The following is a 55,511-nucleotide window of genomic DNA, read 5'->3' on the forward strand; positions in this document are numbered from 1 at the left end:
CAGCTCCTCGGCGTAGATCCGCCGCCCTTCCCGGTAGACAGCCAGCGCGTCCGCGTGGCGGCCGACCGCCGACAGGGCCAGCATCAACTGCCCCCGCAACCGTTCCCGCAGCGGCTCGCGCTCGACCGCCTCGGTGAGCTCGTCGACCAGCTCGGGCGCCCGGCGCAGCCGCAACTCGATGTCGACGCAGTCCTCCAGCGCGGCGAGCCGCTGTTCGTCGAGCGCCTGCGCCCGCCGCCGCACGCTACGGGCGGGGATGCCGGCCAGCACCGGCCCACGCCACAACGCCAGCGCGTCCCGGTAGTTCTGACGCGCCTCGATCAGCCGGCCCGCTTCGGCGTTCCGGCGGGCCGCCTCCACACCGTTGGCGAACACCTCTGCGTCGAGGTCGCCCGGCTCGATCCGGATGCCGTATCCGGCCGGGTCGGTGACGATGGTCACGGTGGGCAGGCCGAGCGCCGCGAACCGCTGCCGCAGTCGAGACACGCAGATCTGGAGCTGGGTCCGCGCGGTCGCCGGGGGACGGTCCTCCCACACGGCGTCGATCAGGTCCTCGGTCGGCACCACCAGGCCCGGACGCAGCAGAAACATGGCGAGGACGATTCGATCTCGACCCGCGGTGACGGTGGCTTCACCGCCGCCGACCCGCAGGGGCCCCAAGATTCCGAACCGCACCGCGCTCCCCCGACCGCCGTATCAACCCTGCAGCAGCGTAGCCCGGCGGTCACCGAGCGCCGCGCCGAGGCGATAGCGATCCGATAGCGGCGGCGCACAGACTCGGTGCGGGTTGCCGATGACGGCATCCGACGGGGGCGGTGCGCCTGTCCGGTGGTCCGACCGGGCAGGCGCACCGATGTCTGTGCGTCTGAACTCAGCGGCGGCCGACGGTGAGCACCGGCTTGGTGACCTCGGCGAAGAAGTCGTTGCCCTTGTCGTCGACGACGATGAAGGCGGGGAAGTCCTCCACCTCGATCTTCCAGACCGCCTCCATGCCCAGCTCGGCGTATTCGAGCACCTCGACGTGCTTGATGCAGTCCTGGGCGAGGCGGGCGGCCGGGCCACCGATCGAGCCGAGGTAGAACCCGCCGTGGGCCTGGCAGGAGCGGGTGACCTGGGCGGACCGGTTGCCCTTGGCGAGCATCACCATCGAGCCACCGGCCGCCTGGAACTTCTCCACGTACGCGTCCATCCGGCCGGCCGTGGTGGGGCCGAACGAGCCGGAGGCGTAGCCCTCGGGGGTCTTCGCCGGGCCGGCGTAGTAGACCGCGTGGTCGCGCAGGTACTGCGGCATCGGCTCGCCCGCGTCCAGCCGCTCGGCGATCTTCGCGTGTGCGATGTCCCGCGCGACGACCAGCGGCCCGGTCAGCGACAGCCGGGTCTTCACCGGGTACTTCGACAGCTCGGCCCGGATCTCGTCCATCGGCCGGTTCAGGTCGACGCGGACGACCTCCTCGGTCTCCAGCGTCTCGTCGGTCACGTCGGGCAGGTAGCGCGCCGGGTCGGTCTCCAGGCGCTCCAGCCAGACGCCGGACGGGGTGATCTTCGCCACCGCCTGCCGGTCCGCGGAGCAGGACACCGCGATCGCCACCGGGCAGGAGGCGCCGTGCCGGGGCAGCCGGACCACCCGTACGTCGTGGCAGAAGTAGCGGCCACCGAACTGCGCGCCGATGCCGAAGTTGCGGGTCAGCTCCAGCACCTCGGCCTCCAGCTCCAGGTCGCGGAAGCCGTGCGCGCTCATCGAGCCCTCGGTGGGCAGCGCGTCGAGGTACTTCGCGGAGGCGTACTTGGCGGTCTTCAGCGCGTACTCGGCCGAGGTGCCGCCGATGACGATGGCCAGGTGGTACGGCGGGCAGGCCGCGGTGCCGATGAGCCGGAGCTTCTCCTCCAGGAACTGCATCATCCGCGTCGGGTTCAGCAGGGCCTTGGTCTCCTGGTAGAGGTAGGACTTGTTGGCCGAGCCGCCGCCCTTGGCCATGAAGAGGAACTTGTACGCGTCGGCGTGGCCGTCCGGGTCCTCGGCGTACAGCTCCACCTGGGCGGGCAGGTTGCTGCCGGTGTTCCGCTCGTCCCACATGGTCAGCGGGGCGAGCTGCGAGTAGCGCAGGTTCAGCCGGGTGTACGCCTGGTAGACGCCGCGCGAGATCGCCTCCGCGTCGGTGCCGTCGGTGAGCACGTGCCGCCCGCGCTTGCCCATCACGATCGCGGTGCCGGTGTCCTGACACATCGGCAGCACACCGCCGGCCGCGATGTTGGCGTTGCGCAGCAGGTCGAGCGCGACGAACCGGTCGTTCGGCGAGGCCGCCGGGTCGTCGATGATCGAGCGGAGCTGGGCCAGGTGGGCCGGGCGCAGGAAGTGGGCGATGTCGTGCATCGCCTCGGCCGTCAGCGCGGTGAGCGCGCCCGGATCGACGGTCAGGAACCGGCGGCCACCCGGGCCGTTGACGACGTCCACGCCCTCATCGGTGACCAGGCGGTATTCCGTCAGGTCGGGGCCGGTCGGCAGCAGGGGTGCGTACGAGAAGGCGGCGGCACTGCTCATGACCGAAAAGCCTAGGGCAGAGCCGTCGATCGGTGACACCCGCAGGTGGGGTCGCGGCCCGACCTCTCACCCACTGTCACTTGCCGTCGACGCAGAGTTCCCGCTTCGGGCCGCAACTGCCCTGGTCGCCGGGCGGCTGCCAGCTGCCCCCGGGGTTCGGCGCCACCGGCGCGCCGTCCTGGCCCGGCCCGGGCGCGCCGGTCGTGCCGGCGCCCCAGCGGACGTACCCGATCTCCCGGCCCTCACCGATGATCATGCCGTTGGGGCCGACCGCCAGCGCGTTCGCCGCGGTCCGCAGCTCGACCAGGACGCGGCCCTCGCGCGGCTCGACCGCGATCAGCCGAGACGGCTTCTCCTCGCTGATCAGCGCCGCGTACGGGGTGAGCGCGGCGCCGCTCTTACCGCCCGCCGGCCGGGTCCACCGGGTCCGGTCCGCCGACAGCTCCCGCCCCAGCAGCGACTCCTTGTCGGCGCTGCGCACCACGGCGTAGCGGTCGTCCACGGCGAGCAGCTTCTCACCGTCCGCGCCCACCTGGAGCAGACGGCCGTCGTACCCGTCGAGCACCGCCTCGCGCCCGTCCGGGGCGACACCGATCAGGACGTTGCGCGCGCCCTGCGGGTCCTCCCGCTGTACGCAGCCGGCGTAGTCGGCCGTACGCAGGTTGATCCCGGTCCGCCGCCACACCTGCTGACCCGTCGCCGGGTCGACTGCCGTGACGGTGTAGTAGCAGCTCCCGTCGCGGGAGGTGGCCGCGATCCGGAGCAGCCGGCCGCCGACCACCGCCAGCCGCTCCTCCCGGCCCGGCTCGACGTTCTGCAGCACCCGGCCGGTCGCGGTGTCCACCACGTGCACCCGGCCGTCGACCGGGAAGCCGAGCAGCGGCGGTACCGCCTCCGGCCCGGCCACCCCGCCGTCGATCCGGGTGGCGCCCAGCCGCCGCGTACCGAGCAGCTCCGGGTTGTCGGCGAGCACGCCGCTGTGCACGCCGGGCAGGAACGCGCTCCACAGCGGAGCGGTGCCGCGCGGCTCCCAAGCCCGCAACGTGCAGTCCGTGGCCCGCACGCAGTAGGCGTCCAGCAGCAGGTTCCGGTACGTCCAGACGGCGATCGCCCGATCGTCGCGACGCCGGGTCACGCCGCTGACCGGGTCGAGCACCTCGTACCCCTTGTCCAGCAGCTTGCCCACGGCGACGACCGGGTCCCGGTCGCCGCCCGCGACCGCCGACCAGTCGGCCTTGCGCTCCCAGAGCTGGCGGCCGTCGGCGAGGCTGCGCGCCTCGACGCGGGTGCGCTGCTCGACGATCACCGTGTCGCCGGCGATGGTGACGCTGCGCGGGGTGCCGCCGACGCGCTGCTGCCAGACCACGTCCGGCTCGGAGATCGGCTTGCTGCGGTCGACCCAGTCCCACAGCGCCGGGAACGGGTTCCAGACGCCTGTCGCGGCGAGTACGACCACGGTGACGAGCCCGAGCAGCAACCAGCCGCGTACCCCTAGGCCCTTCACACCGCACACGGTAGCGACGATCACCGGTCCCCCGGGTCGCGCGCGGGGCGTGTCGCAGCGCTTCTTGCCCGGGCAGGTGTTAATAAGGGGCCCTTCCACCTCCGCAGGCGTTAACAGGGGGCCCTTCCTTACCCCCGGGCGGCGGAGCGGACCAGCGGCAGCGTGCGGTACGGGATCTGCTCGGCCAGCGCGATGATGGTGGACGCGCGCCGGATCCCCTCGGAGGCGACGATCTGGTCGATGACCCGCTGGAGGTCGGTGTTCGACCGGGCGACGATGCGGCAGAGCAGGTCGCTGGAGCCGGTGATGGTGTGCGCCTCCAGCACCTCGGGGATGGCGGCCAGGTGCGCGGTGACCTGGTCGTGGCCGTGCCGCTGGCTGATCTCCAGCGTGACGAAGCTGGTCACCCCGAAGCCGATGGCGGCGGGCGTGATGTCCGGCCCGAACCCGGTCACCACGCCGCGGCCGACCAGCTTGTCCAGCCGGGCCTGGACCGTGCCGCGGGCCACGCCGAGCCGCCGGGAGCACTCCAGCACCCCGATCCGCGGTTCCTCCGCCAGCAGTTCGATCAAGCGCGCGTCCAGCTCGTCGAGCTGTACATCCTGACCAGTGTTCATGGTGTCCGACGGTACCGAATGCACAACCTGACCAGGAATAACGCCAACTGTTGCCCAACTCACCGTGCGCCGTAGATCCTCCCCGGAAGAGCACATCCACGGCGGCCCACGAGGCCGGCCGGTACGCGAGGGAGGCCACCATGACCCAGGCGATCGACCGACCCCAGTCGACCGAGGAGGTCGACGTCGACGCTCTCGTCGGCGCCGTCGACCACGACATCAGCCGCGACCCGTTCCCGGTCAAGGGCATGGACCACGTCCACTTCCTGGTCGGCAACGCCAAGCAGGCCGCGCACTACTACTCGACCGCGTTCGGCATGACCTGCGTGGCGTACCGGGGGCCGGAGCAGGGCTACCGCGACCACGCGCAGTACGTCCTGACCAGCGGTTCGGCCCGCTTCGTGCTGACCGGCGCGGTCCGGCCGGACGCCGACGGCGCCGAGCACGTGGCGAAGCACAGCGACGGCGTCTCCGACATCGCGCTGGAGGTGCCGGACGTGGACGCCGCGTACGCGCACGCCGTCGCGCAGGGCGCCACCGGCCTGGTCGAGCCGCACGACGTCAGCGACGAGCACGGCACCGTGCGGATGGCGTCCATCGCCGCGTACGGCGACACCCGGCACAGCCTGATCGACAGGTCCCGCTACACCGGCCCGTTCCTGCCCGGCTTCGTGGCCCGCGGCCCGATCGTGGACCGGCAGCCGATGATCGACGCCGGCCTCCAGCCGAAGCGCTTCTTCCAGGCCGTCGACCACGTGGTCGGCAACGTGGAGCTGGGCCGGATGGACGAGTGGGTCGAGTTCTACAAGCGCGTCATGGGCTTCTCGAACATGGCCGAGTTCATCGGCGACGACATCGCCACCGACTACTCGGCGCTGATGAGCAAGGTCGTCGCCAACGGCACCCGCAAGGTGAAGTTCCCGCTCAACGAGCCGGCCGTGGCCCGCAAGAAGTCGCAGATCGACGAGTATCTGGAGTTCTACCAGGGCCCCGGCGCCCAGCACATCGCGGTGGCCACCAACGACATCCTGGCCAGCGTGGACGCCATGCGCGCGGCGGGCGTCGAGTTCCTGGACACCCCGGACTCCTACTACGAGGACCCGGAGCTGCGCGCCCGCATCGGCAACGTCCGGGTGCCGATCGAGGAGCTGCAGTCCCGCAAGATCCTGGTCGACCGGGACGAGGACGGCTACCTGCTCCAGATCTTCACCAAGCCGGTGCAGGACCGTCCCACGGTCTTCTTCGAGCTGATCGAGCGGCACGGCTCCCTCGGCTTCGGCAAGGGCAACTTCAAGGCCCTGTTCGAGGCGATCGAGCGGGAGCAGGAGAAGCGCGGCAACCTGTAACACTGTCGGCGTGACCCAGCCTCCCCCGAACCCGACGCCGCCGCCTGCCGGGCCTGCACCCGCGGGCGGCGGCTTCGCGCCGCCCGCGGGGCCCGCGCAGCACGTTCCTCCGGGGTACGCCGGCCCGCCCGGCTACCCGCCGCCCGGTTACCCCCCACCGGGGTACGCCCCGAGGCCCGTCCCGCCCCCGGTGGCGCCGAACGGGCAGCCGCTGGCGAGCTTCGGTGACCGGCTGATCGCCTACCTGATCGACACCGCCGTCGCGATGGCGGTGACGATGGTGCTGTTCCTGCCGGTCTTCGCCCTCGTCTTCGTCCGGATGATCGACGAGATCGAGCAGGCGGGCCCGAACGGTCCCGACCCGGCCGAACTCTGGACCGGCGTGTTCCTGCCGCTGCTCGCCGCCGAGCTCGGGGTCCTGCTGCTGATGCTCGTCTTCTACTGGGTCTACCACGTCGAGTACGCCCGCCGGACCGGCCAGACGCTGGGCAAGAAGGTGATGAAGCTGCGGATCGTGCCGGTGCAGCCGGACGCCGCGCTGAGCCGGGGCATGCTCGGCAAGCGCTGGGCCGTCGAGTTCGCCGGCGGGATGTTCGTGCCGTTCCTCAACTACCTCGACGGTTTCTGGCAACTGTGGGACAAGCCCTGGCAGCAGTGCCTCCACGACAAGTTCGCCGGAACGGTCGTCGTTAAGGTTGGCCCGTGAGCGCGAGGAGTGAGCCGGGCCTGCGAGCCCCGCAGTCGCGAACTGAGGGGAGCACTGTGAGCGCGAGGAGTGAGCCGGGCCTGCGAGCCCCGCAGTCGGGAACAAGGACGGCGCTGTGAGCTTGGAACCTGGATGGTACGTCGACCCCGCCGACCCGGAGACCCGCCGCTGGTGGGACGGCGAGGGCTGGATCGGCGCGCCGATCCCGGTCGACGTCACCCCGCCCGACGGTCCACCGCCCGCCGAACCCGAGCCGGCCGCCGCCGCGACGCCCGGTGCCGGGACGGGTAGCGGGTCCGAGGTCGCCCCGTCGTCCGGCGCGCCCGCCCAGCCGGGCGGACCGTGGCCGGGCCAGCCGGGCCAACCGGGTCAGGCCGGCCCGTGGCCCGGACAGCCCGGTCCCTGGCCGGGACAGCCGGGGCAGCCGGGACAGCCCGGACAGCCGGGGCCGGGCGGCCCGTGGCCGCGGCAGCCCGGTCAGGCCGGGCCGGCGCCGCAGGGACCGCCGCCGGGCTGGCCGTACCCGCACTGGCCGGGCGCGCAGCCGATTCCGCGCCCGCACGGGCTGCCGCTCGCCTCGTACGGCGCGCGGCTGGTCGCCCGCCTGATCGACTTCGGCGTGGTGTTCCTGCTCAACGCGGTGGTGAACGGCTGGTTCGTCTGGCGCTACTTCGAGGCCGTCGCGCCGTACCTGCGTGAGTCGGTGCGCCGCGCGATGAACGGTGACACCTCCACCGAGGGGCTGCCCCAGATCGACGACCAGGCCGGTGGCCTCCAGATCGCCATCCTGGTGATCGCCACCGCGCTCTGGTACGCCTACGAGGTGCCGTCGATGGCGGCGCGCGGGCAGACGTTCGGCAAGCGGCTGATGGGCGTACGCGCGCTGCCGGTCGAGGCGGACCAGCCGCTCGGCTTCGGCCGGGCCACCCGGCGCTGGAGCACGCTCGGCCTGCCCACGCTGCTCTGGTACTGCTGCGGGCTCGGTCTGCTGCTGCAGCTCATCGACGCGGTCTCGCCCCTGTTCGACCAGCCGCTGCGCCAGGCCCTGCACGACAAGCGGGCGCAGACGGTGGTGGTCCAGCTTCCCCGTAAGCGGCCCGACCCCCGTACCACCCCGCGCGACCGCGCCGACACCCCGGGAGACACCCCATGACCGAGACCGGACGCCACCAGCCTCCGCTGCGGCTCACCCGCGCCGACCTGGACGCGTTGCCCAACTACGTGCCCGGCCGCAGCCCGGCCGACCTGGCGCGGGAGCTGGGTTTGCCCGAGGCGATCAAGCTGGCCAGCAACGAGGTGCCCTACGGCCCGCTGCCCGGCGTGGTGGAGGCGGTCGCCGAGGCGGTGGCGGGTTCGCACCGCTACCCGGACATGGGCGTGGTGGCGCTGCGTCAGGCGCTCGCCGAGCGGTACGGCGTGGACGCCGACCGGATCGCCACCGGCTGCGGCTCGGTGGCGCTGGCCGAGCACCTGGTCCGCGCCACCTGCCTGCCCGGTGACGAGCTGCTCTACTCGTGGCGCTCCTTCGAGGCGTACCCGATCATCGCGGCGACCAGCGGCGCGACCAGCGTGCGGGTGCCGAACGACGCCGGCCACGGTCACGACCTCACCGCGATGGCGGCGGCGGTGACCGACCGGACCCGGATGATCCTGGTCTGCAACCCGAACAACCCGACCGGTACGGCGGTGCGCCGGGCGGAGCTGGACCGCTTCCTCGACGCGGTGCCGGACGACGTGCTCGTGGTGATCGACGAGGCGTACCGGGAGTTCGTCACCGACCCGGAGGTGCCGGACGGCCTGACCTACCTGGACCGGCCGAACGTGGCGGTGCTGCGCACGCTGTCCAAGGCGTGGGGCCTGGCCGGCCTGCGGATCGGCTGGCTGGTCGCGGCGCCGGAGGTGGCCGCCGCCGTGCGCAAGGTGGTCACGCCGTTCTCCACCAGCATGGCCGCCCAGGCCGGCGCGCTGGCCGCGCTGGCGCAGGCCGACGAGGTGGAGCGGCGCTGCGCGCTGGTAGTGGCCGAGCGGGACCGGGTCACCGAGGCGCTGCGCAAGTTCGTCCCGGACGTGCCGGAGAGCCAGGCCAACTTCGTCTGGCTGCCGCTCGGCGAGCGGGCGGTGGAGTTCGGCCGGGCGTGCGAGGCGCGCGGCGTGATCGTCCGCCCGTTCCCGGGCGACGGCGTCCGGGTCACCATCGGCACCCCCGCCGAGAACGACGCGTTCCTGGCGGTGGCCGAGTCCGCCCTGGCCTGACCGGGGCGCGCCCGGGGCCGGTCCGTCAACCCCCTACGGACCGGCCCTGGGCGTCTCCTCCGACAACAATAGTGGCTTTTGTCCGTTTTGCAGGCCGAACCGCCGGTCAGGTGGCGGCGAGCAGCACCGGCTCGGCCATCAGGAAGTAGCCCTGGTCGTCGTCCTCCGGCGTGGCGCTCTCCCGCAGCCGTTCCACGGCGACGTAGCCGTCCACCGCGTACGCCCGGCCCGGCCGCCAGCCGATCCCGTCCCGCCCGACGTCGAGCACGAAACTGGACCGGGTCGCGCCGGTGAGCGGGTCGACGGTGACCAGCTCCCGCCGGTCGGTCAGCAGGTGCACCCGCCCCGGCTCGGTCGCGAGCACCCGGGCCGGGTGGATGTCCGCCCTGCGCCACAGCTCCGCGCCGGTACGCGCCGAACGCCCGACCACCACCGGGCCGGACGTGTCCACCACCCGCTCGCCGTCCAGCACCGTGTCCATCGCGTCCAGGCCCGGCGCGGCGCTCGGCTCGCCCGGGTCGGTCACCAGCCAGCCCTTGCCGCCCGCACCGCCCGGCCCGGCGGTGCGCAACCCGCGGCAGCCGGAGTGCCCGTGCGGGCAGCCGACCGGCGTGACCACGAGCTGATCCGGCGCGTCCGGGGGACGCCAGCGGGTCCGCACCGTGCCGGTCGCCGCGTCCCGCAGCTCGACCACGGGCGGCCCCTCGCAGCTGTCCACCCCGACCACTTCGCCGCTGGCTGTCGTACCCACGTCGGCCCGGCAGTCGCGGGGCAGGTCGGCGCGCCAGAGCCGGCGCCCGTCGGCGAGGTCGTACCCGCCGACCCCGCCGGGACCCGCCGACACCAGCACGGATCGGCCGGCGGCACGAGCGACGTGCAGCCCGGCCGGGTCCCAGACCGTGCCGGCGTAGGTCCGCCTCGGCTCCGGCACCGGCCCCGGCTCCGGGCCGTCGGCCCGCCAGGCGACCCGTCCGGTACGCGCGTCCAGTGCCACCAGCTTCCCGTCGGACCAGCGGCTGACCACCGTGGTGTCCTGGGCGAGCACCCCGGTCAACGTGGCCGGCCAGCGACGGTACGACCAGAACGGGGTGACCCGGTGCCGCCCGGTGACCGGCTGGTCCGCGTACACCTGACGGGCGCCCGCGTAGACGCGCAGCCGGCCGTCGACGACGAGCGGCGCCACCGGCAGCCGCCCGATCACCCCGGCGGTCGGCGCGGGCGCCGCCGGGTACGGCTCCCGGGCGACGGTCTCGACCTCGGCCGGCGCCAGCACCCGGACCACCACGGCGACCGTCGCCGCGACGGCGAGTACCGCCACCAGCGCCACCACGGCCCGCCGCCTCGCGGCCTTCGCCATCCGTCACCTCCGACCCGGCACCCTACCGGCCAGGTCCGGGCCGGGCGCGGCGAGCGGCCAGGTCGGCTCAGGCGGCCTCGGAGGACCGGGCCGGTCCGGCGGCCAGCGCCAGGTCGGCCAGGTCGCGTCGGAGCGCGCCCTCCACCGCGCGGGCGGCCAGGCCGCCGAGAATCAGGGCCAGCACCCGGCCGTACGGGCGGGTCGGCGCCGCCTCCTGCTCGACCGTGACCTCGGTGCAGCCGCGGCGTCGCCGCTCGACGGTGCGCAGCGTCCAGGTGATGCGGTAGTCCGCGCCGGCGCCGCGCGAGCCGAGCACCAGGCGGCTCGGGGCGACCGCCTCGATCACCTCGAACTCCTCCGGTTCGGCGCCGCCGTCCGGCCGGACGCGGGTCTCCCGCCAGGTCGAGCCGGGCCCGAACCCGCCGCCGCCGAGGACCTCGACCGCGCTCACCGCCGAGAGCCAGTCGGCGCGGGCCGGGAGGTCGGTCAGCAGGCGCCACAGGTCGGCGGCCTGCGCTTCGATGAATGCGGACACCGTGACCGTCGACATGGCACCTCCCGTGTCGTACACGGTACGGGCCGTGACCGGAAACGGGGAGCCTCGCTGTGACATTTCCACCGCCGGTGCCCCGATCGTCGGGGCACCGGGGTGTGGCACTGACGGTCAGCCGCGGAACGAACCGCCCCGCAGCGCGGTGACGAACGCGGCCCAGCCCGGGGGGCTCACCGCGAGCGCCGGGCCGTCCGGGTCCTTGGAGTCGCGTACGCCCACCACGCCGTGCGCGGCGACCACGTTCGTCGCCACCTCGACGCAGAGGCCCTGATCGTTCGAGCGGCTGCTGGTGCGCCAGACGGCGCCGGTCAACTCGGTCATGCTCGTCCTTCCTGTTCGGCTACCCGGGTACGCCCCCCGACCCGGCACCATCGGCGGCTCCGTTCCGGCCGGGAGCCGCCGTCCGGGGCGTACGTGATCCGGAGCGATAAACGCGGAAGGAAACGGCCCCGGTCGCACATCGGGTGCGACCGGGGCCGTTCGGGATGGCAGAACTCAGCGGGCCGGGAGGATCGTCCCGGTGACCTCGCCCAGCGCGACAGTGGTGCCGTCCGGGCCGGGCGCGGTGGCGGTGATCGTCACCGTGTCGCCGTCCTCCAGGAACGTCCGCTCGCTGCCGTCGGCGAACTTGACCGGCTCGGACCCGCCCCAGGTCAGCTCCAGGAACGACCCGACCTGGCCGCGCTCCGGACCGGAGACGGTGCCGGAGGCATAGAGATCACCGGTACGCAGCGACGCGCCGTTGACGGTGAGGTGGGCGAGCTGCTGCGCCGGGGTCCAGTACATGCCGGCGAACGGCGGCTCGGCGACCCGCTCGCCGTTCCACTGCACCGACAGCGTCAGGTCCAACCCGAGGTGCGGCGTGTCGCGCAGGTAGTCCTGCACCGGCGGGTCCTGGTCCGGCGCGGGTACGAACGCGTCGGCGAGCGCCTCCAGCGGCGTCACCCAGGCCGAGACGGACGTGGCGAACGACTTGCCGAGGAACGGCCCGAGCGGCTGGTACTCCCAGGCCTGGATGTCCCGGGCCGACCAGTCGTTGACGAGCACCACGCCGAAGACGTGGTCGGCGAAGTCGGCCACCGGCACCCGCTCGCCCAGCCGGCTCGGCACGCCCACCACGAAGCCCACCTCGGCCTCGATGTCCAGCCGTACCGACGCGCCGGTGGTCGGGCCCTGCGCGCTGGCGCGCTGCCCGGTCGGGCGGATCACCGGGGTGCCGGAGACGACCACGGTGCCGGCCCGGCCGTGGTAGCCGATCGGCACGTGCTTCCAGTTCGGCAGCAGCGGCGGCTGGCCGGGCCGGAAGATCTGCCCGACGTTCGAGGCGTGGTGCTCCGAGGAGTAGAAGTCGACGTAGTCGGCCACCTCGAACGGCAGCGCCATCTCGACCTCGCGCAGCGGCACCAGCAGCGGCTCGACCGCCGCCCGGTGCTCCGGCTCGGTGAGCAGCTCGACGACCCGCTGCCGGACCGCCGTCCACTGCGGGCGGCCGAGCGCCATGAAGGCGTTGAGCGTCGGCCGGCCCAGCGCCCCGCCGGCCAGCACCAGACCGGCGGCCTCCGCGCCGGCCAGGTCCAGCGCGAAGTCACCGATGCGGACGCCGATACGCGGCTCGCCCTCGCCGTGCCGGAACACGCCGTACGGCAGGTTCGTCACCCCGTACGGCGACCCCGCCGCCCCTGGTACCCAGGTCATGCCGTGCCGGCCGGGCACGCCCTCACGGCCCTCGCTCCGCTCGGTGCGTTCGGTCATGCCGTGCAGACTGGGCACGCCCTCACGGCCCTCGCTCCGCTCGGTGCGTTCGGTCATGCCGTGCAGACTGGGCACGCCCTCACGGCCCTCGCTCCGCTCGGTGCGTTCGGTCATGCCTCGAAGCCTCCGTTCACCAGCCCCAGCCGGATCAGATCGGTAAGTGGTTCGGAGATGCTGCACGAGCCGTACCCGACCCAGAGCGGACGCTCGGCGTCGCGGTGCGCCCGCGCCGGCTCGACCACACGGACCGGGTCGGTGGCGGCGAGCAGCTCGGCCACGCCGTCCACCTCGGCGCCCCCGACCGCGGCGAGCGTGGCGCCCAGCACGTTGACGAAACCGTGGTGGTTGAAGCCGGTCTCCGGGTCGCGGTGCCGGATCGCGTGGTGCAGCCCGGCGGTGAGCTTGAACGGCAGCTTACGGTCCCGGCAGGCGCAGATCACCGCGGCCAGCTCGACCGGGGTGGGGAACAGCTCGGCGGCGAGCCCGCCGGTACGGAACTTGGCGGCCACCGGCAGCCCGTCCGCGCGCGCCTCGGCGAGCGTGTCGAGCGCGCCCATCAGCCCGAAGGTCAGCGGGATCTCCGCGTAGACGGCGGTGCCGTCGAGCCGGTCGGCGAGCGCGACCAGTTCGGACAGCCCGGGTTGCGGGTCCTCACCGCGTTTGGCCACCGGCGCCTCGATCTGCCGGGCGGTCACCCCGTCGGGCGCGAGCGCGTCCAGCGCCTGCGGGAGCTGGTCCAGGCCGGTGTCGCCGATCAGCCCGATGACCAGCCCTTCGGCCGGGTCCACCAGGCCGCGCAGCGACCCGCGCTGGATCTCCGAGGCGGGCAGCAGCAGCGGGCCGACCATGTCGGTGTACCAGGCGGCGCGGTGGGTGCGGTGCGCGGTCACCGCGTCGGGCAGCGCGGCGTTTCCGGGCGGAAAGACCGCGGCGTCGTCCACCAGGCCGGAGAGGAGGCGGGGCACCTGCGTTGACACGAGACAAGAATGTACGGGACGCTACGAGGAACGGACAACAGCGTCCGATTATCGGACGCCACCGGCCGGAGAACGGGACATATCGGGAGGCGAGATGCCGTACTACCGCAGCGTCGGCGACGTGCCGCGCAAGCGCCACACCCAGTTCCGCCAGCCCGACGGCACGCTCTACGCGGAGGAACTGGTCGGCCAGGAGGGCTTCTCCTCCGACTCGTCACTGCTCTACCACCGCCACGCGCCGACCGCGATCCTCGCCGCCGAGGAGTTCGCCCCGCCCACGGTCACGCGGGTGCCGAACCTGCCGCTCAAGCCGCGCCACCTGCGCACCCACAAGCTCGACGGCACCGGCGCCGACCCGGTGCTCGGCCGGCAGTACCTGCTCGCCAACGACGACGTACGCATCGCGTACGTGCTCGCCGACCGCCCGTCGCCGCTGTTCCGCGACGCCACCGGCGACCACTGCCTCTACCTGGAGGCCGGGTCGATGCGGGTGGAGTCGCCGTTCGGCGTGCTCGACGCGGTCGCGGGCGACTACGTCGTCATCCCCACCTCGACCATCCACCGCCTCGTGCCCACGGGCGACGAACCGACCCGGCTGCTCGCCGTGGAGGCGTCCGGCCACATCGGCCCGCCCAAGCGCTACCTCTCCGTACGCGGCCAGTTCCTGGAGCACGCGCCCTACTGCGAGCGCGACGTCCGGGGACCGGACACGCCGCTGCTCGTCGACGGCGAGGAGGTGGAGGTGCTCGTCAAGCACCGCCGCGGGTGGACGAGGTACGTCTACGCCAACCACCCGTTCGACGTGGTCGGCTGGGACGGGCACATGTACCCGTGGGCGTTCTCCATCCACGACTTCGAGCCGATCACCGGGCGGATCCACCAGCCGCCGCCCGTGCACCAGACGTTCCAGGGCCCGAACTTCGTGATCTGCTCGTTCGTGCCGCGTAAGGTCGACTACCACCCGGCCGCCATCCCGGTGCCGTACAACCACCACAACGTCGACTCCGACGAGATGCTGTTCTACACCGGCGGCAACTACGAGGCCCGGCGCGGCTCCGGCATCGAGCAGGGCTCGATCTCGCTGCACCCGTCCGGCTTCACCCACGGCCCCCAGCCGGGCGCGGCCGAACGCTCGATCGGCGCGGAGTTCTTCGACGAGCTGGCGGTCATGGTCGACACGTTCCGCCCGCTCGACCTCTGCGACGCGGCCGCCGACTGCGAGGACGACGGCTACGCCTGGACCTGGGCACGCAAGCCCTGACGTACGCGAGAAGGGGCCGCGCCCGGCACGGACGCGGCCCCTTCGCACGCGGTCGTCAGAACGTGGACGCGTCGATGACGAAGCGGTAGCGCACGTCGGAGGCGAGCACCCGCTCGTACGCCTCGTTGATCTTCTCGGCTCCAATGACCTCGATCTCGGCGCCCAGCCCGTGCTCGGCGCAGAAGTCGAGCATCTCCTGGGTCTCCGCGATGCCGCCGATGTTCGACCCGGCGAACGACCGGCGGGCCGGGATCAGCGAGAACGCGTGCACCGACAGCGGATCCTCGGGCGCGCCCACGTTGACCAGCGTCCCGTCCACCGCGAGCAGCCGCAGGTACGCGTCCATGTCGAGGGTCGCGCTGACCGTGTTGATGATCAGGCCGAACGAGTTGGCCAGCTCACGGAACGTCTCCTCGTCCGAGGTGGCGTAGTAGTGGTCGGCACCGAGCCGCAGCCCGTCCTCCCGCTTCTTCAGCGACTGCGACAGCACAGTCACCTCGGCGCCCATCGCGTGGGCCAGCTTCACGGCCATGTGGCCGAGACCGCCCATGCCGATCACCGCAACCCGGGTGCCCGGCCCGGCGTTCCAGTGCCGCAGCGGCGAGTACGTGGTGATGCCGGCGCAGAGCAGCGGCGCGGCGGCGTCCAGCTCGATGCCGTCCGGGATGCGCAGCACGAAGTCCTCGGTGACCACGATGGCCTGCGAGTAGCCGCCCTGGGTCGGCTTGCCGTCCCGCCCCACCCCGCCGTACGTGCCGGTGCTGCCCTTCAGGCAGTACTGCTCCAGCCCCTTGCGGCAGTTGTCGCACTCCCGGCAGGAGTCGACCAGGCAGCCGACGCCGACCCGGTCGCCGACGGCGAACTTCGTGACCGCCGAGCCGACCTCACGCACCACGCCCGCGATCTCGTGGCCGACCACGATCGGGTAGCGGGTCGGGCCCCACTCGCTGCGCGCGGTGTGGATGTCGGAGTGACAGATGCCGGAGAACTTGATGTCGATGAGAACGTCGTCCGGGCCGAGATCCCGCCGCTCGATGGTGGTCGGGACGAGCGGTTCGGTCGCGGACGTCGCCGCGTAGGCATTGACGGTGAGCACGGGTCCCCGCATTCCTTGAGCCGGTGTTTCCGGTCCTCCTACCCTCTCACCGGCGAGCGAACGCGGTGAGTCCGGCCACCACCGACGCGGTCACCACCCCGGCCAGCGGCCACGGGCTGCCGACCAGCGCGTACACGAGAAGCAGCAGCACCGCGGCGGCGGCCGCCCAGACCGGCACGGCCAGGCCGCGCGACATCGCCTCCCGCAGGCCGGGCCGCCACGTCGCCGGACGCCGCAGCAGCACCGCCACGCCGGCCACCGACAGCGCCGCGAACAGCCGGGACGCGCCGGACGAGGCCGGGGCCAGGACGCCGGCCAGCAGGCTCGCGAGCAGCGACCAGCCGGCCACCGACAGCAGGAGCCGCCGGATCCCGTCGTCCACGGTCCGGACCGGGTCGGGCCGGGCCACCGGCAGGTCCGCCAGCGCGGTCAGGTGCTCCAGCGTCTCGGCGTAGCGGCGTCGCTCCAGCCGGGCCACGCCCACGTCCTGCCCCGCCTCGCCCAGCTCCGGGTCCAGCCGCAGCGCCTCCCGGTAGGCCCGCTCGGCCAGGTCGAACAGTTGCAGCCGCACCGCGACCAGGCCCAGCACCAGGTGCGCCTCCGGCTCATCCGAGGCCAGCTCGACACCCCGCCACGCCGCGTCCAGCGCCGCCTGCCCGTTGCGCGACGCGGAGAGAATGGCGGCGGCGCTGCGCTGCGCGTACGCGTCGCCCGGACCGCGCGCCAGGATCTCGTCGGCGGTGGCCGCTGCGGGCTTCCAGCGTTCGAGGTCGAGCAGCGCGAAGCCACGGGCCACGAGCACCGGCAGGACACCCCCGGCCGTGTCGGCGGCACGCGTCCCGGACGTCTCAACGGCAACGGGCGGCTCGACGGCGGACGTTTCGCCGTCGGCTGTCACGGCGTCCGGAACTGGGGTCACGGCCGTCTCGGCGACGGCCAGCGCCTCCGCCGGACGCCCGGCGGCCAGGTGCATCCGGGCCAGCATGGTCAACGCGGGCAGGTGCCCGGGCTCGTCCGCGAGCAGCGCGGTGAGTTCGCCGACGCCCTCGTCGTAGCGGCCCAGCTCGGCGAGGAGATGGGCGCGTTGCAGGTAGCCGTCGGCGGCGGACTGGTCGGGTGCGGCGTCACTCGGCATCCCGGCGAGCGTATCCGCCCCGGCCCACCAGCTGCCGACAGCTCCCGTCGTCAGGAACTCCGGCAGGCGACGCCCGCCCGGCCGCCACACGTCCCGAGGCTGCACCACCGGCGCAGCCCGCTCTCGTCCAGGAACAACCACCCGCAGCTCCGGTCCGGGCAGGCCCGCACGGTGAACCGGGCCGGATCGGCGAGCAGTTGCGCGCCGCTGAACGCGGCGGCGTGCACCGGCACCCGAAGGCCGGCGGCGAGGTCCGGCCACCAGCGACCGCGTCCGTCGACCGCGCGCCGGAACGCGAGCGTACGGGCGGCGGCCTCGGCGGCCCGGGCGACCGCTTCGAAGGCCGGGCCGTCGTCCGGGTCGACCAGGCTGGCGTAGAGCGCGGCGCGGAGCGTACGGGCCTCGTCGAGCACCACCTCCGCCGTGCCGGGATCGCGCCGGGCGAGGTGAAGCAGACGGTTCATCGACACCTCGTCCACCAGCCCGACATGGCCGGCCCAGACAGCAAGGGTGCGATAGCCGCGCAGCCACTCGGCGCCGGGCAACGGGGACTCGCGCCCCCAACCGGCGAGGGTGTTGCAGAAGTCCAGGGCCGGGTGGCCGCCCACGCTCCACGGCAGGCTCTCGTCGTTCACCCGGATCTCGTGCATCGGCCGGCCGACCCGGTCCAGGCGGTCGTCGCCCGCGAGCACCCGCCGCTGCACCTCGCGGAGCCGGGGCCCCGGCTCGACACCGAAGTCGGCCACGAGCAGGTCCCGCGTGGCGCGGTAGAGGCGCAGCGCGTCGGCCCGCCGGGCACCCCGGTACAGGGCGGTCATCAGGACCGCCACGAGGTGTTCCCGCGTCGGGTGCTCGGCGGCCAGCGGCAGCAGTTCGGCGATCGCCCGCGTGTGCTGGCCCAACGCGAGCTGCGCCTCGGCCCGTAGCTCCACGGCCACCAGGCGTAGCTCCTCGACAGTGCCGTGCAGCCGGTGCCGCAGCTCGTCGTCCGCCGCGTCGGCGAGCAACGGCCCGCGCCAGAGAGCCAGCGCCCGGTCGAGCGACCGCACCCGCTCGGCGGGGTCGGCGGCTCTCCCGGCCCTCCGGACCAGTTCGGCGAACTCGTCGACGTCGACCCGGTGCCCGTCCTCCTCGACCACGTAGCCCTCGCCCCGGGTGCTGATCCGCACTCCGTACGCGTGGAGCGAGCCCCGCAGCCGCCCGACGTACGTCTGCACCACGCCCCGAGCGGCGGCCGGCGGCCGGCCGTTCCAGAGCAGGTCGATGAGGCGGTCGGTCGGCACCACGCGCCCCACGTCGAGCAGCAGCATCCCGAGCAGGCATCGCTCCTGGCGTCGGCTGCCGACCTCGACCGGCCGACCGTCGTGGCGGGCCTCGAACGGCCCGAGCAGGCGGAACTCCATACCGAACAGGACCGGTCGATCCGGGCCGGAGGTTGCCGTGCGGCGGTGATCGCATGGTCAGCCGTCCGGTCGTCCGGTCCGCCCGCTCGGAACGGCTCCGCACAGTGCGGTCAGCCCGTGGTGAGCCGGCCCGGCGATCCTGACCGCCCTGACCACCGACGAGATGGAGAGCGGACATGCGTTTCAGGATGAGCGTCGCGGTGGCGGCGGTTGTGGCAGTGGTTGTCGCGGCGCTACCCGGCTCGGCGACCGCCGCGCCGGACCGGCACCACGGCGTCGGCGCCTGGGAGCCGGCCCCACAGGCGCCATTCGAGTTGCCCGCCGGCGCGCGATGCGAGTTCGCGGTACGCGTGGAGCCGATCGTGGACGAGGTGCGCAAGTTGACGCTCGCCACGTATCCGGACGGCGCACCGAAGCGAGAACTGTTCACCGGCGCCCTGATCAACCGGGTGACGAACCTGGAGACCGGCGCCACGTCCACCGCTGACGCGAGCGGCACCTCGCTCGTCGACTACCGCACCGACGGCTCGATGACCTGGTACGTGACCGGGCCGGTGCTCCTCGGCTTCCGGGAGAACGCCGGCACGCTGCCGAAGGGGCTGTGGATCGTCGACGGCCAGTTCCGGGTGGAGTTCTCCCCCACCTACGACAAGACCATCACGATGCTCCACGGCACGACCCACAACGTCTGCACCGACGTCGACTGATCGGGTGACGCGGTGACCGGCGTCCCCGGTCACCGCGTCAGTCGGCCGGGGCCTCGTAGACCAGGGCCACCGCGATCCCGGCCAGCCCTTCCCCACGCCCGGTGAAGCCGAGGCCGTCGGTGGTCGCAGCGGACACGGTCACCGGCGCGCCGACCGCCTCGGAGAGCACCCGCTGCGCTTCCTCCCGGCGCGGCCCGATCTTGGGGCGGTTGCCGACGACCTGCACCGACACGTTGCCGATCCGGAAGCCCGCCGCCCGTACCCGGCGCGCGCTCTCGGTCAGCAGCGCCACCCCGGAGGCACCGGCCCACTCCGGCTGGTCCACCCCGAAGTTCGCGCCCAGGTCACCGAGGCCGGCGGCGGAGAGCAGCGCGTTGCAGGCGGCGTGCGCCGCCACGTCGGCGTCGGAGTGACCGGCCAGGCCGTCCTGGTCCGGCCAGTGCAGGCCCGCGACCCAGCAGGGCCGCCCGGCCGCGAACGCGTGCACGTCGGTGCCGACGGCCACCCGAGGAACGATCATGACCAGAGGGTACGCGCTGCGCCTTGACGGCCGCCCGGGCTGTGGTTAGCTTGGTTTCTGTACGCCCCAGTGTCGCCTCTGCCTCGCGCATGCGCCTGGGGCTCTTTCTTGCCGTCGGCGCGCCGGACAATCCGCCGCGATCGTCACGCTTAGCATCCAGTCCGTGACGCCACACCCCCATGCGCGAACCGTGCATCACTGGATCTCCCTCGGCAGGTTCCATCCCTATCTGGCTGCCGCCGGTGGCGACGAGAGCAAGGCCTGTGAGCTTTACGAGTGGAGCGTCGCCCTGACGGGCGCGTCGTTCGAGGCGTTTCACTACGTCGAGGTCGTCACCCGCAACGCGATAGATCGGGAGATGAGGGCGCACCTCAACGAGCCGGGCCGCGGTATCCCATGGTTCCTTCTGACGGTCAGCGGTAAGCGCCAGGTGCAGGATGGAATCGATCGAAACGTCTCCGAGGTCCGCGCGCGCTTGCGTCGAGAGCACTCCCAGAAGGAAACCCGCGACCAAATCATCGCGGGCTTGAGCTTCGGCTTCTGGGTCTCGATGTTGGGTTCGGAGCACGAGCAACTCTGGCGGGAGGCCCTGCACCGCGCCTTCCCCTACTCGTCCGGCAAGCGCCACGATGTCGCCAGCGCCATGAATGCCCTCCGGGTGTTCCGCAATCGGCTGGCTCATCATGATTCGCTTCTCGCCACCGACGTGCCGTTCCGCCTCAGCCAGATGATCGATGTCGTCGCGTGGGCGGACCCGGACGCCGCCCGCTGGCTCAGGAGGATCGAGCGGGTGACCGAGGTGCACCGACTGCGCCCAGCCGCCCGCAACGACACCGTGGTGGTCCCCGCCAGGAACGCATGGGGGCTCTATCAGTCGACGCGAGCGTACGTCTGCCAGGCGGGCAGATCATTTCAACCTGTGGATCATCTGGCCTTCTACTCTCAGCGCCAGATCCTTCCAGAGGTGCCCAAGATTCTCTTTCGGCTCGACAACGTCGATTGGACAGTCGGTGAGGTGAACCGGCTCCGAGCGACGGGCGAACGGCGCGACGCCCTCCTCGCCGACATCATCGAGGTCAGCCGCAAGCAGGGGTGGACCGAAGGGCGCTATCAGGTATTCGGCCTCACCGCGCCAGGTTCGGCTGGCCACCTGACGCTACCGACGCCCATCCCGCATCACAGCCGAGGCAGAGGTAGCGCCTTCACCCAGGGTCAGCGGTATGTCGTCCGAGACCGCCTGCGCCGGGCTCGATCCACCGCCGACCTGTGAGGAGTACGTCAGGCGCCGGTGGACAGCAGGTGTTCGGCCAGGGACAGGTCGAACGGGCGGGTGATCTTCAGGGCCAGCTCGGAGCCGGGTACGCAGGTGACCGCGATCCCCTGCTTCTCGACCAGCCCGGCGTCGTCGGTGAGCGCGTCACCCGCCGACCGGTGGGCCGCGAGCAGTACCGAGCGGCGGAAGCCCTGCGGCGTCTGGACCGCCCGCAACGCGGACCGGTCGACGGTGCCGAGCACCCGCTCGGCCGCGTCGACCTCCTTGACGGTGTCGACCACCGGCAGCACCGGGATCACCGCGTCGTGCCCGTCGCGGACCGCCGCCGCCACCGACTCGACCAGGCCCGGCGGGGTGAGCGCACGGGCGGCGTCGTGCACCAGGACGATCTCCGGACCGGCGGGCACCGCTGCGAGAGCCGCCGCCACCGACGCCTGGCGCTCGGCGCCACCGGGCACCACTGTCACCGGCGCCACGGGCGCCAGCATCGCGCGTACCGCCTCGACCTCGGTGGCCGGTGCGGCCACCACGATCGTGTGCACCGAGGGCGCGGCGGCGACCCGGCGGACGGCGTGCACGAGCAGTGGTTCACCGGCGAGCGGGCGGAGCGCCTTGGGGGCGCCGGGTCCGAGGCGTACGCCGGCACCGGCCGCAGGAACGAGGACCGCGACGTCACCGCGCGGATTGAGCTGCGCGGTCACGTCGCGGTCCTCGGATTCGTTCGCTGCGGGGTGGGTAGAGGCAGAGGTGTGGATCAGGCCTCGGTCAGCACCTTGTCGAGCAGCGTCTCGGCCTCGTCCTTGGTGCTCTTCTCGGCCAGCGCGACCTCGCCGACGAGAATGTCACGAGCCTTGGCGAGCATCCGCTTCTCGCCCGCCGACAGGCCCCGCTCCCGCTCCCGGCGCCACAGGTCGCGGACGACCTCGGCCACCTTCAGCGGGTTACCGGAGGCCAGCTTCTCCAGATTCGCCTTGTAACGCCGCGACCAGTTGGTCGGCTCCTCGGTGTGTGGTGCACGGAGCACGTCGAAGACCTTGCCCAGGCCCTCTTCGCCAACCACCTCGCGCACACCCACGATCTCGGCGTTCTCGGCGGGAACCCGGACCGTCAGGTCACCCTGTGCGACCCTCAGGACGAGGTATTGCTTGGGCTCGCCCTTGATGACCCGAGTCTCGATTGCCTCGATGAGTGCGGCCCCGTGGTGGGGGTAAACAACGGTCTCGCCGACACTGAAAACCATAGGTTCGAAACCCCTTTCGCTGTGTCTAGGGTAACACGCTCAGGCACCGATGTCTCACCGCTGTCCTGACCGTTGGCGCAGCTCAGGGGCCCTGTGAGAGGTATTTCTTCAGCTTGACAGGCGGCCAAACCGATGGTTTCGACACGCTCCGTGAGGATCACGTGACAACCCGGTAAGGGGTGACGGGAGCGTCCAGATCTAGGGCAATGCGCTCCTTCCATGGTAGCTCCGCAAGTCCGTCCGCGCCCAGGTGTGGCGTTACGGCGGCCGGTGCGGGACGCTGGGAGAGGACGCGACGTCCGCTCACCGAGACGTTCCTGGGGGTCCGATGGGCGTGCCTGACGCTGACGGCCAGGGGCCGCCGGACGGGCTCCCCGGCCTGCCCCCGGAGTGGGGCCGCGTGGTCGTCCCGGACGACGCCTCGGCGCTCGCCGACGAGGCCCGGCAGGTCCGCCGGGAGCTACGGCGGGCACGAACGGCCGCCGGCCGCCGCACCGGCTCGCTCCGCCTCGGACTACCGGCGCTGATCCTGCTCGTATCGGTGCTGATCACACTCGCCGGCCTCGCGGCGGTCACCTGGCCACGCGCCACCCGGTCCGGCGCACCGACAGTGCTCCCCCACGGCGGCGGCGCAGCCCCGCAACCGGTCGGCCCGCTTCCCGCGCTGGACCTGGTCGGCGCAGACGACGTGCCGGTGCCGCTGCGCAGCATGCTGCCCGCCATGATCATCCTGACCGACGCCTGCGCCTGCGCCGAGCAGGTCACCGCGGCGGCCGGAGCCGCCCCGCCCGGCGTCACGGTGGTCACCGTGACCGCGGGCCGGCGGGCCGGCTCGGCGAGCGTCCCGGGGGTACGCCCACTCGGCGACCCGGCCGGCGGGCTGCGCTCCTACCTGCACCTGTCCGCCCAGCCCGGCATCGCCCCGGCGCTGCTGGTGGACCGGCAGGGCTCGCTGGTGCGGGTGGTGCCGGAACTGGGCCCGCTGTCGGACTACCGGGCCGACCTGGCCCGGCTGGCCGGCTGACCGACCGTCAGTAGAGCGCCTCGAGCCGGGCGTCCAGGTCGGCCCGGCCCCTTATCGCGACGAACCGCATCTGCACCAGCTCGCCACTGCCGCCCACCACCGGCACGTCCAGCTGCCCGCCGCAGCGCAGCGCCCGCCGGAACTCGTCGTCCCCGAGGCCGGAGACGAGTACGACGACCAGCCCGTCACCGGCGCAGCTCACCGACAGCCGGTAGTTGTCGCCCCGCGTGGGCCGTACCTGCCGGACGACAGGCGGCCCGCCCGGCGTCAGCCGGGACCTCTCCCGCCACACGACGTGCGACACCTGGAGCAGACGCGTCGTGCCGTCGTCCTCCACCCGTATCACCACCGAGCGGTCCGGCTCGGCACGCGGCACGCGGCGGTTGTCCAACGCCGCTTCGCGCCCGGCGCGTGGCACCGGACGCGCTTCGCCCGTCGACGGGTCGACCCGCCAGTTGCGCGGGGCCAGATCCACGCTCGCGGGCGCGGCCGACGTGGCCGGGCCGGGCTGCGGGGCCGCCGACCGCCACCAGGCCGAGCCGAGCAACAGCGCCAGGACGGTCAGGCCGGCCAGCAACGCCCGCCCGTCCCGCTCCTCGGAGGCCATGCGGGCAGCGTATCGGCGCGGCGCGACCGGGGCGACCCGTCAGCCCACGCGTTCCAGCAGCGCCGCGTAGAGCGTCAGCCCCGGCCCGAACGCGAGCATCACCACCCAGCGCGGCGGCGACGGCTCCGTACGCCACAGCCGGTCCAGGATCAGCAGCGTCGTCGGGGACGAACAGTTGCCGTGCTCGGCGAGCGTCCCCCGGGAGGCGGCGAGCCCGTCCGGCTGCAGCGCCAGCTCACGCTCCACCACGTTGAGGATCCGCGGCCCGCCCGGGTGCACCGCCCAGCCGTCCACGTCGGAGCGTTCGCACCCGTGCCGTGCCAGCAGCTCGTCGACCAGGGTCCGGACGTGCCGGGAGAGGACCTGCGGCACCTTGGGCGACAGCCCCATCCGGAAGCCGGTGTCGGTGACGTCCCACGTCATGTGGTCGGCCGTGGAGGTGTCGGTGACCGAGGTGACCTCGCGCAGCGCGTACCCCCGGCCCCCGGGGACGACCACGGCGGCGACCGCGGCGTCCGAGAACAGCGCGTGGGAGACGATCTGCTGGGTGTCCACCCGGGCGCCCGGCGGCTGGATGTGCAGGCTGGTCAACTCCGCGCAGAGCAGCAGCGCGGGACGCCCCCGGGCGGTGACGAAGTCGCTCGCCGCGCCCAGCCCGGGCAGGGCCGCGTAGCAGCCCATGTGCCCGACGAACATGCGCTGGGTGCTCGGCGACATGCCGAGGTCCCGGGCGAGCAGGATGTCCAGCCCCGGGGTGGCGTACCCGGTGCAGGAGCAGACGATGAACATCCCGATGTCGGCGGCGTCCAGGCCGGCGGCGGTGAGCGCCCGGCTGACCGCCTCCTTGCCCAGCGGCAGCGCCTCGACCTGGTAGCGGCGCATCCGGCGCTCGGTCGGCCACTCCGAGACGTCCTCCAGCAGCGGGTTGACCGCCGCCTGCCGCCGGGTGACGCCCGAGTTCGCGAAGATCCGCTGCGCCAGCGCCCGGGTGTTCCCCTGGAAGTGCCCCGCGAAGAAACCCGTCCACAGCTCGTCCTGGTCCGCGCCCGGCGGATGCGCCGTACCCAGGCCCGCGATCACCGGCATGCCCACGTCCCCCACCCCTCCCTCATCTCTCGCACCAACCCTGGTCACCCGGCAGCCTTTCGTTCGCGACTGCGGGGCTCGCAAAACCGGCTCGCTCCTCGCGCTTCACCAACGAGGGAGCGCGCTGTCCCGGTCCGGGTCGCCGCCGAGCGCGGCGATGCCGAGCCAGTCGGCGCACACGTCGGACGTGGCCGGGTGCAGCGAGCCGCAGCGGGCGTCCCGGTAGAGCCGCTCCAGCGGATGCCCGCGCCGGGTCGCCGAGGTGCCGGCCGCCTCCAGCATCGAGGCCGCGACCTCGGCGGCGGTGGTGCCGGCCAGCAGCTTGGCCCGCCACACCCAGCGGTTCGTCTCGGCGTCGCCGGGCGCCTCGTCGACCCGGCGGGCCGCCTCGGCGACCACCAGTTCGGCGGCGGCGGTGGCCGCGTCCGCCCGGCCCAGGCGGGCCCGCACCGCGGGCAGCCCGGCGAGGTTGCGGGCGTTGAGGTGCTCGGCGGCCGCGTCGATCGCGGCCCGGGCCACGCCCACGTAGACCGCCGCGTAGCTCGCCACCAGCCAGTGCGGCATGAGCTGCGCGACCACCAGAGCCAGCCCCTCGACGCCGCCGAGCAGCCGGTCGGCCGGAACCGTCACGTCCAGGTGCACGTCGTGCGACGAGGTGGCCCGCATGCCGAGCGAGTCCCAGGTGGGCTCCACGGTGATCCCGTCCCCGGCCGGAACCAGGAACTGCGACACCACCGACTGGTCGGCGGCGCTGCGGGCAGCCACCAGGTAGCCGTCCGGGTGGCCGGCGCCGGAGCAGAACGTCTTGCTGCCCTTGATGTGCCAGCCGCCCTCGACCGGCTCGTAGACGGTGCTGAGCTGCGACAGCCGGGCGCCGGCGCCGCGTTCGCTCATCGCCACCGCGTACCAGGCGCCGTCGGCCGCCGCGCGCAGCAGCCGGTCCCGCGCCGCCAGCGCCTCATCCGGTACGCCGAGCGCCTCGGCCAGTTCCTCGGTGACCGCGCCCAGCGCGCCGGTGACCGAGGCGTGCATGTTGAACACCAGCGCGGTCGCGCCGTTGCCCCGGGCCAGTTCGGTGGCGACCGCCGCGTACTCGAAGAAGCTCGCGCCCGCGCCACCCAGCTCGGGCGGCACCATCAGCCCGAACAGCCCGGCCGCCCGCAGGTCCGCGAAGTCTTCCACGGGGAACGAGCCGTCGCGGTCGTGCCCGGCCGCGCGGGCGGCCAGTCGCGGCGCCAACCGGCGGGCCGCCTCCAGCGCGTGCACAGTCATGTCGCCCCCTTCTCGGCGTCCCTTTACCCCGGGCGGCCCCGGCTACCCGCCCCGGCGCCCCCAGCCCTGGTACAGCACCGCCGCCGACCGGGTCGGCACCATGCGCGGCTCGGTCCTCGCCGGACGGTCGCCGCCGCGCATGCGGCGCAGCAACCAGGCAAGCGTGCCGCCCAACTCCGGGCGGACCCCGCGTACCTCGAGCGACACGCCGTGCCGGGCGCACTCGGCGACGAGCGCGCGGGCGTCGACGAACAACCGGGGGTCGTGGATGCCGCGCGGCACTGTGGGCAGCCGTTCGCCCAGCTCCACCGCGACCAGCCGGGCCAGCAGCGTGTCGTTCAGCGTGTCCAGCACCAGCAGGCCGCCGGGCCGCAGCAGCCGGCACGCCTCGGCGACCGCGCGCCGCCAGTCCGGCACGTGCTCCAGCACCTCTCCGGCGGAGACCACCGCCGCGCAGCCGTCGGTCAGCGGCACCGCCGTCGCGTCGCCCTGGACCGCTGTCACCCCGTGGTCGGCGGCCTGGTCCAGCGCGGAGCGGGTCAGGTCCACCCCGACGTGGCGGTAGCCCTTGCCGGCCAGGTGCGGGGCCAGCAGCCCGGCGCCGCAGCCCAGATCGACGAGCAGATCGTCCGGCGTGGACGCCGGTGGCACCAGCGCCGCGCGCGCCCGCGCCAGCCAGTGCAGCATCGCGAACGCGCCGTCCGGCCGCCACCACTCGTCGGCCAGATCGTCGTACTGCCGGGGGTCGTTCGGCGGCAGCACCCGGTGCGGAGTGGACACCCCGGGCACGTCAGGCATGCGTCGAGCGTGGCACGACTGCCCGGTAACGACCAGACTTCCCTTATGTCGACACGGGTGTTAGGGCTGGTCAAGGCGAGCCATCCGGAACCCGCTGCGGCGGTCACCGTGGTCGCCGCGCTGCTCGCCGCCGGCGCCGGGCACTCCGCGGCCGGCGTCGCGGCGGTGGCGCTGACGGTGCTGGCCAGCCAGCTCGCTGTCGGCTGGAGCAACGATCTGATCGACGCCGAGCGGGACGCCGCGGTGGGGCGTACCGACAAACCGGTGACCACCGGCGCGGTCAGCCGGCCGGCGCTGGCCCGGGCCGTCGTGGTCGCCGCCGTCGCCACCCCGCTGCTGGCGCTGGCCGGCGGCCCGGCCGCGGCGGCCTGCGCCACGCTGGGCCTGGTCTCCGCGCTGCTCTACAACCGGCCGCTGAAGTCGACGGCGGTGTCGGTGCTGCCCTACGCGGTCTCGTTCGGCGCGCTGCCCGCGTTCGTGGTGCTGGCGCTGCCCGGCTCGCCCGCGCCGCCGGCCTGGCTGGTGGCCGCCGCCGCGCTGCTGGGCGCCGGCGCGCACTTCGCGAACGTGCTGCCCGACCTGGCCGACGACGCCCGGACCGGGGTGCGCGGCCTGCCGCACCGGCTGGGCCCCGCCGGCAGCCGGCTCGCCGCCGCCGGGCTGCTCCTGGCGGCCACCGTCGCGTTGGTCTTCGGCCCGCCGGGACCGCCGTCGTGGGCCGGGCTGTCGGCCGTCGCCGCCGCCGTCGCCGTGCCGGCCCTCGGCTGGTACGCGGGACGCGCCGCCGCCGGACGCTCGGCCAGCGCCTTCCGGGCGGTGCTGGTGGTGGCGCTCATCGATGTGCTGCTGCTGGTGACGAGCGGCCGGGTGGTCTGACGGTCTCCCTCGCCGGGTGGCATTGCCGGGTCCGCGTGCGGGCCTCGATCAGCTCCAACTACCCTGGAGCGCGGTCTGCGCGGGTATGGCCACCCCGTGCCCGGTGGTCGACCGGGCGGGGATCGTGACGAGGAGGACCGACGTGACGCGCTCGATCAGGGGTTCCCGGGGGCCGGCCCTGCTGCTGGCCGGCACGGCGGCGGCGAGCCTGCTGCTGTCCGGGTGCGGCACCGGGCAGATTTCCGAGACCGCCAACAAGATCCCGTCGGTACAGGGCGTCAACGTCCAGACCTCCGACAACCTGTACAAGGTGCGCGGTCTCTACGTGCGGACGCCGGGGCCGAAGGGCTACGAGGCGGGGTCGAACGCGCCGGTCAACGTGGTGATCTACAACGACAGCGAGAAGCCGGTGACCGTGACGGTCACCACCGACAGCGCCCGGGAGATCGTGCTCACCGGTTCCGGCGCGGGCGAGAGCGGCGCCGCCACCCCGACCGGTTCGCCCACCGAGCCGGGCACCGCCTCGCCGACCGCGAGCGACCCGAGCGCGTCGCCGAGCCAGTCGCTGGGGACGTCCGAGTCGCCGTCGGCCAGCCCGTCGCCGAGCGAGACCGGGTCCGCGCCCGCCGGTCAGCCGGCCCGGATCGAGATCCCGGCGCTCAGCTACGCCCAGCTCAACGCCGACAACCCGCGGTTCCTCCAGCTCGTCGGCCTGAACCAGAAGCTGCTCGTCGGCCAGCAGGTCAACCTGACCTTCGACTTCGGCGACGGCAAGGTCATCACGACCCCGGCGCCGATCGGCATCCCGCTGACCGCGGAGCCCACCCCGTCCAAGATCGTCAACCCGCGTGAGCACGGAGCCGAGGACGGTGGCGTCGAGGGCGGCCACTGACCCCCGTCCTCCTTCCGTCGGCACCGCCGCCGTGGCCAGCGCCACGCCGGCGGTGTCGCCGTTTCCGGTGGGCTTTCGTCGTACGGGCCGGTTAGCGTCCTGTGGTGACCACGCCCCGATCGACCCCCTCCCGTGCCGGCGCCGGCCGCGGTCGCGCCGCCCGTGAGCCCCGTCCGGCCTACGAGTGCGACGCCTGCGGTCACCAGCCCCCGAAGTGGGTGGGCCGGTGCCCCGAGTGCGGCGAGTGGGGCTCGGTGGTCGAGTCCACGATCACCGGCCCGCTGGTCTCCGGCCGGGTGGTCAGCTCGCGGATGCCGGCCGAGCCGGCCCGGCCGATCGCCACCATCAGCGCCGCGCCCGCCCGCGCCCGGGCCACCGGCGTCAGCGAGCTCGACCGGGTGCTCGGCGGCGGCCTCGTTCCCGGTGCCGTGGTGCTGCTCGCCGGGGAGCCCGGCGTCGGCAAGTCGACGCTGCTGCTCGACGTGGCCCAGCAGTGGGCTGCCGGCGCCGGCAGCCCGTCGCTGGTGGTCAGCGGCGAGGAGTCGGTCAGCCAGGTGCGGCTGCGCGCCGAGCGGATGGGCACCCTGCACGACCAGCTCTACCTGGCCGCCGAGAGCGACCTGTCGGCGGTGCTCGGCCACCTCGACGCGGTCAAGCCCGGCCTGCTGGTGCTCGACTCGGTGCAGACCATCTCCACCACCGGCACCGAGGGCGTGCCCGGCGGCGTCACCCAGGTCCGCGCGGTCACCGCCGCCCTGGTCGCGGTCGCCAAGGAGCGCGGCATCGCCACCGTGCTGGTCGGCCACGTCACCAAGGACGGCCAGGTGGCCGGCCCCCGGGTGCTGGAACACCTGGTCGACGTGGTGCTGCACTTCGAGGGCGACAAGCACTCCTCGCTGCGCATGGTGCGCGGCGTGAAGAACCGCTTCGGCGCGGCCGACGAGGTGGGCTGCTTCGAGATGCACGAGGGCGGCATCAGCAGCCTGGCCGACCCGTCCGGCCTGTTCCTGACCCGCTACTCCGAACCGGTGCCGGGCACCTGCGTGACGGTGGCGATGGAGGGGCGCCGGGCGCTGGTGACGGAGGTGCAGGCGCTGATCGGGGCCACCGTCGCCGGTTCGCCCCGGCGTACCGTCTCCGGCCTCGACAGCGCCCGGCTCGCCATGGTTCTCGCGGTGCTCCAGCGCCGGACCGAGCGGCTCACGCTGCACGACCGGGAGGTCTTCGCCGCCACTGTCGGCGGCATCCGGGTGGTCGAGCCGGCGGCCGACCTGGCGGTGGCGCTCGCGGTCGCCTCCGGCGGGCTCAACCTGGCGCTCAACCCGCATCTGGTGGCCATCGGCGAGGTCGGGCTCACCGGCGAGGTCCGTCGGGTCGGCGCGGTGCCCCGCCGGCTGTCCGAGGCGGCCCGGCTGGGCTTCCGGCTGGCCCTCGTGCCGCCCGGGTGCGGGCCGGAGAGCAGCGGCGCCGGGCCGGAGAACATGCGCGTGATCGAGGTCACTGACGTGCGGGCCGCCCTCCAGGCCGCCGCCCGCGCATCGGCGGAGTGACACGGTGGGATCCGCCGGGCGTTCCCGGACACGCGGCGCAGCCCGTGAAGAGCCGCCCGAGCCGGGCATCGTGACACATCACAGTAACCACGAGAGCACCCACCGCACGGCAGTCCGTAGACTGTGCCCGTGCCGATCGACCGCGATGCCACCAAGCCCGCAACGGCGACGCCGCACGCCCGTACCGGCGCCGTGAGCGGCAACCCCGCTCGTGCCATCAGCGTGAGCGTCAACGGAAGCGTCGGCGGCGGGGCGGGTGGCGACCCGCTGCGCGCCAACCTCGCCCTGATGGCTCCCGGCACCGCCCTGCGGGACGGCCTGGAGCGGATCCTGCGCGGCCGCACCGGCGCGCTGATCGTGCTCGGCTACGACAAGGTGGTCGAGCAGATCTGCACCGGCGGCTTCCCGATGGACGTGGAGTTCTCCGCCACCCGGGTCCGGGAGCTGTGCAAGATGGACGGCGCTGTCGTCCTCTCCAGCGACGGCACCCGGATCGTGCAGGCCGGCGTGCACCTGATGCCCGACCCGTCGATCCCGACCGAGGAGTCCGGCACCCGGCACCGCACCGCCGAGCGGGTGGCCCGGCAGACCGGCTACCCGGTCATCTCGGTCAGCCAGTCGATGCGGATCATCAGCCTCTACGTCAACGGCCAGCGGCACGTGCTGGACGACTCGGCGGCCATCCTGTCCCGCGCCAACCAGGCGCTGGCCACGCTGGAGCGCTACAAGCTGCGGCTGGACGAGGTCTCCGGCACGCTCTCCGCGCTGGAGATCGAGGATCTGGTCACCGTCCGCGACGCGGTGGCTGTGGTGCAGCGGCTGGAGATGGTCCGCCGCATCGCCGACGAGATCGCCGGTTACGTGGTCGAGCTGGGCACCGACGGCCGTCTGCTGGCCCTTCAGCTCGACGAGCTGATGGCCGGCGTGGACGCCGACCGCACCCTGGTCATCCGCGACTACCTGCCGGTCGGCCGCAAGTCACGCACCCTGGACGAGGCGCTCGTCGAACTCGACCTGCTCAGCGCCACCGAGCTGATCGATCTCGTGGCTGTCGCCAAGGCGATCGGTTACCCGTCCGCCTCCGACGCGCTCGACGCGGCGGTCAGCCCGCGCGGGTTCCGCCTGCTCGCCAAGGTGCCCCGGCTGCCGGTCGCCGTGGTCGACCGGCTGGTGGTGCACTTCGGCAGCCTCCAGCGGCTGCTCGGCGCGACCGTGGAAGACCTCCAGGCCGTCGAGGGCGTGGGCGACGCACGCGCCCGTGGGGTCCGCGAGGGCCTGTCCCGGCTCGCCGAGGCATCCATCCTCGAACGGTACGTCTGACCGACCGCTCAGCCGGTGATGGTCAGCTTCACCGGCTCGCTGATCTTGGTGCCGACGCGGGCGAACACCTGGTACGCGCCGATCGCCGCGAACTCACCGTTCGCGAGCCCGTTGGCGCACCGGTTGTCCACCCGGCCGTTCCAGCCCAGCTCGTAGGAGCGCTCGAAGTTCGGCGTGAACGACTGCGGGTCCGAGCCCTTGCCGGTGCCGCACGTGTCCGAGGACCAGATCTTCTCCGCGCCCGCCTTGATGTACAGCTCCTGCAGATCGGCGCCCACGTCCCGGCTGCACGTCCGGTTCGACACGTTCTTGACCTTGAGGCGCAGCGTGACCACAGTGCCCCGCTGGGCGGTGGCCGGCACCGCGACCGGCGTCACCAGCAGCTCCGAGTCGGTGCAGTTGCCGTCGTCCGAGACCGGCTGCCCGTTCGCGCCGCCGTTACCGGTGCCGCCGCCGTTGTTCGCGCCGCCGCCGGTGTTGCCGCCGCCGTCGCCCGTACCGCCGCCGGTGTTACCGCCGGTGCTGCCGCCGTCCGCGTCACCGGCCGTCGGTGACGGGCTGCCCGACTGCGGGGTCAGCACCGAGCCGGACGGGGCCGGCTCAGCCCCGGCGGAACCGGTCGGCGACGGGTCCGTGCCCGGCGCGCCGGTGTTGCGGTCCGTGCCGGTGCACGAGTAGAGCAGGACAATCAGGAAGAGCAGGCCCGCTCCGAGCACGACGGCACGACGCCGCCAGTACACGGCAGGGGGCAGGGGGCCGACCGTCAGACGCATGATGCGCCTACCGTAGCCGCGCGGCGCACGGCTCGCCGGTCCGACGCGCCGGGAACCCGCCGCCGTACGGCCGCCTCCGTCCACACCGGATAGCCGCCACCACCGTCAGAGGTAGACCTTGCGCTGGTAGATCGCGTGCGCGCCGGCCACCCGGTCGAGGAAGAGCAACCCGGCACAGTGGTCGATCTCGTGCTGGAGCGCGCGCGCCTCGAAACCGTCGGTCACCAGCCGGACCGGCTCCCCGGTGCCCGGCAGCACGCCCTCGACCACCAGCCGGCTGGCCCGCTTCACGTCGCCGGTCAGGTCCGGCACCGACATGCAGCCCTCCCGGCCGGCCTTCCACCGGCTCGCCTCCACCACCCGCGCGTTGCAGAGCACGAACGTGCCGTGCACGGTGACCGCCTTCGGGTGCCCGGTGACGTCCACCGCGAACACCTGCGCGCTCACCCCCACCTGCGGCGCCGCCAGACCCACACAGCCGGGCGAGACCCGCATCGTGGCCACCAGGTCAGCGGCGAGGCGTACCACCTCGGCAGACGTCGGGTCGACCTCCGGGCCGGGTTGGCTCAGCACCGGCTCCGGGGCGGTGACCACCGGACGTACCTCGCCGGGGACGCCGAGCTTCTCCGGGGTCCAGCCGCCCAGGCCCGCGTACTCCGGCCCGGTCACAGCAGATCCGTGTCCGCCGGGCGGAGGCTGACCCCGACACCCAGCTCCGCCGCGACGCGGGTGAGCCGGCCGGCCACCTCGTCGGAGACGCCCGGCGGCAGCTCGACCTCGGCGACCACCACGTAGAGCGAACCGGTCAACCGCGTGCTCAGGTCGGTCACGTTCCCGCCCGCGTCGGTGAGCACCCGGGTCATAGCCGCCACGATGCCCATCCGGTCGGCGCCGTGCACCGCCAGCACGTACGGCTCCCCGGTGGGCTCACTGCCGCCGTCCGGCGTGACCGCGCGTACGGTGGCCAGCAGATGCCCGTCGGCGGCGAGCGGGGCCAGCGCGGCCTCGACGTCGGCGGCGGCCGGGCCCACGCAGATCAGGGTCATCGCGAAGTGTCCACGCAGCCGGGTCATAGTCGAGTCGGTGAGGTTCGCGCCGAGCCGGGCGAGGACCTCCGCGACGTCGGCCACGATGCCCGGCCGGTCCCGGCCGATGACGGTGATCGCGAGCTCGTTCATTCGGACATTCTGCCCCGTCGCCCATGATCGATCGCGCCCGGCCACCCGCCCCGCCCAACCTGCGGGAAAGACAGCCGTGACATGATCGGCGGCGCGATGTCCGAGCCCACATTCGCCACCCAGGTCAGCCGGTGGTACGAGCGCAACGCCCGCGACCTGCCCTGGCGCAAGCCGGGCATCGGCGCCTGGGCGATCCTGGTCAGCGAGGTCATGCTCCAGCAGACGCCGGTGGTCCGGGTGGTGCCCGCCTGGGAGGCGTGGCTGGCCCGCTGGCCGGATCCGCGCGCGCTCGCCGAGGACACCCCGGCCGAGGCGATCCGGATGTGGGGACGGCTCGGCTACCCCCGCCGGGCGGTACGCCTGCGCGAATGCGCGGTGGCCGTCGTGGAGCGGCACGGCGGCGTGGTACCCGACCGGCTCGATCATCTGCTGGCGCTGCCCGGCGTCGGCACGTACACGGCTCGCGCGGTCGCCGCTTTCGCGTACGGGCAGCGGCACCCCGTGGTGGACACGAATGTCCGGCGGGTGGTGTGCCGGGCGATCGCCGGTGAACCCGACGCCGGTCCGACGACCCGCCCGGCCGACCTGGTCGCGACCGAGGAACTGCTGCCGATCGAGCCGGCCGCCGCCGCGCTGGCGAGCGCCGCGTTCATGGAACTCGGGGCGGTCGTCTGCACCGCCCGCGCCCCGCGCTGCGCGATCTGCCCCGTCGAGTCGAGCTGCGCCTGGCGGGCGTCCGGCCAGGCGGCCCCCACGGGACCGACGCGCCGCCCGCAGCGCTACGCCGGCACCGACCGGCAGGTACGCGGGCTGCTGCTCGCCGTGCTGCGGGAGTCCACCGGGCCGGTGCCGCATCAGCGGCTGGACCAGGTCTGGCACGACGACGTGCAGCGGGCGCGAGCGCTGGCCGGCCTGGTCACGGACGGCCTGGTGGAACCGGTGGGCGAGGAGTCGTTCCGCCTGGCCGGCGACGGCCCCGCCGTCCCCCTCCCCTGACCGCCCCACCCCGCCTCCGCCTCCCCCCGCCCTCGACTCGCCCCGTTGATCATGAAGTTAGCGGCGACAAATCGGGCGCCAAGTGCGGTCAACCTCATGATCGACCACGGCAGGGCTGGGGCGAGGAGGGCGTGGTGGGTGGGCACGGAAAGGCGACGGCCCCGGTGGCTTTCGCCTACCGGGGCCGTCGCCCTCGAACTGTGCTTGCCTACGCGGCGTCGTCCGCGCCGGTGGCGGCGGTGCCGCCGAGGTCCGCCGGGACCGCGTCCGGCACGGCGTCCGGCCGGTCCGCGCCCCGGAAGACGAGCTTGGACTTGTCGATGTTCTCCGGGTCGCCCTCGCAGTCCACGACCACGATCTGACCCGGGGTCAGCTCGTTGAACAGGATCCGTTCGGACAGGTTGTCTTCGATGTCGCGTTGGATCGTGCGGCGTAGTGGCCGCGCGCCGAGGACGGGGTCGAAGCCCTTCTTCGCGAGGTACTTCTTGGCGTTGTCGGTCAGTTCCAGGCCCATGTCCTTGTTGCGGAGCTGGGTTTCGATGCGCTGGATCATGATGTCGACGATGGAGAGGATCTCGGTCTCGCGCAGCTGGTGGAAGACGATGGTGTCGTCGATGCGGTTGAGGAACTCGGGCCGGAAGTGCTGCTTGAGCTCGTCGTTGACCTTCTGCTTCATCCGGTCGTAGTTCGACTCGGAGTCCTCAGAGGCCTGGAAGCCGAGCGACACCGCTTTGGCGACGTCGCGGGTGCCGAGGTTGGTGGTCAGGATGATGACCGTGTTCTTGAAGTCCACGATCCGGCCCTGACCGTCGGTGAGGCGTCCGTCTTCCAGGATTTGCAGGAGCGTGTTGAACACGTCCGGGTGGGCCTTCTCGATCTCGTCGAAGAGGACCACCGAGAACGGCCGGCGACGCACCTTCTCGGTCAGCTGCCCACCCTCGTCGTAGCCGACGTAGCCGGGCGGGGCACCGACGAGCCGGGACACGGTGTACCGGTCGTGGAACTCCGACATGTCCAGCTGGATCAGCGCGTCCTCGGACCCGAACAGGAACTCCGCCAGGGCCTTGGACAGCTCGGTCTTACCGACGCCGGACGGGCCGGCGAAGATGAACGAGCCGGAGGGGCGCTTCGGGTCCTTCAGGCCGGCCCGGGTACGCCGGATCGCCTTCGAGACGGCCTTGACGGCGTCTTCCTGGCCGATGACGCGCTTGTGCAGCTCGTCTTCCATGCGCAGCAGCCGGGAGGTTTCCTCCTCGGTCAGCTTGTAGACCGGGATGCCGGTCCAGTTGCCGAGGACCTCGGCGATCTGCTCGTCGTCGACCTCGCTGACGACGTCCAGGTCACCGGCCTTCCACTCCTTCTCCCGCTGCGCCTTCTGCCCGAGCAGCTGCTTCTCGGTGTCACGCAGCTGGGCGGCCCGCTCGAAGTCCTGCGCGTCGATCGCGGACTCCTTGTCGCGGCGCACCTGGGCGATGCGCTCGTCGAAGTCGCGCAGGTCCGGCGGCGCGGTCATCCGGCGGATCCGCATCCGAGCGCCCGCCTCGTCGATCAGGTCGATCGCCTTGTCCGGCAGGAACCGATCCGAGATGTACCGGTCGGCCAGCGTCGCCGCGGCGACCAGCGCGGCGTCGGTGATGGACACGCGGTGGTGCGCCTCGTACCGGTCCCGCAGACCCTTCAAAATCTCGATGGTGTGCGCCAGCGACGGCTCACCCACCTGGATCGGCTGGAAACGACGCTCCAGAGCGGCGTCCTTCTCCAAATGCTTGCGGTACTCGTCGAGCGTGGTGGCGCCGATGGTCTGCAGCTCACCACGGGCCAGCATCGGCTTGAGGATGCTGGCGGCGTCGATCGCGCCCTCGGCCGCGCCCGCGCCGACGAGCGTGTGGATCTCGTCGATGAACAGGATGATGTCGCCGCGGGTGCGGATCTCCTTGAGCACCTTCTTCAGGCGCTCCTCGAAGTCACCGCGGTAGCGGGAACCGGCGACCAGGGCGCCGAGGTCGAGGGTGTAGAGCTGCTTGTCCTTCAGCGTCTCGGGCACCTCGCCCTTGATGATCTTCTGGGACAGGCCCTCCACCACGGCGGTCTTGCCGACGCCGGGCTCGCCGATCAGCACCGGGTTGTTCTTGGTGCGGCGGGACAGCACCTGCATGACCCGCTCGATCTCCTTCTCGCGCCCGATGACCGGGTCGAGCTTGCCCTCGCGGGCGGCCTGGGTCAGGTTGCGGCCGAACTGGTCCAGCACGAGGCTGGTCGACGGCGCGGCCTCACCCGGCGCGGCACCGGCGGCGGCCGGCTCCTTGCCCTGGTAGCCGGAGAGCAGCTGGATGACCTGCTGGCGGACCCGGTTCAGGTCGGCGCCCAGCTTCACCAGGACCTGGGCGGCGACGCCCTCACCCTCGCGGATCAGGCCGAGCAGGATGTGCTCGGTGCCGATGTAGTTGTGGCCCAGCTGCAGCGCCTCGCGCAGCGACAGCTCCAGCACCTTCTTCGCCCGCGGCGTGAACGGGATGTGCCCGCTCGGCGCCTGCTGGCCCTGGCCGATGATCTCCTCGACCTGCTGACGCACACCCTCCAGGGAGATGCCGAGGCTCTCCAGAGCCTTCGCCGCGACACCCTCACCCTCATGGATCAGGCCCAACAGGATGTGCTCCGTACCGATGTAGTTGTGGTTGAGCATCCGGGCCTCTTCCTGGGCCAGGACGACAACCCGTCGCGCTCGGTCGGTGAACCGCTCGAACATGCCCTCGTGCTCCTCACGTGCCGTGCGCCTTGATGGTCAGATCTCGGCGGGGCCGGTGCGCGGACGTCCGGGACGGGCGTCCGTGCCTCCTTACTCTATCGCCGCGGACCGTCTCCGCTGAGGTCGTGTGGCCCCGCGAATGCTCGTTCCAACGTCGTTTCAGACAACCGTCCACGCTCAGGAGGTGTTCCGGGACCCCTGCCTGTACGCGCAGAGCGAAATTCGACCGGCGGCAGAGGGCCGGCCGAGCAGACCTGGGCGGCGTCACACACCCGCCGCGGTTGTCCACAACCTGTGGACGGAATCTCCACCGCCTGTGGACAACTTCCCCGGGTGGAGATTTCTTCCCACCCCACTCCGCCTCGCCGCCAGGCGGATCGGACATCCGCCACTCGGCGGGACGCCGGCCGCGACCGTGACAACGGGGCGGAAACGGCGACGCCGGGCCGGAGTCGCACTCCGGTCCGGCGTCGCGTCGCCCGTGACGAAGGTGGGGTCAGTGCCCCGCCTTCGCGTGGTACTCGTCCACGATCTCCTGCGGGATCCGGCCCCGGTCGGAGATGTCCTTGCCGGCCTTCTTGGCCCACTCGCGGATGGCCCGGTTCTGCTCGCGGTCGGCGGTCGCGCCGCCCCGGCCCCGAGCGGCCCGGCCACCCACGACCACACCCCCGCGACCGACCTTCGTTCCGTTCGCGATGTACGGCGCGAATACGTCACGCAATTTCTCCGCGTTGGATGCGGAGAGGTCGATCTCGTACTGCACGCCGTCGAGCGCGAACTTGACGGTCTCGTCAGCGTCCCCGCCGTCCAGGTCATCGACCAGCTTGTGAATGATCTGCTTGGCCACGTCCCACATTCCTTTCGAGCAGGGTGCTGCTCCTGCAATACTCGCAAGAGCACAATAACCCGTCCGGCGCTTGTTCCGTCAATAGGACGGGGTAACGAGCCGGAGAAGCTTTGCGGGAGCGCCTACTCCGGCCGGACCAACGGGAACAGGATCGTTTCCCGAATTCCCAGCCCGGTCAGCGCCATCAGCAGGCGGTCGATTCCCATTCCCATGCCACCGGACGGCGGCATTCCATACTCCATCGCTCGGAGAAAATCCTCGTCCAGCCGCATCGCCTCGTCGTCGCCGCGCGCCGCGAGCTGCGCCTGGGCGACCAGCCGATCCCGCTGCACGACCGGGTCGACCAGCTCCGAGTACGCGGTACCCAGCTCGAATCCCAGCACGTACAGGTCCCACTTCTCGGCCAGGCCCGGCTCACTGCGGTGGGCCCGGGTCAGCGGGCTGGTCTCCTCCGGGTAGTCGCGGACGAACGTGGGCGCCTGAAGCGACGGCACCACGAGTTCCTCGAACAACTCCTCGGCCAGCTTGCCCGGTCCCCACTTCGGGTCTACGGAGAGACCGACCTTGTCCGCGTACTCGACCAGCCGTGCCCTTTCGGTGCGGACGGTGACCTCCTCACCGAGCGCTTCGGAAAGGACACCGAACAGTGTCACCGAGCGCCACTCGCCGCCCAGATCGAACTCACGCCCGTCGGCGTGGGTCACCACGGTCGATCCGGCGACCGCGATCGCGGCCTGCTGTACGAGATTTCGGGTCAGCTCGGCCATCGTGTCGTAGTCGCCGTACGCCTGGTACGCCTCCAGCATCGCGAACTCCGGCGAGTGCGAAGAGTCGATGCCCTCATTACGGAAGTTACGGTTGATCTCGAAGACGCGGTCGACGCCACCGACCACCGCGCGCTTGAGAAACAGTTCCGGCGCGATTCGCAGATACAGATCCGTGTCGAGCGCATTGCTGTGGGTCACGAATGGGCGGGCCGCCGCGCCACCGTGCAGCAGTTGCAGCATCGGGGTCTCGACCTCGATGAAGTCCTGCCCGTGCAGCGTGTCCCGCAGGCTGCGGACGGCGGTGGCCCGGGTGCGGACCATCTGCCGGGCCTGCGGGCGGACCACCAGGTCCACGTAGCGCTGGCGGACCCGGGACTCCTCGCTCAGCGGCTTGTGCGCCACCGGCAGCGGGCGCAGCGCCTTGGCGGTCACCGCCCATTCCTCGGCCAGCACGGACAGCTCGCCGCGCCGGCTGGTGATCACCTCGCCGGTCACGCCGACGTGGTCGCCGAGGTCGACCAGGCGCTTCCAGTCCGCCAGCCGCTCCGGCCCGACCCGGTCCAGCGAGAGCATCGCCTGGAGTTCGGTGCCGTCACCGTCGCGAAGGGTCGCGAAGCAGAGCTTGCCGGTGTTGCGAATGAAGATCACCCGGCCGGTGACCGAGGCGCGGTCGCCGGTGGCGGTGTCGGTGGGCAGGTCGGCGTAGCGCTCGCGCAGCTGCGCGAGCGTCGTGGTGCGCGGGAAGCCCACCGGGTACGGCTCGGTGCCCTCGGCGAGCATCCGGTCCCGCTTCTCCCGGCGGACCTTCATCTGCTCGGGAAGGTCGTCGGCGGGGTCTGCTGGCAGGGCGTTCTGCTCGGTCACGGCACGCTTCCTCAGGCCTTGGGAACATCGGCGGGGTCAGCACATGAGCGTACTCAAGCGGCCTGGCGGCCGTTACGGGATAACCTGCCCGTCATGACCGACCCCACTGCGGCGCTCTCGTTCGGCGCCGCCGCGGCCGAGTACGACCGGTTCCGTCCCCGTTATCCCCGGGCCGCGTTGCGCTGGGCACTGGACGGGCTGCACGACGCCCGGGTGGTCGACCTCGGCGCGGGCACCGGCATCCTCACCCGGGGACTGCTGACGCTCACCGCGGACGGGACGGTGGGTCAGGTCGTACCCGTGGAGCCGGATCCGGGGATGCGGGCGCAACTGGCCGCCGCCACGCCGGGCACGACGGCGCTCGCGGGCAGCGCCGAGGCCGTGCCGCTGCCGGACGGGTCGGCGGACGCGGTGCTGGTCGGGCAGGCCTACCACTGGTTCGACAGGGAGCGGGCGCACGCCGAGGCCGCGCGCGTCCTGCGCCCGAGCGGCACGTTCGCGCCGGTCTGGAACATCCGGGACGAGCGGGTCGGGTGGGTGGCGGAGCTGACCCGGATCGCGCACCTCGGGGACAACGCGGGCGACGTGACGCAGCGGTACGCGGACTTCGGCGCCGCCTTCACCGCTGTCGAGATCGGCGAGTTCGCCCACGCGACCACGCTGACGCCGGACGAGGTGGTGAGCATGCTGCACACCCGCTCGTTCTGGCTGACCGCCGACGCGGATGAGCGGCGACGGGTGGACGCGGAGCTGGCGGAGCTGTTCGCCACCCACCCCGACCTGGCCGGCCGGGAGACTGTCGAGCTGCCCTACCGCACGATGGTGCTCCGGGCCCGGCGGCGTTAAAAAGGGGCCCCTCCTCTACCGGAGGCGTTAACAGGGGGCCCTTCCTTGCACCTCAGGTGTTGCGGTCGTAGACCATCCGCAGGCCGATCAGCGTGATCATCGGCTCGTGGTGGGTGATGGTGTGGCACTCGCCGAGCACCAGCGACGCCAGGCCGCCGGTGGCGATGACCGCCTTGACCCCGCCCAGCTCCTCGGACATCCGCTCGACGATGCGGTCCACCTGACCGGCGAAGCCGAAGTAGAGCCCGGCCTGGAGACACTCGACCGTGTTCTTGCCGATCACCGAGCGCGGGCGGGTCGCCTCCACCTTGCGCAACTGCGCGGCGCGGGCGGCCAGCGCGTCGAAGGAGATCTCGATGCCCGGCGCGAACGCCCCGCCGAGGAACTCCCCCCGGCTGCTGATCACGTCGAAGTTGGTGGTGGTGCCGAAGTCCACCACGATCGACGGCCCGCCGTAGAGCGTGTACGCGGCAAGCGTGTTCACCACGCGGTCCGCGCCCACCTCCTTCGGGTTGTCGATGGCGAGCTGGACGCCGGTGCGGACGCCGGGCTCGACGATCACGCTGGGCAGGTCGGCGTAGTACCTGTCGAGCATGGTGCGCAACGAGCGCAGCGCGGCCGGCACTGTCGAGCAGGCGGCCACCCCGGTGATCTCCACAGCGTCACCGGCGAGCAGCCCGCGGAACATCAGCCCCAGTTCGTCCGCGGTGGAGCGGGCGTCGGTCTTGATGCGCCACGAGTGCACCAGCTTGTCGCCGTCGAAGGTCGCCAGCACGGTGTTCGTGTTTCCGATGTCGATGCAGAGCAGCACAGCGGCAGCCTAGACGTCGCGCAGGTCGAGGGCGATGTCCAGGATCGGCGAGGAGTGGGTGAGCGCGCCGACGGAGAGGAAGTCGACGCCGGTCGCGCCGTACTCGGCGGCCATCGGCAGCGTCAGCCCGCCGGTGGCCTCCAGCTCCGCCCGGTCGCCCACCGACGCCACCACCTCGCGCAGCTGCGCCGGGGTCATGTTGTCCAGCAGCAGGAACTTCGCGCCCGCCTCGACCGCCTCCACCGCCTCGGCCGGCGTGTCCACCTCGACCTGCACCGGGACGTCGGGGAACGCCTCCCGGACCCGGCGGAACGCGGCGCTGATCCCGCCCGCGGCGACCTTGTGGTTGTCCTTGATCATGGCGACGTCGTACAGGCCCATCCGCTTGTTGGTGCCGCCACCGGCCCGGACCGCGTACTTCTCCAGCGCCCGCAGGCCCGGCGTGGTCTTGCGGGTGTCCAGCACCGTCGCCTTCGTACCGGCCAGCTCGTCGGCCCAGGCCCGGGTGTGCGTCGCCACGCCGGACATGCGGGACAGCAGGTTCAGCGCCGTCCGCTCGGCGGTCAGCAGCAGCCGGGTCGGGCCGGTCACAGTGGCCAGCACGTCGCCGCGTGCCACCCGCTGCCCGTCGTGGGCCACCAGCTCGACCTCGACCGTACGCCCGGCGCCGGTCACGTCGGCGACCAGCTCGAACACGGCGGCGGCCACCGGCAGCCCGGCCACCACGCCGTCGGCGCGCGCCACCAGATCGGCCGTGTCCTGCTGCTCGTCCGGGATGGTCGCCACGCTCGTCACGTCGAGGAAGTCGGGCCCGAGGTCCTCGTGCAGCGTGTCCAGGATGATCCGCCGGACCCGCTCCGGGTCCAGGCCACCGTCGCGCAGCGCCTGCTCCGTCGACTCCCTCATGAGTGCTTCTCCTCCCAGCGCTCGGCCACCCGGCCGTCCGTACCCACCTCGGCCACCAGGTGGCCCAGCCACCGCTCGTCGGCCGTCGGGAAGTCCTCCCGCCAGTGACAGCCCCGCGTCTCCTGCCGGGCGTACGCGGCCGCGACCAGCGTCGACGCCACGGTGAGCAGGTTCGTCGCCTCCCAGTCGGCGGTACGCGGCACGCCCCGCCCCGCGCCCAGCCCGGTGAGCGCGGCGGCGGTGGCCTCCAGCGTCCGCGCCGACCGGAGCACGCCCGCGCCCCGCGTCATCGCCCGTTGCAGTTCCGCCGTGCCGGACGCCGGCACCAGCGCGCCCGGGCCGCCGATCCAGGCGCCGGTCTCCGCCGGGCGGGCCTGCTCGGGCAGCCCGGCGGCGATGTCCTCGGCGATCCGGCGGGAGAAGACCAGCCCTTCCAGCAGCGAGTTGCTGGCCAGCCGGTTCGCGCCGTGCACGCCGGTGCAGGCGACCTCGCCGCAGGCGTACAGGCCGGGGATTGAGGTACGGCCGCGCAGGTCGGTCCGGACGCCGCCGGAGGCGTAGTGGGCGGCCGGCGCGACCGGGATCAGGTCGGTCGCCGGGTCCACGCCGATGGCCAGGCACGACGCGACGATGGTGGGGAACCGCCGGGCCAGGAAGTCACCGCCGAGGTGCCGGGCGTCCAGGAACACGTGGTCCGCGCCGGACGCGAGCAGCACCCGGTGGATGCCCTTGGCGACCACGTCCCGGGGCGCCAGCTCGGCCAGTTCGTGCTGGCCGACCATGAACCGCTTGCCGTCGCCGTCGACCAGGTGCGCGCCCTCGCCGCGCAGCGCCTCGGAGACCAGCGGCTGCTGGGCCAGCCCCGCGCCCGGCCCGCCGGGCGGCACGATGAGCGCGGTCGGGTGGAACTGCACGAACTCCACGTCGGTGACGGCCGCGCCGGCGCGCAGCGCCAGCGCCACCCCGTCGCCGGTGGAGACCGCCGGGTTGGTGGTGGCGGCGAAGATCTGCCCCATCCCGCCGGTGGCCAGCACCACCGCGCGGCCGAGGATCGCGCCGACGCCGTCCTCGCTGCCCTCGCCGAGCACGTGCAGCGTGATCCCGCAGGCCGGGCCGAGCCCGCCCGGCCCGTCGCCGGGGGCGCGCAGCAGGTCCAGCACCAGCGCGTGCTCGACCAGCCGGATCCACGGGTCGCGGCGTACCGCGTCGTGCAGCGCCCGCTGCACCTCCGCGCCGGTGGCGTCGCCGCCGGCGTGCACGATCCGGTCGGCGCGGTGGCCGCCCTCCCGGGTGAGCATCAGCGACCCGTCCGCGTTGCGGTCGAACTCCGCCCCGATCCGCATCAGCTCACGCAGCCGGGTCGGGCCCTCGGCCACGAGCGCGCGGACCGCAGCCGGGTCGCAGAGGCCGACGCCGGCGACCTCGGTGTCGTACGCGTGCGCGTCCGGCGTGTCCGCCGGGTCCAGTACGGCGGCGATGCCGCCCTGCGCCCAGCGCGTCGAACCCTCGTCCATGTCGACCTTGGTGACCACCGTGACGTGCAGACCCGCCTCGCGCAGGTGCAGCGCGGCGGTCAGCCCGGCCACGCCGGAGCCGACCACGATCACGTCTGTCGTCTCCACCCACCCGGGGGCGGGCGCGGCGAGCAGCCGGGGCAGCGTCGGCAGGTCGACGGTGGGTAGGTCCATGAGCACAGTCAACCCGAAGCGAACTCGGCTCGGGCGCGGGGGGCGTGACGAGTGCCCTCGGCTACCTCGTCCGGCGCGGCAGGGCAGCCGGTCCGGCGCCCTTGAGCGAGGTGGTCACCGTACGGTCGCTGAGCCACAGGTAGCAGCGCACGCCCCGGTCGCCGACCGCCCAGCGACCGGCGGCGGGCGGGCGGACCACCACGTCGCTGCGGTAGCGCAGGAACGCGTCGGCGGGCACCCCGGTGTAGCGGGCGATCACGGCGAAGCAGCCGTCGTAGAGGGGAACCCAGTCCTCCGGCTTCTTCGGGTACGGGCGGTCCGGCGCGGCCCACACGCCGACGAACTCCGCGTCGTGCGCGACAGCGCAGTCGACCGGGGTGAGCCGCTGCACCCGGCCCGCCTCCCGGGTGGTGCGCTGGCAGCCCAGCCGCAGCGGGGAGGGCGGCTTGAGCGCGTCGCGCAGGCTGCCGGTACGGGTGACCACGGTGGCCGCCGCCTCGACCGTGGTCAGCTCGGTCAGGTCGCACCGGTACCAGCGGGAGCCGGCCGTCCAGCCGAGGGCGGTCGGCACCGCCACCGCCAGCCGGAGGCGTCCGGCGCGCCAGTCGTCACCCACGTACCCGCTGGCCCGTTTGTCGCAGTCGGCGAACGCGGTACGCATCTCCGGTGAGGCGAGCGCCGGCGGGGCGGGCCGGTCGGCGGTGAACGCCCCGACGTGCACGGTCTCCACCCGGTGCGGCAGTTCGCAGCCGACCGGCGCGTACGCGGACAGGCCGACGCTCGGGATGAAGTCGGCGACCTGGCAGACCTCTGCGGCCGGGGTGAACGGCCCGGGTGCGGCCATCGCAGGCCAGTCGTCGGCGAGGTCGCCGTCCAGGCCGCCGGTGCCGGCGCAGCCGGTCAGAGCGGCGCTCGCGACCATCGCGGCGACCAGGAAGCTCATCGCACGGCGCATCGCGGCCTCCCCCAGCCGACGACCGTCGATCCCCGACGGTCCGCCCAGGGTAGCCGAAAATGACCTTCCGGTGACAGACCGCGTTCCCCGCTCTTCCGCCCCGTCGATCTTGCGCTAACCGCCTCGACAAACCGCCCGAAAGGGGTGACGGAGGGGCCGCGACTGCAAGATCAACGGGGAGAGGCGGCGAGGGGGTTGGGGACGGGGGCGCCTGCGGTGCCGGGGGCGGCCGTGGCCGGGTCGGCGGTCAGGTCCACGACCCTGTTGTCGGCGTCGACGTGGACCACCTTCGGGTGGTACGTGCGGGCCTCGGCGTCGTCCATCTGACCGTACGAGATGAGGATGACCAGGTCACCGGGGTGCACCAGGTGCGCGGCGGCGCCGTTGATGCCGATCACGCCGCTGCCCCGCCGCCCCGGGATCACGTACGTCTCCAGCCGCGCGCCGTTCGTGATGTCCACGATCGCCACCTGCTCGCCGGGGAGCAGGTCCGCCGCGTCGAGCAGATCCTCGTCCACAGTCACCGAGCCGACGTAGTGCAGGTCGGCCTGGGTCACGGTGGCGCGATGGATCTTCGACTTGAGCATGGTCCGGAACATCGGGGTGCCTTTCCGCATTCGTGGTGGGGTCAGGGACGCGGCGCGAGGTGGATCGCCGTGTTGTCGATCAGGCGGGTGGCGCCGACCCAGGCCGCGATCAGCAGCCGGGCCGGCCCGTCGACCGGGCCGGGTTCCAGCTCGGTGTCGGTGAGCACCAGGTAGTCGAGGCGGGCGGCCGGGTTGTCGAAGGCCCGGTGGGCGGCCGCGAGCACCGCGCCCGCGTCCTCGCCCCGCTCGGCCGCCGCCGCCCCGGCCCGCAGCGCTACGGACAGGCTCAGCGCCGCCTCCCGCTCCGCCGCCGACAGGTAACGGTTGCGGCTGGACAGGGCCAGGCCGTCCGGCTCGCGTACGGTCGGCACGCCGACGATCTCGGTCGGCACGTCGAGGTCGCGGACCATCCGGCGCACCAGGGTGAGCTGCTGGTAGTCCTTCTCGCCGAAGAAGGCCAGGTCGGGCTGCGTGAGCTGGAGCAGCTTCATGACCACCGTGAGCACGCCGTGGAAGAAGCCGGGACGGCTCAGGCCTTCCAGGTCCTCGCCGAGCGGCCCCGGGTTCAGCCGTACCGTCGGCTGCCCCTCCGGGTACATCTCGGCCACCGGCGGCGCGAACACCGCGTCCACCCCCACCCGGCGGCAGATCTCCAGGTCCGTGTCGAGCGTGCGCGGGTAGCGGTCGAAGTCCTCGTTCGGGCCGAACTGCAGCGGGTTCACGAAGATCGTCACGATGACGTGGTCGGCCCGCTCGCGGGCGGCCCGCAGCAGCATCTCGTGCCCGGCATGCAGCGCGCCCATGGTCATCACCACGCCGACCGTGCCGGTCATCGCCTCGCGGGCGGCCGCCAGCTCCTTGCGCGTGTGCAGCACCTCGGCCATCAGGCCGCCACCTCGATTCCGTCCAGCACGTCCCGGAGGGCGGCCGCGTCCGCCGGGCGCAGGCGGCCGACCGCGACGGCGCGGTCCGCCGTCCGTCGTGCCAACGCCAGATACGCGGGTACGGATTCCGGCGCGGTCCGCGCCAGCCCGTCCAGATGCCGGCGTACGGTGCCCGCGTCGCCCCGCGACACCGGGCCGGTCAGCGCGTCGTCGCCCAACCGCAGCGCGTTCTCCAGCGCGGCCCGCAGCAGCGGGGCGAGCACCTTCTCCGGCCGCTCCACGCCGGCGTCACGCAGCCGGTCCGACGCCTCGTTGACCAGCGTCACCAGGTGGTTCGCGCCGTGCGCGAGCGCCGCGTGGTAGAGCGGCCGGTCGGTCTCGCCGACCCACTCCGGCACACCGCCCAGGTCGGCCACCAGCCGGGCCGCGAACGCGCGCAGCTCGGCCGGGGCGGTCACGCCGTACGAGATGCCGGGCAGGCGGGACAGGTCGTCCGGCGTACCGGTGAAGGTCATCGCCGGGTGCAGCGCGAGCGGCCGGGCGCCGGCCTCGGCGGCCGGGGCCAGCACGGCCAGCCCGTGCGCGCCGGACGTGTGCGCCACCACCTGGCCGGGGCGCAGCGCGCCGCTCGCGGCCAGGTCGGCGATCACGCCCGCGAGCGCGTCGTCGGGGACGGCGACGATCAGCAGGTCGGTGGCGGCACGCGCCACCTCGGACGCGACGCGGTGCGGGGTCTCGGGCAGCAGCAGCGCCAGCCGGGCCCCTGTCGCGCCCGAGGCGCCGGACGCGGCGACCACGCGGTGGCCGGCGGCGGCGAGAGCCGCGCCCAGCGTGGCGCCGACCCGGCCGGCGCCGAGCACGCCGACGGCGAGGGTACGCGGGAAGACGAGCGGGGCAGCGGTGGCCCGGTGGCGCAGCGGTGCGCTCATGGCGGCGATCCAGTCCTCGAAGGGGGTACCGGTCGATGGCAAGTATGCGCCCGGGTGACAGACCGGAAACAAGAAGGTGTGAAAACCTTCACCGGCCGCCCGAAGAGGCCGCTGCGGGGGCGGGCAAACCGCACTTTCGGGTACGTCCCGTAGGGTCGGCGGGTGACCACCCCGCTGCGCTGGCGCGACGCGATGGAGCAGGCGTTGTACGGGCCGGACGGGTTCTTCGTCTCCGGCGCCGGCCCAGCCGCGCACTTCCGCACGAGCGTGCACGCCTCACCCGTCTTCGCCGCCTGCATGCTGCGGCAACTCGAAGCGGTGGACGCGGCGCTGGGCCACCCGGACCGGCTGGACGTGGTGGACGTGGGCGCGGGCCGGGGCGAACTGCTCCGGGCCCTGCTGGCCCGGGCCGCACCCGAGCTGTCCGCCCGGATCCACCCGGTGGCAGTGGAACGAGCCACCCGCCCGCCGGACCTGCCTCCGGAGATCGACTGGCGAACCGACATCCCCGACGGCATCACCGGCCTGCTCCTGGCCACCGAATGGCTGGACAACGTCCCGGTGGACGTGGCGGTCCACACCCAGGCAGGCTGGCGCCTCCTCCTGGTGAACCCGAGAACCGGCGAGGAGACGCTGGGCCCGCCCCCGTCCCCCACCGAAACCGCCTGGCTGACCCACTGGTGGCCCCCTGCCCTCCCGCGCAACGCCCCGTTGATCAAGGAGTTTGCGGACGTGGAGAGCTCGGATCAGGACACAAACTCCTTGATCAACGCCGTTGGTGGGGGCGGCAGCAGCGGTGGGCGGGCGGAGATCGGGGTGGGGCGGGATCTGGCCTGGGCGGGGGCCCTCGGGAAGGTGGCGCGGGGGCTGGCGCTTGCGGTGGACTACGGGCATCTGCGGGACTCGCGTCCCCTGGACGGGACGTTGACCGGGTATCGGGGTGGGCGGCAGGTGCCGCCGGTTCCGGACGGGTCGTGCGACGTGACGGCGCACGTCGCCATGGACTCGGTCGCCTCCGCCGGTGAGCGGGTCGCGCGGTGCGCGTACTCCCTGGTCTCTCAGCGGGAGGCGCTGCGGGCGCTCGGGGCCGACGGCGGGCGACCGCCGCTGAGCCTGGCCTCCCGCGACCCGGCCGGCTACCTGCGGGCGCTCGCCGCGGCGTCGGCGGCGGCCGAGCTGACCGACCCGGCCGGGCTCGGCGGGCACCTGTGGCTGCGGCAGCCGGTCGGCGTCGCGCTCGACGCGGTCGTGGCACGATGACGGGCATGACCACGGACGCCGCCGACCTCCGCGAGCTCACAGTCGGCACCGGCGCGGGCGGTGAGCAGCTCGGCACCGACATGGTGCTCAACATCGGGCCGCAGCACCCCTCGACGCACGGCGTGCTGCGGCTGAAGCTGGTGCTCGACGGCGAGCGGGTGGTCGCCGCCGAACCGATCGTCGGCTACATGCACCGGGGAGCGGAGAAGCTCTTCGAGGTACGCGACTACCGGCAGATCATCGTGCTGGCGAACCGGCACGACTGGCTGTCGGCGTTCTCCAACGAGCTGGGCGTGGTACTCGCGGTCGAGCGGCTGATGGGCATGGAGGTGCCGGAACGCGCCACCTGGCTGCGGATGGCGCTGGCCGAGCTGAACCGGGTGCTCAACCACCTGATGTTCCTCGGCTCGTACCCGCTGGAGATCGGCGCGATCACGCCGATGTTCTACGCGTTCCGGGAACGGGAGACCATCCAGGCGGTGATGGAGGAGGTCTCCGGCGGCCGGATCCACTACATGTTCAACCGGGTCGGCGGCCTGAAGGAGGAGGTGCCGTCCGGCTGGACCGGACGCGCCCGCGCCGCCATCGCCGAGGTACGCCGCCGGATGCCCGACCTGGACAACCTGATCCGGCGCAACGACATCTTCCTGGCCCGTACCGTCGGGGTCGGCGTGCTCTCCGCCGCCGACGCCGCCGCGTTCGGCGCGTCCGGGCCGGTCGCCCGCGCCTCCGGGCTCGACCTCGACCTGCGTCGCGACGAGCCGTACCTGGCCTACGACCAGCTCGACGTGCCCGTGGTGACGAAGACCGCCGGGGACTGTCACGCCCGCTTCGAGGTGCTGCTCGACCAGGTGTACGTCTCGCTCGACCTCGCCGAGCAGTGCCTGGACCGGGTGGACCGGATCAGCGGGCCGGTGAACACGCGGCTGCCGAAGGTGCTGAAGGCGCCGGAGGGGCACACGTACGCCTGGACCGAGAACCCGCTCGGCATCAACGGCTACTACCTGGTGTCCCGGGGCGAGAAGACGCCGTGGCGGATGAAGCTGCGCACCGCCTCGTACGCGAACGTGCAGGCGCTGTCGTCGCTGCTGCCCGGCTGCCTGGTGCCCGACCTGATCGCCATCCTCGGCTCGATGTTCTTCGTGGTCGGCGACATCGACAAGTGATCGTGGGCGCTCAGCGCCAGCGGTCGGCGGTGTCCCGCTGCTGGCCGTGGGCGCCGCGCTCCGAGCCTCGCCATTCCGGTTCCGGCTGACGCCACTGCGGTTCCGGCTGACGCCACTGCGGTTCCGGCTGACGCCACTCCGGCTCGGCCGGACGCCACTGGGACTCGCCCTGGCGCCACTCCGGCTCGAACTCGCGGCGCTGCGAATCGGCCGGACGCCGCTCCGGCTCCGGCGGACGCCACTGCGGTTCCGGCTGACGCCACTGCGGCTCGGGCTCGGGCTCGCGGCGCGCCGATTCGGGCTGACGCCACTCCGGGGGCGGCTGGCGCCACTCCGGCTGGCCGCTGCGCTGGGTCGGCGGCCGCCACTCGTCCGGCACCGGCACCCCGCCGGCCGGCAACGCCGGGTGGCCGTCACCCGGCCCACCCGCGTCCGCCCTGCCGCCGCGCACCGACGCCCATCGGTCCTCGATCCGGTACTCCGTGCCGGCGCTGTCGGCGTGCATCGCGGCCCGTCGCTCCCCGAGGCGGATCTCCCGGCCCGCGTCGTCGTCGCGGACCGCCGCCCAGCGGTTACCCGCACGCAGCTCGGACCAGTGATCGCCGTCCGCCCGGTCCCGGCCTTCCCGCGCGTCCAGGGCCCCGGACGCGCCCGGTTCGCTGTGCCGGACGGCCGGTTCGCTGTGCCGCGCGGCGGGTTCGCTGTGCCGCGCGGCCGGTGGCCAGGCCGGAACGTCGGCCGCGCCGCCCGGCGCCCAGCCGGCCCGGTCGTCGCCCGACCACTGTCGCTGCTCCTGGGCCGCAGCCCGGCCCTGGTCGTCCGACCAACGGCCCCCCACGGACCAGCCCTGCTCCCCGCCGACGCCCGCCCACGGATGCTCGGCGCCCGCGCGTCCGGCGTCGGCAGGCGAGTGCCCGTCACCCGGCCCGAAGCCGTCGTCCCGCGCACTCCCGACCCGGCGGCCGTACCCGGAGCGCTCGCCACCCGCCGGAGCACCCCAGCCGCTGTCGTCCGTGCCGGTCCATCCCGCGTCGGCCCGGTCCTCGCGGCCCCGCTCGCGCTGCCCCGCGCCCCGGTGATCGGCCGGGTCGCCGCCCCGGGAGCGGTCCTCGTCCGACCAGCCGCCGGGGAATCCGCCGTACCGGGAGCCGGTCGGCTCGGCGCCACCGCCGACGATGGTGTGCCGGGTGGTGACGTGCACGGTCTCGGTGTGGTGGACCACGCCCACCGGGCGGGACTCCGGCCGGGCGGCCGGATCGGACACGCGCGCCGACCCGTACACGCCGCTCCCGGGCCGGTCCGGCGGGCGTACCGCCGCCCGCGCCGGCTCGGCGTCGTGGCGGCCCGCCCGCGGCGGTTCGCCGTCGGGCTCGCCGCCGTAGCGGCCACCGGAGTACGCCGGACGAGCCGGTTCGTCCTCGTCGCGACCGGCCGGGTGACCCGGATCCGCCTCGTACGCCCCGGCGGCCGGCACCCGGGCCGCGCCGCTCGGGCGATCCTGGGCGGGCGCGGAGGCCAGTCCGGCGGCCGCCGCGTCGAGCCGATGCCGCACCGCCCCGGCCGCCTCCTCCGCCCGGCGTGCCTGGTCCAGCGCCTGGTTGCCGCGTTGAGCGGCGGCCACTATCTCGGCCCGCAGCTCCCGCCGCAGCTGCTCCAGCTCCTCGCGCAACTCCTCGGACGCCGCGCCGCCCGAACCGCCCTCCGGCCGCAGCGCGATGGACAGGCCGATCAGCACGACGGCGAGGATCGCCAGGACCGCGCCGAACCGGAGCGAGCCGTTGCCGTCGGCGATCAGCAGGATGAGCGCGGCCAGCGGCGCCAGCCCCACACCGGCCCAGAACAGGACTGTCAGCGGGGTGGGGTTGCGCTTGTCGGCAGGAGCGACCGAGGCGGGCATGGCTGAGCACAGTACCGAGAGTTCCACCTGAGGGGAACGGGTCGGCGTGACTCGATGTGCGGGCCTGCTGAGCAGGCAACCGCCCGGGGTGCGCGGCCGGCCGGCGCGAGTGGCGCCGGCCGGCCGCGGCGCGTCAGCTCGTGGCCAGCGCGGCGTCGGAGGAGAAGACCAGGCCGACGCTCGCGGCGCCGGTCTTCAGCGCGTTCTTGGTCTGCGGGCCGCCCGCGTCCAGCGAACTGAACGAGCCCGCCTTGAAGTCGTAGACCTCGACCAGACCGGCCTGGCACTTCGGCCGCTGCGGGCACTCCGGCGGACCGGCGAGCACGGTGGCCTGCCCGGAGCACTTCGCGGCCAGCTCGGAGAGCGTGGACACGCCGTACTTGTCGGCGAACGCCTTGGTCACCGCGAACGCGTTCTGGTCCTGCGCCTGGGACGGCTGGCCGAACACCAGGCCGGCCTTGTCGCCCTCGGTCTTCAGCGCGGCGACCGTCTTGTCCAGCTCCGGTGAGGAGACGGGCTGGGCGTCCTTGCCGTTGGCCTTGGTGTTGAGGAACTCCGCCATGGTGGCGGCGTACTCCGGGACGACCTGGATCTGCCCCTTCTCCAGGGCCGGGCCGTACAGCTCCCGGTTGCCGATCGTCTGCACCTTGACCTGGTAGCCCGCCGCCTCCAGCGCGATCTTGTAGAGCTCGGCGATGGTCTGGCTCTCGCTGAAGTTGCCGGCGCCGACGGTGATCTGGCCGCCCGGGCCCTTCTCGATCCCGTCGGTCACGCCGTTGGCGGACGCGAACTCCTTCGCCGCCGCCTGGGGCGTCTTGCGGTCGACGTCGACCGCCCGGTTGAGCTGGATCAGCTTCGGGGTGTCGAGCTTCGCGGAGACCTTGTCCAGCGCGGCGACGAGCTGCGGCGTGGCCGCCTTCGCGTTGATCGCGGGAATGACGTTGTCGGTGTTCTGGAGCTTCTTGTCGTCGGTCAGGACGACGAGCTGGTCGCCCGCCACCGGGGCACAGCCGGCCCCCGAGGCGCCCTGCTCGGGCGCGTCGGTGCCGGACGAGCCGGCGTCGCCGCAGCCGGTGAGGAGAGCGGCCGCGGTGAGTGCGCCGAACGCCCCCGCGACCAGTCGTGTACGCGCACGCATGAGTGCCCGCCTTCCGTGTCCCGGCGCGACCCGTCGGGCCGGCCGCGTGTCCGACGGGCGAACCGGACGGCCACCCGCGACTCCAGCCAATATCCTCCGGACCTGACCGACAAACTCGGAGCGGTTTTCGTCACCCGATCGTCACCGGCGGCTCAACTTCCGGCCGTCGCAGCCGTCGCGCGGCGGTTCGCCCGGCGGCGGACCGGGCGCAGCGGACGCGGCGTGACGAGCCGCTCCACGATCGCGAGCAGCCCCTCGACGAGCAGCGCCAGCCCGGCGACCAGCACCCCGCCGGCGATGATCTGGCCGCCGCCGGCGGCGATGTCGAGCCCGAAGCCGGCGCGGATGATCTGGCCCAGCCCGCCGCCGTTGACGAACGAGGCCAGCGCGGCAGTGGCCACCACCTGCACGGCCGCGGTACGGAAACCGGCCGCCAGGTAGGGCACGGCAAGCGGCAGCTCCACCCGGCGCAGCACCTGCCCGCCGGACAGCCCCATCCCATGTGCCGCGTCCCGCGCCTCCGGGTCGGCCTGCCGCACCCCGGTGTACGCGTTCGCCAGCAGCGGCGGCACCGCGAAGACCGCGAGCGCCACCACCACCGCCGGCCGGCCGAAGCCGAGGAAGGTCAGCGGGAGGATGGTCAGCAGGGCCAGGGTCGGGATCGCCAGCGTGACGTTGGAGACCAGCAGCACCAGCCCGCCGCCCCGGCCGCTGTGCCCGAGCCAGAGGCCGATCGGCCAGGCCACCAGGCATCCGAGCAGCACCGCCAGGGCGGACATGCTCAGGTGCTCGCCGAGGCGGTCCAGCACGCCGCCGGGATTGGTCCAGTTCAGCGGGTCGTTCAGCCAGACGACCGCCTGCTCGACGGGGTTCACCGGGCGGACCTCCCGCGCAGCCACGGGGTGAGCAGGCGGCCCACGCCGGCCAGCACCAGGTCCAGCACCAGCGCCAGCAGCACGCACAGCACCGTGCCGGTCATGATCTGTGCCTTGTAGAAGTTGTTCTGGAAGCCGGCGAAGATGAGCTGGCCGAGCCCGCCCCGGCCGACCACCACACCCACCGTGACCAGCGCGACAGTCGACACCGTCGCCAGCCGTACGCCGGTGAGGATGCCGGGCAGCGCCAGCGGCAGCTCGATCCGGAACAGCCGCCCCCACCGGCCGTACCCCATGCCCTCGGCGGCCTCCCGCACCTCCGGCGGCACCTGGTTCAGCCCGGCCAGCGCGTTGCGCACGATGACCAGCAGCGCGTACAGCGCCACCACGGTGAGCACGGTGATCGCGCCGATGCCCAGGTAGGGCGCGAGGAAGGCGAACAGCGCCAGCGACGGAACGGTGTAGAGCACCCCGGTCAGCGCAAGGATGGAGGCCGACAACGACCGGAACCAGTACGCGAGCACCGCGAGCGGCAGCGCCACCAGCGCGGCGATCACCACGGCCCGGGCGGTCAGCCAGGTGTGCTCACGCAGCGCGGCCAGGATCGTGTCAGAGTTGTCCCGCACGTACTGCCAGGAGAACCACGGATTACCCGGGTCGGCCCGGTAGCTCAGGTGGAGGGACACAGGTGGACGGTACCCCGGGGGACGCTGCCGGACACGGCGCGGCGTCGATCACGCTGGAACGCATCCGCAAGCGCTACCCGGACGGCACCGAGGCGGTACGCGAGCTGAGCCTGCAGGTCGGCGCCGGTGAGCTGGTGGTCCTGATCGGCCCGTCCGGCTGCGGCAAGTCGACGGTGCTACGGATGATCAACCGGCTGATCGAGCCGACCGGCGGGCGGATCCTGCTCGGCGACGACGACGTCACCCGGGTCGACCCGGTGGCGCTGCGCCGCCGCATCGGGTACGTCATCCAGAACGTCGGCCTCTTCCCGCACCAGACCGTCGCGGCGAACGTGGCGACAGTGCCGGGACTGCTGGGCTGGCCGAAGCAGCGCACCCGCGCCCGCGTCGGCGAGTTGCTGGAGCTGGTCGGCCTCGACCCGGCCCAGTTCGGCCGGCGGTACCCGCACGAGCTGTCCGGCGGGCAGCGGCAGCGGGTCGGGGTGGCCCGGGCGCTCGCCGCCGACCCGGTGGTGCTGCTGATGGACGAGCCGTTCTCCGCGGTGGACCCGATCGTCCGGACCCGCCTGCAGGAGGAGTTCCTGCGCCTGCAGGCCGAGGTACGCAAGACGATCGTGCTGGTCACGCACGACCTCGACGAGGCGGTCCGGCTCGGCGACCGGATCGCGGTGCTCTCCGAGGGCGGCCGGCTGGAGCAGTACGACACGCCCGCCGCGCTGCTCGGGTCACCCGCCTCGGACTTCGTCCGCGAGTTCGTCGGCGCCGACCGGGGCATCCGGCGCCTCGCGGTGACCCCGGTGACCCGCGCCGTCCTCGACCCGCTCCCGGCCGACGGGGGCGCCGGCCTGCCCACTGTGGCGCTCGGCGACTCGGCGTACGACGCGCTCGGCGCGCTGCTCACCTCCGGCGCGGAGCACGCCGTGGTGACCGAGGAGGGCCGGGCGGTGGGCCTGCTCGCCCGTACCCGGGTGCTGGCGCTCGGCGCTGTGGACTGAGCTCAGGCCCGGCCGCCCAGGCTGGCCAGCCCGACGATCCAGCCGGCGAAGAA

54 protein-coding genes (2 of these 54 only partly in view) are annotated in these 55,511 nt (G+C 73.2%); 17 read left to right on the top strand and 37 right to left on the bottom strand.

Annotation, left to right across the window (positions count from 1 at the left end; genetic code table 11):
* The 4 genes from DQE82_RS21030 to DQE82_RS21045 form a co-directional block, all read right to left on the bottom strand.
* A protein-coding gene (locus tag DQE82_RS21030) for an AfsR/SARP family transcriptional regulator (protein ID WP_113973563.1) crosses the window boundary here: on the bottom strand, positions 1 to 675 show its beginning. Its footprint begins 2,304 nt before the window's first position; 675 of the gene's 2,979 nt are visible here — the first part of the coding sequence; its start codon is at positions 673 to 675; its stop codon lies off the left edge, out of view.
* A 196-nt stretch (positions 676 to 871) separates the two neighbouring features.
* Entirely contained in the window at positions 872 to 2,539 is a 1,668-nt protein-coding gene (locus tag DQE82_RS21035) for a fumarate hydratase (protein WP_030502831.1), read from the bottom strand.
* Positions 2,540 to 2,615: 76 nt separating this feature from the next.
* The gene (locus tag DQE82_RS21040; protein WP_370446804.1) at positions 2,616 to 4,016 is read right to left on the bottom strand and encodes a PQQ-binding-like beta-propeller repeat protein; all 1,401 of its coding nucleotides are present in this window, start codon (positions 4,014 to 4,016) and stop codon (positions 2,616 to 2,618) included.
* 155 nt (positions 4,017 to 4,171) lie between these two features.
* On the bottom strand, positions 4,172 to 4,660 hold the full coding sequence (locus DQE82_RS21045; protein ID WP_013288920.1) for an Lrp/AsnC family transcriptional regulator: 489 nt from the start codon (positions 4,658 to 4,660) through the stop codon (positions 4,172 to 4,174).
* Between the two features lie 140 nt (positions 4,661 to 4,800).
* Here DQE82_RS21045 and hppD point away from each other — a divergent pair, with 140 nt between their 5' ends.
* The 4 genes from hppD to hisC all read left to right on the top strand — a co-directional run bounded on the left by hppD (position 4,801) and on the right by hisC (position 8,965).
* Complete coding sequence (hppD, locus tag DQE82_RS21050) at positions 4,801 to 6,006, top strand: 4-hydroxyphenylpyruvate dioxygenase (protein ID WP_043327937.1); 1,206 nt, start codon at positions 4,801 to 4,803, stop codon at positions 6,004 to 6,006.
* A gap of 10 nt (positions 6,007 to 6,016) precedes the next feature.
* Complete coding sequence (locus tag DQE82_RS21055; RefSeq protein ID WP_113973565.1) at positions 6,017 to 6,712, top strand: RDD family protein; 696 nt, start codon at positions 6,017 to 6,019, stop codon at positions 6,710 to 6,712.
* A 115-nt stretch (positions 6,713 to 6,827) separates the two neighbouring features.
* Positions 6,828 to 7,865: an RDD family protein gene (locus DQE82_RS21060; RefSeq protein WP_113973566.1), complete on the top strand. Its 1,038-nt coding sequence runs from the start codon at positions 6,828 to 6,830 to the stop codon at positions 7,863 to 7,865.
* A complete protein-coding gene (hisC, locus tag DQE82_RS21065; protein WP_043327934.1) occupies positions 7,862 to 8,965 on the top strand; it encodes a histidinol-phosphate transaminase in 1,104 nt (367 codons plus the stop codon). Before DQE82_RS21060 ends, hisC begins: the two co-directional genes overlap by 4 nt.
* A 106-nt stretch (positions 8,966 to 9,071) precedes the next feature.
* Here the strand turns inward: hisC and DQE82_RS21070 are convergent, their stop codons facing one another.
* From DQE82_RS21070 to DQE82_RS21090, 5 genes are all read right to left on the bottom strand, one after another.
* Positions 9,072 to 10,322, bottom strand: a complete 1,251-nt coding sequence (locus DQE82_RS21070; protein WP_113973567.1) for a PQQ-binding-like beta-propeller repeat protein — start codon at positions 10,320 to 10,322, stop codon at positions 9,072 to 9,074.
* 67 nt (positions 10,323 to 10,389) lie between these two features.
* Positions 10,390 to 10,872 carry an SRPBCC family protein gene (locus tag DQE82_RS21075; protein WP_043327932.1) on the bottom strand — a complete coding sequence of 161 codons (483 nt, stop codon included), beginning with the start codon at positions 10,870 to 10,872 and terminating at the stop codon, positions 10,390 to 10,392.
* Between the two features lie 114 nt (positions 10,873 to 10,986).
* Positions 10,987 to 11,196, bottom strand: a complete 210-nt coding sequence (locus tag DQE82_RS21080) for a DUF397 domain-containing protein (RefSeq protein ID WP_043327931.1) — start codon at positions 11,194 to 11,196, stop codon at positions 10,987 to 10,989.
* 174 nt (positions 11,197 to 11,370) lie between these two features.
* Positions 11,371 to 12,570 (bottom strand): fumarylacetoacetase, encoded by a 1,200-nt coding sequence (fahA, locus tag DQE82_RS21085; RefSeq protein ID WP_043330870.1) that lies wholly within the window; start codon positions 12,568 to 12,570, stop codon positions 11,371 to 11,373.
* Positions 12,571 to 12,737: 167 nt separating this feature from the next.
* Positions 12,738 to 13,604, bottom strand: coding sequence for a hypothetical protein (locus DQE82_RS21090; RefSeq protein ID WP_199496058.1), 867 nt, complete (start codon positions 13,602 to 13,604; stop codon positions 12,738 to 12,740).
* Between the two features lie 94 nt (positions 13,605 to 13,698).
* Here DQE82_RS21090 and DQE82_RS21095 point away from each other — a divergent pair, with 94 nt between their 5' ends.
* The gene (locus tag DQE82_RS21095; protein ID WP_043327929.1) at positions 13,699 to 14,865 is read left to right on the top strand and encodes a homogentisate 1,2-dioxygenase; all 1,167 of its coding nucleotides are present in this window, start codon (positions 13,699 to 13,701) and stop codon (positions 14,863 to 14,865) included.
* Between the two features lie 55 nt (positions 14,866 to 14,920).
* Here DQE82_RS21095 and DQE82_RS21100 read toward each other — a convergent pair whose 3' ends face one another.
* Genes DQE82_RS21100 through DQE82_RS21110 form a run of 3 tightly spaced genes read right to left on the bottom strand, consistent with a single transcriptional unit; the run spans position 14,921 to position 18,499 of the window.
* Positions 14,921 to 15,961: an NAD(P)-dependent alcohol dehydrogenase gene (locus tag DQE82_RS21100; protein ID WP_113973569.1), complete on the bottom strand. Its 1,041-nt coding sequence runs from the start codon at positions 15,959 to 15,961 to the stop codon at positions 14,921 to 14,923.
* Positions 15,962 to 16,007: 46 nt separating this feature from the next.
* Positions 16,008 to 17,096, bottom strand: coding sequence for a lipopolysaccharide assembly protein LapB (locus tag DQE82_RS21105; RefSeq protein WP_113973635.1), 1,089 nt, complete (start codon positions 17,094 to 17,096; stop codon positions 16,008 to 16,010).
* 50 nt (positions 17,097 to 17,146) lie between these two features.
* On the bottom strand, positions 17,147 to 18,499 hold the full coding sequence (locus DQE82_RS21110) for a BTAD domain-containing putative transcriptional regulator (RefSeq protein ID WP_113973570.1): 1,353 nt from the start codon (positions 18,497 to 18,499) through the stop codon (positions 17,147 to 17,149).
* Between the two features lie 176 nt (positions 18,500 to 18,675).
* Here DQE82_RS21110 and DQE82_RS21115 point away from each other — a divergent pair, with 176 nt between their 5' ends.
* Complete coding sequence (locus DQE82_RS21115) at positions 18,676 to 19,206, top strand: hypothetical protein (RefSeq protein WP_043327926.1); 531 nt, start codon at positions 18,676 to 18,678, stop codon at positions 19,204 to 19,206.
* A gap of 37 nt (positions 19,207 to 19,243) precedes the next feature.
* Here the strand turns inward: DQE82_RS21115 and ispF are convergent, their stop codons facing one another.
* Positions 19,244 to 19,726 (bottom strand): 2-C-methyl-D-erythritol 2,4-cyclodiphosphate synthase, encoded by a 483-nt coding sequence (gene ispF, locus DQE82_RS21120; protein WP_043327925.1) that lies wholly within the window; start codon positions 19,724 to 19,726, stop codon positions 19,244 to 19,246.
* Between the two features lie 163 nt (positions 19,727 to 19,889).
* On the opposite strand from ispF, the gene DQE82_RS21125 reads away from it, so the two are divergent.
* Positions 19,890 to 20,996, top strand: coding sequence for a hypothetical protein (locus DQE82_RS21125; RefSeq protein ID WP_197494894.1), 1,107 nt, complete (start codon positions 19,890 to 19,892; stop codon positions 20,994 to 20,996).
* Positions 20,997 to 21,004: 8 nt separating this feature from the next.
* On the opposite strand, the gene ispD is transcribed toward DQE82_RS21125, so the two are convergent.
* Both ispD and DQE82_RS21135 read right to left on the bottom strand, forming a co-directional pair.
* Positions 21,005 to 21,700: a 2-C-methyl-D-erythritol 4-phosphate cytidylyltransferase gene (gene ispD / locus DQE82_RS21130; protein ID WP_069089192.1), complete on the bottom strand. Its 696-nt coding sequence runs from the start codon at positions 21,698 to 21,700 to the stop codon at positions 21,005 to 21,007.
* A gap of 53 nt (positions 21,701 to 21,753) precedes the next feature.
* Positions 21,754 to 22,239 (bottom strand): CarD family transcriptional regulator, encoded by a 486-nt coding sequence (locus DQE82_RS21135; RefSeq protein ID WP_007073334.1) that lies wholly within the window; start codon positions 22,237 to 22,239, stop codon positions 21,754 to 21,756.
* A gap of 328 nt (positions 22,240 to 22,567) precedes the next feature.
* Here DQE82_RS21135 and DQE82_RS21140 point away from each other — a divergent pair, with 328 nt between their 5' ends.
* Positions 22,568 to 23,263 carry a hypothetical protein gene (locus DQE82_RS21140; protein WP_113973571.1) on the top strand — a complete coding sequence of 232 codons (696 nt, stop codon included), beginning with the start codon at positions 22,568 to 22,570 and terminating at the stop codon, positions 23,261 to 23,263.
* A 7-nt stretch (positions 23,264 to 23,270) separates the two neighbouring features.
* Here the strand turns inward: DQE82_RS21140 and DQE82_RS21145 are convergent, their stop codons facing one another.
* The 4 genes from DQE82_RS21145 to DQE82_RS21160 all read right to left on the bottom strand — a co-directional run bounded on the left by DQE82_RS21145 (position 23,271) and on the right by DQE82_RS21160 (position 27,026).
* Positions 23,271 to 23,870 carry a hypothetical protein gene (locus DQE82_RS21145; RefSeq protein WP_064446766.1) on the bottom strand — a complete coding sequence of 200 codons (600 nt, stop codon included), beginning with the start codon at positions 23,868 to 23,870 and terminating at the stop codon, positions 23,271 to 23,273.
* Positions 23,871 to 23,909: 39 nt separating this feature from the next.
* Positions 23,910 to 24,956, bottom strand: a complete 1,047-nt coding sequence (locus DQE82_RS21150; protein WP_370446801.1) for a type III polyketide synthase — start codon at positions 24,954 to 24,956, stop codon at positions 23,910 to 23,912.
* 105 nt (positions 24,957 to 25,061) lie between these two features.
* Positions 25,062 to 26,228: an acyl-CoA dehydrogenase family protein gene (locus DQE82_RS21155; protein WP_113973573.1), complete on the bottom strand. Its 1,167-nt coding sequence runs from the start codon at positions 26,226 to 26,228 to the stop codon at positions 25,062 to 25,064.
* Positions 26,229 to 26,270: 42 nt separating this feature from the next.
* Positions 26,271 to 27,026 (bottom strand): methyltransferase domain-containing protein, encoded by a 756-nt coding sequence (locus tag DQE82_RS21160; protein ID WP_113973574.1) that lies wholly within the window; start codon positions 27,024 to 27,026, stop codon positions 26,271 to 26,273.
* 45 nt (positions 27,027 to 27,071) lie between these two features.
* Here DQE82_RS21160 and DQE82_RS21165 point away from each other — a divergent pair, with 45 nt between their 5' ends.
* The 4 genes from DQE82_RS21165 (at position 27,072) to disA (ending at position 31,664) form a co-directional block, all read left to right on the top strand.
* Positions 27,072 to 27,902 carry a UbiA family prenyltransferase gene (locus DQE82_RS21165; protein ID WP_069089197.1) on the top strand — a complete coding sequence of 277 codons (831 nt, stop codon included), beginning with the start codon at positions 27,072 to 27,074 and terminating at the stop codon, positions 27,900 to 27,902.
* A gap of 142 nt (positions 27,903 to 28,044) precedes the next feature.
* Positions 28,045 to 28,794: a hypothetical protein gene (locus DQE82_RS21170; protein ID WP_043330867.1), complete on the top strand. Its 750-nt coding sequence runs from the start codon at positions 28,045 to 28,047 to the stop codon at positions 28,792 to 28,794.
* A 104-nt stretch (positions 28,795 to 28,898) separates the two neighbouring features.
* The gene (radA, locus tag DQE82_RS21175; protein ID WP_064446858.1) at positions 28,899 to 30,344 is read left to right on the top strand and encodes a DNA repair protein RadA; all 1,446 of its coding nucleotides are present in this window, start codon (positions 28,899 to 28,901) and stop codon (positions 30,342 to 30,344) included.
* Between the two features lie 129 nt (positions 30,345 to 30,473).
* A complete protein-coding gene (disA, locus tag DQE82_RS21180) occupies positions 30,474 to 31,664 on the top strand; it encodes a DNA integrity scanning diadenylate cyclase DisA (protein WP_030502855.1) in 1,191 nt (396 codons plus the stop codon).
* An 8-nt stretch (positions 31,665 to 31,672) separates the two neighbouring features.
* On the opposite strand, the gene DQE82_RS21185 is transcribed toward disA, so the two are convergent.
* The 3 genes from DQE82_RS21185 to DQE82_RS21195 all read right to left on the bottom strand — a co-directional run bounded on the left by DQE82_RS21185 (position 31,673) and on the right by DQE82_RS21195 (position 33,615).
* Positions 31,673 to 32,437, bottom strand: coding sequence for a hypothetical protein (locus DQE82_RS21185; RefSeq protein WP_113973575.1), 765 nt, complete (start codon positions 32,435 to 32,437; stop codon positions 31,673 to 31,675).
* A gap of 105 nt (positions 32,438 to 32,542) precedes the next feature.
* Positions 32,543 to 33,106 carry a peptide deformylase gene (locus tag DQE82_RS21190; RefSeq protein WP_043327917.1) on the bottom strand — a complete coding sequence of 188 codons (564 nt, stop codon included), beginning with the start codon at positions 33,104 to 33,106 and terminating at the stop codon, positions 32,543 to 32,545.
* Positions 33,103 to 33,615 carry a glycine cleavage system protein R gene (locus DQE82_RS21195; RefSeq protein ID WP_013288949.1) on the bottom strand — a complete coding sequence of 171 codons (513 nt, stop codon included), beginning with the start codon at positions 33,613 to 33,615 and terminating at the stop codon, positions 33,103 to 33,105. The genes DQE82_RS21190 and DQE82_RS21195 overlap by 4 nt, the downstream gene beginning before the upstream one ends.
* Positions 33,616 to 33,711: 96 nt before the next feature.
* On the opposite strand from DQE82_RS21195, the gene DQE82_RS21200 reads away from it, so the two are divergent.
* A complete protein-coding gene (locus tag DQE82_RS21200; RefSeq protein WP_064446859.1) occupies positions 33,712 to 34,611 on the top strand; it encodes an A/G-specific adenine glycosylase in 900 nt (299 codons plus the stop codon).
* 208 nt (positions 34,612 to 34,819) lie between these two features.
* On the opposite strand, the gene DQE82_RS21205 is transcribed toward DQE82_RS21200, so the two are convergent.
* The 3 genes from DQE82_RS21205 to lysS all read right to left on the bottom strand — a co-directional run bounded on the left by DQE82_RS21205 (position 34,820) and on the right by lysS (position 39,835).
* Positions 34,820 to 37,357: an ATP-dependent Clp protease ATP-binding subunit gene (locus tag DQE82_RS21205; RefSeq protein WP_064446770.1), complete on the bottom strand. Its 2,538-nt coding sequence runs from the start codon at positions 37,355 to 37,357 to the stop codon at positions 34,820 to 34,822.
* A gap of 496 nt (positions 37,358 to 37,853) precedes the next feature.
* On the bottom strand, positions 37,854 to 38,204 hold the full coding sequence (locus DQE82_RS21210) for an Lsr2 family protein (protein ID WP_166457523.1): 351 nt from the start codon (positions 38,202 to 38,204) through the stop codon (positions 37,854 to 37,856).
* A gap of 122 nt (positions 38,205 to 38,326) precedes the next feature.
* A complete protein-coding gene (gene lysS, locus DQE82_RS21215; RefSeq protein WP_043327915.1) occupies positions 38,327 to 39,835 on the bottom strand; it encodes a lysine--tRNA ligase in 1,509 nt (502 codons plus the stop codon).
* Positions 39,836 to 39,928: 93 nt separating this feature from the next.
* Here lysS and DQE82_RS21220 point away from each other — a divergent pair, with 93 nt between their 5' ends.
* Complete coding sequence (locus DQE82_RS21220) at positions 39,929 to 40,681, top strand: class I SAM-dependent methyltransferase (RefSeq protein ID WP_113973576.1); 753 nt, start codon at positions 39,929 to 39,931, stop codon at positions 40,679 to 40,681.
* A gap of 52 nt (positions 40,682 to 40,733) precedes the next feature.
* Here DQE82_RS21220 and DQE82_RS21225 read toward each other — a convergent pair whose 3' ends face one another.
* The 7 genes from DQE82_RS21225 to DQE82_RS21255 form a co-directional block, all read right to left on the bottom strand.
* Positions 40,734 to 41,492: a type III pantothenate kinase gene (locus tag DQE82_RS21225; protein WP_030504826.1), complete on the bottom strand. Its 759-nt coding sequence runs from the start codon at positions 41,490 to 41,492 to the stop codon at positions 40,734 to 40,736.
* Positions 41,493 to 41,501: 9 nt separating this feature from the next.
* A complete protein-coding gene (nadC, locus tag DQE82_RS21230) occupies positions 41,502 to 42,398 on the bottom strand; it encodes a carboxylating nicotinate-nucleotide diphosphorylase (RefSeq protein WP_043327913.1) in 897 nt (298 codons plus the stop codon).
* Positions 42,395 to 44,086, bottom strand: a complete 1,692-nt coding sequence (locus DQE82_RS21235; protein ID WP_043327912.1) for an L-aspartate oxidase — start codon at positions 44,084 to 44,086, stop codon at positions 42,395 to 42,397. Before DQE82_RS21235 ends, nadC begins: the two co-directional genes overlap by 4 nt.
* Positions 44,087 to 44,147: 61 nt before the next feature.
* Positions 44,148 to 45,041, bottom strand: a complete 894-nt coding sequence (locus DQE82_RS21240) for a septum formation family protein (RefSeq protein ID WP_043327911.1) — start codon at positions 45,039 to 45,041, stop codon at positions 44,148 to 44,150.
* Between the two features lie 170 nt (positions 45,042 to 45,211).
* Entirely contained in the window at positions 45,212 to 45,640 is a 429-nt protein-coding gene (gene panD / locus DQE82_RS21245; RefSeq protein WP_043327910.1) for an aspartate 1-decarboxylase, read from the bottom strand.
* A 29-nt stretch (positions 45,641 to 45,669) separates the two neighbouring features.
* Positions 45,670 to 46,512, bottom strand: coding sequence for a pantoate--beta-alanine ligase (gene panC / locus DQE82_RS21250; RefSeq protein ID WP_069089316.1), 843 nt, complete (start codon positions 46,510 to 46,512; stop codon positions 45,670 to 45,672).
* Positions 46,512 to 47,441, bottom strand: coding sequence for a Rossmann-like and DUF2520 domain-containing protein (locus DQE82_RS21255; RefSeq protein ID WP_113973577.1), 930 nt, complete (start codon positions 47,439 to 47,441; stop codon positions 46,512 to 46,514). Before DQE82_RS21255 ends, panC begins: the two co-directional genes overlap by 1 nt.
* A 192-nt stretch (positions 47,442 to 47,633) precedes the next feature.
* Between DQE82_RS21255 and DQE82_RS21260 the strand changes: the two genes are divergently transcribed.
* Together DQE82_RS21260 and DQE82_RS21265 are read left to right on the top strand one after the other, a co-directional pair.
* Entirely contained in the window at positions 47,634 to 48,701 is a 1,068-nt protein-coding gene (locus DQE82_RS21260; RefSeq protein WP_199496071.1) for an SAM-dependent methyltransferase, read from the top strand.
* Positions 48,698 to 49,867, top strand: a complete 1,170-nt coding sequence (locus DQE82_RS21265; protein WP_176722867.1) for an NADH-quinone oxidoreductase subunit D — start codon at positions 48,698 to 48,700, stop codon at positions 49,865 to 49,867. The genes DQE82_RS21260 and DQE82_RS21265 overlap by 4 nt, the downstream gene beginning before the upstream one ends.
* A 10-nt stretch (positions 49,868 to 49,877) precedes the next feature.
* On the opposite strand, the gene DQE82_RS21270 is transcribed toward DQE82_RS21265, so the two are convergent.
* The 4 genes from DQE82_RS21270 to DQE82_RS21285 all read right to left on the bottom strand — a co-directional run bounded on the left by DQE82_RS21270 (position 49,878) and on the right by DQE82_RS21285 (position 54,463).
* Positions 49,878 to 51,764, bottom strand: a complete 1,887-nt coding sequence (locus DQE82_RS21270) for a hypothetical protein (RefSeq protein ID WP_113973579.1) — start codon at positions 51,762 to 51,764, stop codon at positions 49,878 to 49,880.
* 133 nt (positions 51,765 to 51,897) lie between these two features.
* Positions 51,898 to 52,902, bottom strand: coding sequence for a glycine betaine ABC transporter substrate-binding protein (locus DQE82_RS21275; protein ID WP_043327905.1), 1,005 nt, complete (start codon positions 52,900 to 52,902; stop codon positions 51,898 to 51,900).
* A gap of 152 nt (positions 52,903 to 53,054) precedes the next feature.
* A complete protein-coding gene (locus DQE82_RS21280; protein WP_051611574.1) occupies positions 53,055 to 53,777 on the bottom strand; it encodes an ABC transporter permease in 723 nt (240 codons plus the stop codon).
* Positions 53,774 to 54,463 carry an ABC transporter permease gene (locus DQE82_RS21285; protein ID WP_043327903.1) on the bottom strand — a complete coding sequence of 230 codons (690 nt, stop codon included), beginning with the start codon at positions 54,461 to 54,463 and terminating at the stop codon, positions 53,774 to 53,776. Before DQE82_RS21285 ends, DQE82_RS21280 begins: the two co-directional genes overlap by 4 nt.
* Before the next feature lie 2 nt (positions 54,464 to 54,465).
* Between DQE82_RS21285 and DQE82_RS21290 the strand changes: the two genes are divergently transcribed.
* Entirely contained in the window at positions 54,466 to 55,458 is a 993-nt protein-coding gene (locus DQE82_RS21290) for an ABC transporter ATP-binding protein (RefSeq protein ID WP_043327902.1), read from the top strand.
* Positions 55,459 to 55,460: 2 nt separating this feature from the next.
* Here DQE82_RS21290 and DQE82_RS21295 read toward each other — a convergent pair whose 3' ends face one another.
* A protein-coding gene (locus DQE82_RS21295) for a hypothetical protein (RefSeq protein ID WP_064446780.1) crosses the window boundary here: on the bottom strand, positions 55,461 to 55,511 show its 3' end. It continues 441 nt past the right edge of the window; the window shows 51 of its 492 coding nt (coding positions 442-492); the start codon falls outside the window, past its right edge; the stop codon is at positions 55,461 to 55,463.

This window comes from Micromonospora sp. LHW51205 (assembly GCF_003315815.1).
GTDB lineage: Bacteria > Actinomycetota > Actinomycetes > Mycobacteriales > Micromonosporaceae > Micromonospora > Micromonospora chalcea.

Excerpts from the sequence above, each read along its gene's own strand:
- DQE82_RS21035 (WP_030502831.1), bottom strand. The coding sequence starts at position 2,539 with ATGAGCAGTGCCGCCGCCTTCTCGTACGCACCCCTGCTGCCGACCGGC.
- DQE82_RS21045 (WP_013288920.1), bottom strand. The coding sequence starts at position 4,660 with ATGAACACTGGTCAGGATGTACAGCTCGACGAGCTGGACGCGCGCTTG.
- hppD (WP_043327937.1), top strand. The coding sequence starts at position 4,801 with ATGACCCAGGCGATCGACCGACCCCAGTCGACCGAGGAGGTCGACGTC.
- hisC (WP_043327934.1), top strand. The coding sequence starts at position 7,862 with ATGACCGAGACCGGACGCCACCAGCCTCCGCTGCGGCTCACCCGCGCC.
- DQE82_RS21070 (WP_113973567.1), bottom strand. The coding sequence starts at position 10,322 with ATGGCGAAGGCCGCGAGGCGGCGGGCCGTGGTGGCGCTGGTGGCGGTA.
- DQE82_RS21075 (WP_043327932.1), bottom strand. The coding sequence starts at position 10,872 with ATGTCGACGGTCACGGTGTCCGCATTCATCGAAGCGCAGGCCGCCGAC.
- DQE82_RS21080 (WP_043327931.1), bottom strand. The coding sequence starts at position 11,196 with ATGACCGAGTTGACCGGCGCCGTCTGGCGCACCAGCAGCCGCTCGAAC.
- fahA (WP_043330870.1), bottom strand. The coding sequence starts at position 12,570 with ATGACCTGGGTACCAGGGGCGGCGGGGTCGCCGTACGGGGTGACGAAC.
- DQE82_RS21095 (WP_043327929.1), top strand. The coding sequence starts at position 13,699 with ATGCCGTACTACCGCAGCGTCGGCGACGTGCCGCGCAAGCGCCACACC.
- DQE82_RS21105 (WP_113973635.1), bottom strand. The coding sequence starts at position 17,096 with ATGCCGAGTGACGCCGCACCCGACCAGTCCGCCGCCGACGGCTACCTG.
- DQE82_RS21110 (WP_113973570.1), bottom strand. The coding sequence starts at position 18,499 with ATGGAGTTCCGCCTGCTCGGGCCGTTCGAGGCCCGCCACGACGGTCGG.
- DQE82_RS21115 (WP_043327926.1), top strand. The coding sequence starts at position 18,676 with ATGCGTTTCAGGATGAGCGTCGCGGTGGCGGCGGTTGTGGCAGTGGTT.
- ispF (WP_043327925.1), bottom strand. The coding sequence starts at position 19,726 with ATGATCGTTCCTCGGGTGGCCGTCGGCACCGACGTGCACGCGTTCGCG.
- DQE82_RS21135 (WP_007073334.1), bottom strand. The coding sequence starts at position 22,239 with ATGGTTTTCAGTGTCGGCGAGACCGTTGTTTACCCCCACCACGGGGCC.
- DQE82_RS21140 (WP_113973571.1), top strand. The coding sequence starts at position 22,568 with ATGGGCGTGCCTGACGCTGACGGCCAGGGGCCGCCGGACGGGCTCCCC.
- DQE82_RS21145 (WP_064446766.1), bottom strand. The coding sequence starts at position 23,870 with ATGGCCTCCGAGGAGCGGGACGGGCGGGCGTTGCTGGCCGGCCTGACC.
- DQE82_RS21150 (WP_370446801.1), bottom strand. The coding sequence starts at position 24,956 with ATGCCGGTGATCGCGGGCCTGGGTACGGCGCATCCGCCGGGCGCGGAC.
- DQE82_RS21155 (WP_113973573.1), bottom strand. The coding sequence starts at position 26,228 with ATGACTGTGCACGCGCTGGAGGCGGCCCGCCGGTTGGCGCCGCGACTG.
- DQE82_RS21160 (WP_113973574.1), bottom strand. The coding sequence starts at position 27,026 with ATGCCTGACGTGCCCGGGGTGTCCACTCCGCACCGGGTGCTGCCGCCG.
- DQE82_RS21165 (WP_069089197.1), top strand. The coding sequence starts at position 27,072 with ATGTCGACACGGGTGTTAGGGCTGGTCAAGGCGAGCCATCCGGAACCC.
- DQE82_RS21185 (WP_113973575.1), bottom strand. The coding sequence starts at position 32,437 with ATGCGTCTGACGGTCGGCCCCCTGCCCCCTGCCGTGTACTGGCGGCGT.
- DQE82_RS21195 (WP_013288949.1), bottom strand. The coding sequence starts at position 33,615 with ATGAACGAGCTCGCGATCACCGTCATCGGCCGGGACCGGCCGGGCATC.
- DQE82_RS21200 (WP_064446859.1), top strand. The coding sequence starts at position 33,712 with ATGTCCGAGCCCACATTCGCCACCCAGGTCAGCCGGTGGTACGAGCGC.
- DQE82_RS21205 (WP_064446770.1), bottom strand. The coding sequence starts at position 37,357 with ATGTTCGAGCGGTTCACCGACCGAGCGCGACGGGTTGTCGTCCTGGCC.
- DQE82_RS21220 (WP_113973576.1), top strand. The coding sequence starts at position 39,929 with ATGACCGACCCCACTGCGGCGCTCTCGTTCGGCGCCGCCGCGGCCGAG.
- nadC (WP_043327913.1), bottom strand. The coding sequence starts at position 42,398 with ATGAGGGAGTCGACGGAGCAGGCGCTGCGCGACGGTGGCCTGGACCCG.
- DQE82_RS21235 (WP_043327912.1), bottom strand. The coding sequence starts at position 44,086 with ATGGACCTACCCACCGTCGACCTGCCGACGCTGCCCCGGCTGCTCGCC.
- DQE82_RS21240 (WP_043327911.1), bottom strand. The coding sequence starts at position 45,041 with ATGCGCCGTGCGATGAGCTTCCTGGTCGCCGCGATGGTCGCGAGCGCC.
- panD (WP_043327910.1), bottom strand. The coding sequence starts at position 45,640 with ATGTTCCGGACCATGCTCAAGTCGAAGATCCATCGCGCCACCGTGACC.
- panC (WP_069089316.1), bottom strand. The coding sequence starts at position 46,512 with ATGGCCGAGGTGCTGCACACGCGCAAGGAGCTGGCGGCCGCCCGCGAG.
- DQE82_RS21255 (WP_113973577.1), bottom strand. The coding sequence starts at position 47,441 with ATGAGCGCACCGCTGCGCCACCGGGCCACCGCTGCCCCGCTCGTCTTC.
- DQE82_RS21260 (WP_199496071.1), top strand. The coding sequence starts at position 47,634 with ATGGAGCAGGCGTTGTACGGGCCGGACGGGTTCTTCGTCTCCGGCGCC.
- DQE82_RS21265 (WP_176722867.1), top strand. The coding sequence starts at position 48,698 with ATGACGGGCATGACCACGGACGCCGCCGACCTCCGCGAGCTCACAGTC.
- DQE82_RS21270 (WP_113973579.1), bottom strand. The coding sequence starts at position 51,764 with ATGCCCGCCTCGGTCGCTCCTGCCGACAAGCGCAACCCCACCCCGCTG.
- DQE82_RS21275 (WP_043327905.1), bottom strand. The coding sequence starts at position 52,902 with ATGCGTGCGCGTACACGACTGGTCGCGGGGGCGTTCGGCGCACTCACC.